Annotated in this window: 31 protein-coding genes; 10 read left to right on the top strand and 21 right to left on the bottom strand. The window is 55.1% G+C overall.

The features are described 5' to 3' along the window. Window positions 1-146 precede the first annotated feature (146 nt). The 3 genes from ACEW72_RS08750 to ACEW72_RS08760 all read right to left on the bottom strand — a co-directional run bounded on the left by ACEW72_RS08750 (window position 147) and on the right by ACEW72_RS08760 (window position 2,074). On the bottom strand, window positions 147-557 hold the full coding sequence (locus ACEW72_RS08750) for a hypothetical protein (protein ID WP_373475999.1): 411 nt from the start codon (window positions 555-557) through the stop codon (window positions 147-149). Between the two features lie 287 nt (window positions 558-844). After that, a complete protein-coding gene (locus ACEW72_RS08755; protein ID WP_373476000.1) occupies window positions 845-1,411 on the bottom strand; it encodes a hypothetical protein in 567 nt (188 codons plus the stop codon). 483 nt (window positions 1,412-1,894) lie between these two features. After that, entirely contained in the window at window positions 1,895-2,074 is a 180-nt protein-coding gene (locus ACEW72_RS08760; RefSeq protein ID WP_373476001.1) for a hypothetical protein, read from the bottom strand. A gap of 24 nt (window positions 2,075-2,098) precedes the next feature. Between ACEW72_RS08760 and rpoB the strand changes: the two genes are divergently transcribed. Both rpoB and rpoC read left to right on the top strand, forming a co-directional pair. Beyond that, a complete protein-coding gene (rpoB, locus tag ACEW72_RS08765) occupies window positions 2,099-6,256 on the top strand; it encodes a DNA-directed RNA polymerase subunit beta (protein WP_373476002.1) in 4,158 nt (1,385 codons plus the stop codon). Between the two features lie 80 nt (window positions 6,257-6,336). Continuing rightward, the gene (rpoC, locus tag ACEW72_RS08770; RefSeq protein WP_373476003.1) at window positions 6,337-10,623 is read left to right on the top strand and encodes a DNA-directed RNA polymerase subunit beta'; all 4,287 of its coding nucleotides are present in this window, start codon (window positions 6,337-6,339) and stop codon (window positions 10,621-10,623) included. A gap of 46 nt (window positions 10,624-10,669) precedes the next feature. On the opposite strand, the gene ACEW72_RS08775 is transcribed toward rpoC, so the two are convergent. From ACEW72_RS08775 to ACEW72_RS08810, 8 genes are all read right to left on the bottom strand, one after another. After that, window positions 10,670-12,682 (bottom strand): outer membrane beta-barrel protein, encoded by a 2,013-nt coding sequence (locus tag ACEW72_RS08775; RefSeq protein WP_373476004.1) that lies wholly within the window; start codon window positions 12,680-12,682, stop codon window positions 10,670-10,672. A gap of 294 nt (window positions 12,683-12,976) precedes the next feature. Further along, complete coding sequence (locus tag ACEW72_RS08780; RefSeq protein ID WP_373476005.1) at window positions 12,977-13,282, bottom strand: hypothetical protein; 306 nt, start codon at window positions 13,280-13,282, stop codon at window positions 12,977-12,979. A 70-nt stretch (window positions 13,283-13,352) separates the two neighbouring features. Continuing rightward, on the bottom strand, window positions 13,353-14,222 hold the full coding sequence (galU, locus tag ACEW72_RS08785) for a UTP--glucose-1-phosphate uridylyltransferase GalU (RefSeq protein WP_373476006.1): 870 nt from the start codon (window positions 14,220-14,222) through the stop codon (window positions 13,353-13,355). Between the two features lie 75 nt (window positions 14,223-14,297). Further along, window positions 14,298-14,831: a peptide-methionine (S)-S-oxide reductase MsrA gene (gene msrA, locus ACEW72_RS08790; RefSeq protein WP_373476007.1), complete on the bottom strand. Its 534-nt coding sequence runs from the start codon at window positions 14,829-14,831 to the stop codon at window positions 14,298-14,300. Beyond that, entirely contained in the window at window positions 14,821-17,907 is a 3,087-nt protein-coding gene (locus ACEW72_RS08795; protein ID WP_373476008.1) for an efflux RND transporter permease subunit, read from the bottom strand. The genes msrA and ACEW72_RS08795 overlap by 11 nt, the downstream gene beginning before the upstream one ends. A 3-nt stretch (window positions 17,908-17,910) precedes the next feature. Then, window positions 17,911-18,963, bottom strand: coding sequence for an efflux RND transporter periplasmic adaptor subunit (locus ACEW72_RS08800; protein WP_373476009.1), 1,053 nt, complete (start codon window positions 18,961-18,963; stop codon window positions 17,911-17,913). A gap of 89 nt (window positions 18,964-19,052) precedes the next feature. After that, window positions 19,053-20,018, bottom strand: a complete 966-nt coding sequence (locus ACEW72_RS08805) for a M48 family metalloprotease (protein WP_373476010.1) — start codon at window positions 20,016-20,018, stop codon at window positions 19,053-19,055. Then, window positions 20,015-20,971, bottom strand: coding sequence for an L-threonylcarbamoyladenylate synthase (locus ACEW72_RS08810; RefSeq protein WP_373476011.1), 957 nt, complete (start codon window positions 20,969-20,971; stop codon window positions 20,015-20,017). The genes ACEW72_RS08805 and ACEW72_RS08810 overlap by 4 nt, the downstream gene beginning before the upstream one ends. A 54-nt stretch (window positions 20,972-21,025) precedes the next feature. On the opposite strand from ACEW72_RS08810, the gene ACEW72_RS08815 reads away from it, so the two are divergent. Further along, window positions 21,026-22,762, top strand: a complete 1,737-nt coding sequence (locus tag ACEW72_RS08815) for an acyl-CoA dehydrogenase (RefSeq protein ID WP_373476012.1) — start codon at window positions 21,026-21,028, stop codon at window positions 22,760-22,762. After that, window positions 22,759-23,574: an ATP-binding protein gene (locus ACEW72_RS08820; RefSeq protein WP_373476013.1), complete on the top strand. Its 816-nt coding sequence runs from the start codon at window positions 22,759-22,761 to the stop codon at window positions 23,572-23,574. The genes ACEW72_RS08815 and ACEW72_RS08820 overlap by 4 nt, the downstream gene beginning before the upstream one ends. Before the next feature lie 222 nt (window positions 23,575-23,796). Here the strand turns inward: ACEW72_RS08820 and ACEW72_RS08825 are convergent, their stop codons facing one another. Together ACEW72_RS08825 and ACEW72_RS08830 are read right to left on the bottom strand one after the other, a co-directional pair. Then, window positions 23,797-25,119, bottom strand: a complete 1,323-nt coding sequence (locus ACEW72_RS08825) for a sorbosone dehydrogenase family protein (protein WP_373476014.1) — start codon at window positions 25,117-25,119, stop codon at window positions 23,797-23,799. 13 nt (window positions 25,120-25,132) lie between these two features. Continuing rightward, window positions 25,133-25,315, bottom strand: a complete 183-nt coding sequence (locus tag ACEW72_RS08830) for a hypothetical protein (RefSeq protein WP_373476015.1) — start codon at window positions 25,313-25,315, stop codon at window positions 25,133-25,135. 178 nt (window positions 25,316-25,493) lie between these two features. Here ACEW72_RS08830 and ACEW72_RS08835 point away from each other — a divergent pair, with 178 nt between their 5' ends. Continuing rightward, window positions 25,494-25,703: a hypothetical protein gene (locus ACEW72_RS08835; protein ID WP_143776010.1), complete on the top strand. Its 210-nt coding sequence runs from the start codon at window positions 25,494-25,496 to the stop codon at window positions 25,701-25,703. Between the two features lie 35 nt (window positions 25,704-25,738). Here the strand turns inward: ACEW72_RS08835 and ACEW72_RS08840 are convergent, their stop codons facing one another. Continuing rightward, window positions 25,739-28,708 (bottom strand): L-glutamate gamma-semialdehyde dehydrogenase, encoded by a 2,970-nt coding sequence (locus ACEW72_RS08840; RefSeq protein WP_373476016.1) that lies wholly within the window; start codon window positions 28,706-28,708, stop codon window positions 25,739-25,741. Between the two features lie 155 nt (window positions 28,709-28,863). Beyond that, window positions 28,864-29,247 (bottom strand): glycine zipper 2TM domain-containing protein, encoded by a 384-nt coding sequence (locus ACEW72_RS08845; protein ID WP_373476017.1) that lies wholly within the window; start codon window positions 29,245-29,247, stop codon window positions 28,864-28,866. A 163-nt stretch (window positions 29,248-29,410) separates the two neighbouring features. Between ACEW72_RS08845 and ACEW72_RS08850 the strand changes: the two genes are divergently transcribed. Beyond that, window positions 29,411-30,442, top strand: a complete 1,032-nt coding sequence (locus ACEW72_RS08850; protein ID WP_373476018.1) for an esterase-like activity of phytase family protein — start codon at window positions 29,411-29,413, stop codon at window positions 30,440-30,442. 21 nt (window positions 30,443-30,463) lie between these two features. Here ACEW72_RS08850 and rpmB read toward each other — a convergent pair whose 3' ends face one another. Then, on the bottom strand, window positions 30,464-30,754 hold the full coding sequence (rpmB, locus tag ACEW72_RS08855; RefSeq protein WP_373476019.1) for a 50S ribosomal protein L28: 291 nt from the start codon (window positions 30,752-30,754) through the stop codon (window positions 30,464-30,466). 132 nt (window positions 30,755-30,886) lie between these two features. Between rpmB and tadA the strand changes: the two genes are divergently transcribed. Continuing rightward, the gene (gene tadA / locus ACEW72_RS08860; protein WP_373476020.1) at window positions 30,887-31,342 is read left to right on the top strand and encodes a tRNA adenosine(34) deaminase TadA; all 456 of its coding nucleotides are present in this window, start codon (window positions 30,887-30,889) and stop codon (window positions 31,340-31,342) included. A gap of 459 nt (window positions 31,343-31,801) precedes the next feature. Here the strand turns inward: tadA and ACEW72_RS08865 are convergent, their stop codons facing one another. From ACEW72_RS08865 to ACEW72_RS08880, 4 genes are all read right to left on the bottom strand, one after another. Then, window positions 31,802-32,494 carry a DUF4336 domain-containing protein gene (locus ACEW72_RS08865; RefSeq protein WP_373476021.1) on the bottom strand — a complete coding sequence of 231 codons (693 nt, stop codon included), beginning with the start codon at window positions 32,492-32,494 and terminating at the stop codon, window positions 31,802-31,804. A gap of 367 nt (window positions 32,495-32,861) precedes the next feature. Next, on the bottom strand, window positions 32,862-33,770 hold the full coding sequence (gene yghX / locus ACEW72_RS08870) for a YghX family hydrolase (protein WP_373476022.1): 909 nt from the start codon (window positions 33,768-33,770) through the stop codon (window positions 32,862-32,864). A 16-nt stretch (window positions 33,771-33,786) separates the two neighbouring features. After that, window positions 33,787-34,587 carry a LytR/AlgR family response regulator transcription factor gene (locus ACEW72_RS08875; RefSeq protein ID WP_373476023.1) on the bottom strand — a complete coding sequence of 267 codons (801 nt, stop codon included), beginning with the start codon at window positions 34,585-34,587 and terminating at the stop codon, window positions 33,787-33,789. Further along, complete coding sequence (locus ACEW72_RS08880; RefSeq protein WP_373476024.1) at window positions 34,584-35,720, bottom strand: sensor histidine kinase; 1,137 nt, start codon at window positions 35,718-35,720, stop codon at window positions 34,584-34,586. Before ACEW72_RS08880 ends, ACEW72_RS08875 begins: the two co-directional genes overlap by 4 nt. An 89-nt stretch (window positions 35,721-35,809) precedes the next feature. On the opposite strand from ACEW72_RS08880, the gene ACEW72_RS08885 reads away from it, so the two are divergent. Both ACEW72_RS08885 and ACEW72_RS08890 read left to right on the top strand, forming a co-directional pair. Next, window positions 35,810-36,409 carry an HD domain-containing protein gene (locus tag ACEW72_RS08885; protein WP_373476025.1) on the top strand — a complete coding sequence of 200 codons (600 nt, stop codon included), beginning with the start codon at window positions 35,810-35,812 and terminating at the stop codon, window positions 36,407-36,409. A 178-nt stretch (window positions 36,410-36,587) separates the two neighbouring features. Beyond that, on the top strand, window positions 36,588-36,716 hold the full coding sequence (locus ACEW72_RS08890; RefSeq protein ID WP_373476026.1) for a hypothetical protein: 129 nt from the start codon (window positions 36,588-36,590) through the stop codon (window positions 36,714-36,716). A gap of 4 nt (window positions 36,717-36,720) precedes the next feature. On the opposite strand, the gene ACEW72_RS08895 is transcribed toward ACEW72_RS08890, so the two are convergent. Continuing rightward, on the bottom strand, window positions 36,721-41,370 hold the full coding sequence (locus ACEW72_RS08895) for an NAD-glutamate dehydrogenase (protein WP_373476027.1): 4,650 nt from the start codon (window positions 41,368-41,370) through the stop codon (window positions 36,721-36,723). Window positions 41,371-41,555: 185 nt separating this feature from the next. Between ACEW72_RS08895 and ACEW72_RS08900 the strand changes: the two genes are divergently transcribed. Further along, window positions 41,556-42,899 carry a dicarboxylate/amino acid:cation symporter gene (locus tag ACEW72_RS08900; protein ID WP_373476028.1) on the top strand — a complete coding sequence of 448 codons (1,344 nt, stop codon included), beginning with the start codon at window positions 41,556-41,558 and terminating at the stop codon, window positions 42,897-42,899. Window positions 42,900-42,988: the final 89 nt, after the last annotated feature.

Raw genomic sequence — 42,988 nt, forward strand, 5'->3', positions numbered from 1 at the left:
GTGATGTGGTTCCGGTCCGCGAACTCCCATACGGGCCCGCAGCTATGCTGCATCAAGAGGCCGGACAGATGGCAGCATCCGACTACATGCACCCCTCTCAAAAACCGCTTGCATCTTTAGGGGCGTCCACAGATGGAAAGCAGAACCTACGGGACACCTCCTCCGAAGTTGAGTTCGAGGTCTTCGTTTACTGTTTTGGCAGCAAATACCGCCTCGACGCAGCGAAGCGAATCTTGATCTTGACCCTCACGGTAAGCGAAGTTGACATAAGTATGTTTGTTCAGAACGATGATCTCGGCATAATTTCGCGGAGCTCCGCAAACTCGTTCAACCGAGCGAGCATATTGTTGTAGGGCCGAGACACCCTCGTACCGAGGAATATCCAGTTTTGGCCGATTTTTTCTCAGCCATTCTTCCGACTTAGCAGCAATGAGTCGCCGGAAAGCTTGCTTCCAAGCCTCATCATAATAGTATTGGGACTGCCCGGCCTGAGATCGCAACCCATAGCCAGCACCGACGAGCAACGTCGCGACACAATCGAGCTCGTCATTCGTCATGGCCGAATGATTTGCCAAGTAGATGTGCCGCTGATTAGCAGGCCGCTCAACGAGTGTGGCTTTGGATATGTCCATTCCGCAAACTCTGAGCTTTGAAAGCAGGGGTGGAAGCGACTCTTCGTTTCGCACGGACCTTTGGTCACACGCAGCCAACGCTAGTGAAAGCAAAGCAAAAAGGGCTAAGCGAAGTGAGAACACTTTAGAGTTGCTAAGATAAACCGACAATGTCCGCAATGTTGTCGTTTGCTGACCGGCAAGTCCGGCGGATTTGTTGAAATTTACTTTAATCAAGCAGCATCGTCGCTGGAATGTATTGCCTCCATTATTTCCTCGTTGGAACGAGTTACGTAAAACCAAAAGTAAGGCAAAAAAGACAATAGGCCCGCACTTAGATAAAATGTATGCTGCTTGATGTCGGCCCCTGCCAGAAAGTTAAGGGTCACGTGCAAGGCAGTCATCGCAAAAAAGCACTTTAAAAGCCTGTTTTTCGATTGTTTAGCTGAATACGCAAAAGCTGTTGCAATGTGAAATGCAAAGGCTGGCAACGCGGAACCAATCCCAATCGCGAGTTGGTCTGTCGGAAGAGCCCAAATGATTGGCACTTTAACAAAAGCTAGTTCGAATAAGGCAAATGAAGCTATTATCTTGAATGACATGTAGCTGAAGCGCTTTGATACAAATAACTTGAAGGTTTCTTCGATCAGTGGGACGTAAATAGCGAATATAAATAATTCAGGCACATTTATAAAACTCAAACCGCCCGTCGATATCCCGACGAATTCAAAGCACAAAATTGGCAAAATAAGCAGGAAATAATGCCAACGGCTCCTCTCGTTAAAATCCATTTCGTTCACACACCGCCACGCTGCCCATCATACGCTTCTATGCGCCGCATCGGCGTTTACGCAAGATGCCAGTTATTTCGCTGCCAAATGTCTGCTTTGTTGTCGTATCCGGAAAGTCCGCTTTGTTGTCGTATCCGGTCAGTCAGCTTTTGTTGTATATTATAGGTAAGCTGCCGTACGTTCACTTTATAAACAAACATCACTCAACGACGGTTTGGACCTGAGCCTATACGACATGAGATTTGCAGTTAGTACGAAGAAGTCAGCACCCACATCACATCGCGCTGATGGAAATCATTTCAGAACAACGTTGAACACGCGCTACCTCCCGGCATCGCGACTTCCCCCACAGGTGGAAGTTTATCCTGAGCGCCCGGCCTGCGGGCGGTCGAAGGGCTCGATGCGAACGGGTTTGGGGATGGGTTGGTCTTACGCCTGTAATGCCAACGGAATCTCGGGATACACCCTACTTGACCCCCACCCCCCACCCCTCTATACCAAATCCAACATCCAAACCGTCGGGAACAGGTGCGTCTTCGCGTAGGCGTGGCTAAGGCATTGGCGGTACAGGATTTTCACATCGCGAAACGGCTGCACGGCAGGACCCGAATCCGGGGCTATCGCCATGCGGCCTTTCTTCGTCTTGTGATGCCCTTCTTGCGCGTCTGACATTTCTAAACTGAGGCAAATCACCTTATGGCATCTCGTACCGCTCCTGCGACACTCTCGCGTCAAAAGCGTATCCGTAAAATTTTTGGTGACATTCACGAAGTCATCGACATGCCCAACCTGATCGAAGTCCAGCGCGAAAGCTATGAGCAATTTTTGCGCTCCGACCCTTCGATCGGTTATGTATCGGGCCTTGAAAAGACGCTTCGCAGTGTTTTTCCGGTCAAGGATTTTGCCGGAACTTCGGAACTTGATTTCGTGCATTACGAACTTGAAGACCCGAAATATGACGTGGAAGAATGCCGTCAACGCGGAATCACTTATGCCGCGCAGATGAAGGTTACGCTGCGCCTGATCGTGTTCGAGGTTGATCCCGACACCGAAGCGCGCTCGGTTCTCGATATCAAGGAACAGGACGTTTACATGGGCGATATGCCGCTCATGACGCACAACGGCACCTTCTTCATCAACGGGACAGAGCGCGTTATTGTGTCGCAGATGCACCGTTCGCCGGGCGTATTGTTCGACCATGACCGTGGCAAGACGCACTCTTCGGGCAAATATCTGTTCGCCGCGCGCGTCATTCCGTATCGCGGTTCGTGGCTCGACTTTGAATTCGACGCCAAGGATATCGTCAACGTGCGTATCGACCGTAAGCGCAAGCTGCCGGTGTCGACGTTGCTCTATGGTCTGGGCATGAATGATGAGGATATCCTCAACCATTTCTATGACACCGTCACTTTCCAGCGTGGCAAGGGTGGATGGATCATCCCCTTCAATGCTGAACAATGGCGTGCGTCGAAGCCGATGTTCGACATCGTGGATGCCAAATCGGGCGAAGTGATCTTCCCCGCCGGTACCAAGGTTACACCGCGCGCTGCCAACAAGGCGGTGAAGGACGGCTTGACCCAGTTGCTGATCCCGACCGAGGAAATCTTTGGCCGGTATTCGGCGTTCGAACTGATCGACGAGAAGACCGGACGCATTTATGTCGAGGCAGGCGATGAAATCACCGCCGAAAACCTTGAAATGCTCGACAAGGCAGGGATTGATGCGATCGAATTGCTCGACATCGACCATGTCATCACCGGCGCGTGGATGCGCAACACGGTCAAGGCTGACAAGGCCGAGAACCGCGACATGGGCCTTGACGCGATCTATCGCGTGATGCGCCCTGGCGAGCCGCCAACGCGCGAAACCGCAGAGGCTTTGTTTGCCGGGCTGTTCTTTGATGCGGACCGCTATGACCTGTCGGCTGTGGGTCGCGTAAAGTTGAACATGCGGTTGCAGCTTGATGCGCCGGATGACCACACCACCTTGCGGAACGAGGATATCCTCGCGGTCGTCAAGGAGCTGGTGAACCTGAAGGATGGCAAGGGCGAAATCGACGATATCGATAACCTTGGCAACCGTCGCGTGCGTTCGGTCGGCGAGCTGCTGGAAAACCAGTATCGCGTTGGACTGCTGCGGATGGAGCGCGCCGTCAAGGAGCGTATGTCAAGCGTAGACGTCTCGACTGTGATGCCGAATGACCTGATCAACGCCAAGCCGGCGGTTGCTGCGGTGCGCGAATTCTTTGGTTCGTCGCAATTGTCGCAGTTCATGGATCAAACCAATCCGCTGTCCGAAGTGACGCACAAGCGCCGCGTTTCGGCCCTCGGACCAGGCGGTCTGACCCGCGAACGCGCAGGCTTCGAAGTCCGCGACGTCCATCCGACCCATTATGGACGCATCTGCCCGATCGAAACGCCGGAAGGCCCGAACATCGGTCTGATCAACAGCCTCGCAAGCTTCAGCCGAGTCAACAAATACGGCTTCATCGAAACGCCGTACCGCAAAGTCATCGACAACAAGGTGACCGACGATGTGGTTTATCTGTCGGCGATGGAAGAGCAAAAGAACACAATCGCGCAAGCCAACGCCGAACTTAACACCGACGGCAGCTTTGCCGAAGACCTGATTTCGTCACGCGAATCCGGCGAATTCCTGATGGCACCTCGCGATCAGGTTACCTTGATGGACGTCAGCCCCAAGCAGCTGGTTTCGGTTGCCGCGTCGCTGATCCCGTTCCTGGAAAACGATGACGCCAACCGCGCGCTCATGGGTTCGAACATGCAACGTCAGGCTGTGCCTCTGCTCCGTGCAGAAGCACCGTTTGTCGGAACCGGCATGGAAGAAACCGTAGCCCGTGACTCCGGCGCTGCCATCGGCGCACGCCGCACCGGCATCGTCGATCAGGTCGACGCGACCCGCATCGTGGTCCGCGTCACCGGCGAAGTCGAAGCTGGCCAGTCCGGTGTGGACATCTACACCCTGCAAAAGTTCCAGCGTTCCAACCAGAACACCTGCATCAACCAGAAGCCTCTGGTGAAGGTGGGCGACGTTATCGAAGCAGGCGACATCATCGCCGATGGTCCTTCGACCGAGCTGGGCGAACTCGCACTGGGCAAGAACAGCCTCGTCGCGTTTATGCCCTGGAACGGCTACAATTACGAAGATTCGATCCTGATCTCCGAACGCATCGTGAAAGACGACGTGTTCACCTCGATCCATATCGAAGAATTCGAAGTGATGGCTCGCGATACCAAGCTTGGACCGGAGGACATCACCCGCGACATTCCAAACGTCGGTGAAGAAGCTCTTCGCAGCCTCGACGAAGCGGGCATTGTCTACATCGGTGCCGAAGTGCATCCCGGCGATATCCTTGTCGGCAAGATCACGCCAAAGGGTGAAAGCCCGATGACGCCGGAAGAAAAACTCCTCCGCGCCATCTTTGGTGAAAAGGCAAGCGACGTGCGCGACACCTCGCTGAAGCTGCCGCCGGGCGTTGCCGGTACAGTCGTTGAAGTGCGCGTTTTCAACCGCCACGGCATCGACAAGGACGAGCGTGCGATGGCCATCGAACGCGAAGAAATCGAGCGCCTTGCCAAGGACCGTGAGGACGAACGTTCGATTTTGAACCGTGCTACTTACAATCGTCTGCGGGATATGCTGATCGGTCAAACCGTTGCAGCCGCTCCAAAGGCTCTTAAAAAAGGCGACACGATCAACGAGGAAAACCTCGCTGAAGTGGAGCGTCATGAATGGTGGAAAATCGCTGTTGTCGACGACAAGATTCAGGGCGACCTTGAAGCCGTCAAAGTCCAATATGACGATGCGGTAAAGCTGATTGTCGAGAAGTTCGAAGACCGGCGCGAGAAACTGGAGCGTGGCGATGAGCTGGCCCCTGGCGTTCTCAAGATGGTCAAGGTCTTCGTCGCGGTGAAGCGCAAGCTGCAACCGGGTGACAAGATGGCCGGTCGTCACGGAAACAAGGGTGTTATCTCGCGGATATTGCCGCAGGAAGACATGCCTTTCCTCGCCGACGGCACGCCAGTCGACATCGTTCTGAACCCGCTCGGCGTGCCATCGCGCATGAACGTCGGGCAGATTTTCGAAACCCATCTAGGCTGGGCCGCTCGCGGTCTCGGCAAACAGATTGGTGAAGCGCTCGAAGATTGGCGCCATGCTAACCCGGATCCAGAAGCGGCCGCTCCACCAGAAGCCGTGCGCGAGCGTCTGGTTCATGCCTATGGCGAAGATTATGCCAAGGAAATCAATGGCCGCAGCGATGCGGACATCATCGAGCTGGCAGGCAATGTCATCACCGGCGTGCCGATGGGCACCCCTGTGTTTGACGGCGCGCGCGAAGCCGATGTGACCACCATGCTGCAACTGGCCGGGCTAGACGGATCGGGCCAATCCGACCTGTTCGACGGACGCACCGGAGACAAGTTCGACCGCAAGGTGACCGTGGGCATCATCTACATGCTGAAGCTGCACCATTTGGTCGAAGACAAGATCCACGCCCGCTCAATCGGACCTTACAGCCTTGTTACCCAGCAGCCGCTGGGCGGTAAGGCGCAGTTCGGTGGTCAGCGCTTCGGGGAAATGGAGGTCTGGGCACTGCAAGCCTATGGCGCCGCCTACACCTTGCAGGAAATGCTTACCGTCAAGTCCGATGACGTTATCGGTCGTACCAAGGTTTATGAAGCTATCGTCAAGGGTGACGACACTTTCGAAGCCGGTATCCCCGAAAGCTTCAACGTTCTGGTCAAGGAAATGCGCTCATTGGGTCTGAATGTAGACCTGAAAGCGCGCGATCTGGTCGAAGGCGACGAGGGCTTTGCCGAGGCAGCGGAATAAGCAGCGACGGGCGGACGAAAGTCCGCCCCCTGCCCCCGTCCCAAGGATTTCATGGGCGATAGCCCAATGAGGAAATGAATATGAACGAACTATCCAAATTCAACAATCCAGTCGCCAAGGTCGAAACGTTCGACCAGATCCAGATCGGTATTGCGTCGCCGGAAAAAATCCGCAGCTGGTCTTTCGGCGAAATCAAGAAGCCCGAAACCATCAACTACCGCACGTTCAAGCCAGAGCGTGACGGCCTGTTCTGTGCGCGCATCTTTGGTCCGGTGAAGGATTATGAATGCTTGTGCGGTAAGTATAAGCGCATGAAATATAAGGGCGTCGTCTGCGAAAAGTGCGGCGTTGAAGTAACGGTCACCAAGGTGCGCCGTGAGCGCATGGGCCATATCGAGCTTGCTGCTCCCGTCGCACATATCTGGTTCCTGAAGTCGCTGCCATCACGCATCGGCCTGTTGCTCGACATGCAGTTGAAGCAACTTGAGCGCGTTCTGTATTTCGAAAACTACATTGTAACCGAGCCTGGCCTGACAGCGCTCGAGAAGTTCCAGTTGCTGAGCGAAGACGAATTGCTCGATGCACAGGACGAATATGGCGAAGACGCATTCACCGCATCTATCGGTGCCGAAGCCGTCAAGACCATGTTGATGGACCTTGACCTTGAACAAGAACGCACCGATCTGCTTGACGAGCTTGCGGTTACCAAGTCGGAACTGAAGCCCAAGAAGATCATCAAGCGTTTGAAGGTCGTCGAAAGCTTCATCGATTCAGGTAACAAGCCAGAATGGATGATCCTCGACGTCATTCCAGTCATTCCGCCAGAATTGCGTCCACTGGTGCCACTGGATGGCGGCCGGTTTGCGACGTCAGATCTTAACGATCTGTATCGCCGCGTTATCAACCGTAACAACCGTTTGAAGCGCCTGATCGAACTACGCGCGCCGGACATCATCGTCCGTAACGAAAAGCGTATGTTGCAGGAAGCCGTTGACGCTTTGTTCGACAATGGCCGTCGTGGCCGCACCATCACCGGTGCCAACAAGCGTCCGTTGAAGTCGCTGTCCGACATGCTGAAGGGCAAGCAGGGCCGTTTCCGTCAGAACCTTTTGGGCAAGCGCGTCGATTACTCAGGTCGTTCGGTCATCGTGACCGGTCCCGAGCTGAAATTGCATCAGTGCGGTCTGCCGAAGAAAATGGCTTTAGAACTGTTCAAGCCATTCATTTACTCGCGTCTTGATGCCAAGGGTCTTTCAATGACCCTCAAGCAGGCGAAAAAGTGGGTAGAGAAAGAGCGCAAGGAAGTTTGGGACATCCTCGACGAGGTTATCCGCGAGCATCCGGTGCTTCTGAACCGCGCACCGACGCTTCACCGTTTGGGTATCCAAGCGTTTGAACCTGTCCTGATCGAAGGTAAAGCCATCCAGCTTCACCCGTTGGTCTGCTCGGCATTCAATGCCGACTTTGACGGCGACCAGATGGCTGTCCACGTTCCGCTGAGCCTTGAGGCGCAGCTGGAAGCACGCGTATTGATGATGTCGACCAACAACATCCTGTCGCCAGCCAATGGTAAGCCAATCATCGTTCCTTCACAGGATATGGTCTTGGGTCTCTATTATCTGTCGATGGACCGCAAGGGCGAGCCGGGCGAAGGCATGATGCTTTCGGATATGGCCGAAGTGCATCAGGCGATTGAAGTTGGCGCGGTAACGCTCCACTCCAAGATCATCGCCCGTGTCCCACAGACCGGCGAAGATGGCGTAGAGCGCATGGTTCGTTTCGACACGACACCTGGCCGTATGCTTCTTGCCGAAACCCTGCCGAAGAGCCATCGCGTTCCGTTCGAAACCGTCAACCGCCTTCTCACCAAGAAGGAAATTGGCGACGTTATCGATCAGGTTTATCGCCACACCGGCCAGAAAGACACCGTGCTTTTTGCCGATGCGATCATGTCGCTTGGTTTCAAATATGCGTTCAAGGCGGGCATTTCGTTCGGCAAGGACGATATGATCATTCCGGAAGAAAAGACCGAAATGGTTGCCGAAACCAAAGCGATTGTTGCCGATTTCGAGCAGCAGTATCAGGATGGTCTGATCACCCAGCAGGAAAAATACAACAAGGTCATCGACGCATGGTCGACCTGTGGTGACAAGGTTGCCAACGCCATGATGGACAAGCTGAAGGCATCGCCTTTGGACGAACATGGCCGCGAACTGCCTGTTAACTCGGTTTACATGATGAGCCACTCCGGTGCGCGTGGTTCGCCAGCGCAGATGAAGCAGCTTGCCGGTATGCGTGGTCTAATGGCCAAGCCATCGGGTGAAATCATCGAAACACCCATCATTTCGAACTTTAAGGAAGGTCTGACCGTTCTCGAGTATTTCAACTCGACCCACGGTGCCCGTAAGGGTCTCGCCGATACCGCGCTCAAGACTGCAAACTCGGGTTATCTGACCCGCCGTCTGGTCGACGTATCGCAGGATTGCACCATCGTCGAAGTCGACTGCGGCACCGAACGCGCGCTGGAAATGCGCTCGATCGTTCAGGGTGGTTCGACCATCGCGTCGCTCGGTGAGCGCGTGTTGGGCCGCACCACAGCAGAAGACATCATGGGTCTTGATGGCAAGGTTCTTATTCCTTCAGGCACCCTGCTCGATGAGCCAATGGTTGCCGCGATGGAAGAAACCGGACTTCAGGCACTGAAGATCCGCAGCCCGCTGGTCTGCGAATCCAAGGTTGGCGTTTGCGGCACCTGCTATGGCCGTGACCTTGCCCGTGGTACGCCCGTTAACATTGGTGAAGCTGTCGGCGTTATCGCTGCCCAGTCGATCGGTGAACCGGGTACCCAGTTGACCATGCGTACCTTCCACATCGGTGGTGCGGCACAGTTGAACGAACAGTCGAACCTTGATGCAACTGCATCTGGTAAGGTCATGTACCGTGATCTGCCGAGCATTGTCGACAAGCGCAAAAAGCGTTTGGCGATGGCACGCAACGGCGAACTGATCATCGTCGACAAGGATGGCCGCGAGATGGAAATCCACCGTCTGCCTTATGGTGCGACGCTGGCATTCCCTGATGGTGCGGAAGTCAGTGTTGGTGACCGTCTGGCCGAATGGGATCCGTTCACCATGCCGATCATCACCGAAAAGTCGGGTATCGTGAAGTATCAGGACCTGATCGACGGCAAGACGTTGGCGGAACAAACCGATGAAGCAACGGGCATCGCCCAGCGCGTTGTCACCGAAGACCGTGCAGGCAGCCGCAGCAAGAAGGAGGACCTCCGTCCCCGTCTGACGCTGCTGGATGACGATAGCGGCGAAGCGGCGCGTTATCTTCTGGGTGTCGGTACGATGCTGTCGGTCGAGGATGGTGCAGAGGTTCAGGCAGGCGACGTGCTCGCCCGTGTGACCCGCGAATCCGCCAAGACCCGCGACATTACCGGCGGTCTGCCGCGTGTAGCCGAACTGTTCGAAGCGCGTATTCCGAAGGACAACGCGATTATCGCGAAGATTTCGGGTCGGGTCGAATTTGTTCGTGACTATAAGGCGAAACGCAAGATTGCGATTGTTCCGGAAGAAGGCGATCGTATCGAGTATCTGATCCAGAAGTCGAAGGTTCTCGACGTGCAGGAAGGCGACTTCGTCCGTAAGGGCGATAACCTGATCGCCGGTTCACCGAACCCACATGATATTCTGGAAGTCATGGGCATTGAAGCACTGGCAGAATATCTGGTTGCCGAAATTCAGGAAGTCTATCGTCTTCAGGGCGTGAAGATCAACGACAAGCACATCGAAACGATTGTTCGCCAAATGTTGCAGAAAGTTGAAATCACCTTTGGCGGCGACACCACCCTGCTTCCCGGCGAACAGGTGGACCGTGAAGAAATGGATGCGATCAATTCGAAGCTGACCAAGGGCCAGGCACATGCAACCGGTAATCCGGTTCTGCTCGGTATCACCAAGGCTTCGTTGCAGACGCGTTCGTTCATCTCGGCGGCTTCCTTCCAGGAAACCACTCGCGTGCTCACGCAGGCGGCGGTTGAAGGCAAGAAGGACATCCTGACCGGCTTGAAGGAAAACGTCATTGTGGGCCGTCTGATCCCGGCGGGTACGGGTTCCGCGATGAACCGTATGCGCGTAACGGCTAACAGCCGCGACGCCGCCCTACGCGCCAGCTACCGCTCGCTTCAGGAAAGCCTGATTGCGCCCGAAACCGCTGCCGAGGAACATGCCGCAGAACTGGCGCAAGGACCCGAAGCTGCGATTGGTGACGATGTTCTGGCCAAGGTGATCTCAGATGATCTGACCACAGAAGATGCAGCAATCGACGATGTCATCGAAATCGGTGGCGACGAAGAAGAATAAGGTAAAAAATAGACCCGCCGGAATTGGTTTCCGGCGGGTTTGTTATTCAGAATTTGCCCGATAGGGTGAGCTGGATCAATGGATCAAGCGATCGTTTGCGATTAATATTCTCGCTAAGAGCCCCGGAAGCCCGGGTGCCACTAAAAATGAATCTATCCCGATTAAATTTTGGTAAATCAATTACTTGTAGTCGCAATGTTCCCAATTTGAACTTGGTATATTCTATAAATATATTGGTCCTAACGCCCTGGCTCTCCCGTCTGAATTCATCAAGGAAAAATGCGCGACTTGCGTCCTCAACATAGAATGAGGCCCCGTAAACAATCCCGATTTGCGAGACATCATACCGCAAATCCCACTGCTGATGCCATAATGACCGATTAGACCTTCGCCGTTTTTGACCAGTCACCGGGTCTGTGACACGACTGTCATGGTAATGGCCGACATATTTAAGTTCTATTCCAGTGACGCCAATTGGTTTGGTCAACCAATCAAATGGAAGGGTAATTTCAAGTTCACCGTTCCAGCGTTTACTGTCACCAATGTTCCCTGCCCCATCAAATTGGGCGGTAATATTTCCAGCGGCGTCACGAAGTGTAATGGGGACCAAATCCTGCGTATCGCTAACAAGCTGATAATCAGCACGAAACTGGACACTACCACGTTCAAGAAACTTGTGCCTAACCAGAGCCGAAAAAGTGGTCGTTTTCTCAGGAACCAGATCAGCATTGCCGGCGTCCACCTGGTTACCCAGTCCCACGTCCAGCGATGTAGCAAATTCATCAAAGTCCAGTTGCTCTACCTGCCTCTCGGCACGAAATTCGAAGGTTGTCTGTCGATCAACGGTCCAAGTGGCGGCCGCGCGTGGCTTTAGAAATTTGAATTGACGCGATGCTACGCTGTCACCCGACAACTTCAGCTTGGAAAATTCAGCAATTGCGCCCACCTCGATTGTCCACGCAGGGCCCAGTGCCCAGGTGTCAGTCAAGAACGGCTCAATCCGCACTTCTTCGACCAGAACATCCGATGCAGGAAATGACGTTACTGCCCCTGCCACCGAACTCGCGGCGGAAAATTGGGCATCCAGCCGATTGTAAGAAATTTCGCCTCCAAATTGAATTGCGTGGCCTTTCAACACACCTAAGTCATTTTGGATACGGGCGACAGCTTCGCTCGGGCGGTTACGACTTCGCGTTTCGAACAGTGTCAACGGCTGACCGCGCCTATCTACGGCAATACTGCTATCATTGCTTTCTTTGGCATTCCGGTAAAGCCCGATAATCTTTGTGTTGAATTTAGGGGCCAATCCAAATTCTATGTCACCGCCAAATTCATAACTAAGATCGCTGATCGGTCCATCTCGGAGCAATAATTCATTGCCAATATTCGGGCCGGTGGACGCAAAGTAGCTTCCTACGCGGCGATCAAAGCCGTCTTCAATGCCAACTTGGCCGTTCACGTTGATTTTCGCAGCCCCCAACCGCGTCTTTATTGATGCGCCGATAGCTGCTTCATCGAACCCGCCATTTCCTTGGTAATGCCGTCGTTCAACTAACGCCCCGGTACCTGTCCTGAAATCCTCCGGTCCAAAGCCGTAGACGCGTTCGGAATAGGAACTGACGTTCAATTCGATGGTTGTCAGATTTCGTCTTAGCGTTGCCGATGCGTTGATAGATGGCTTGAAACCGTACCGAGTTCCGGCAACAATGTTTCCTTCGTATGTTCCACTAACTTTTGACGACACTTTACGGATTAGATTTACAATTTGTCCCTTGCCCTGAGCTTCGGAGTCAGCACCTGCTTGCTCGGTTAATTCGATATATTCGACTTCGCTGGCCGGGATACGCGAAAGGATCGTGAAGATATCATCTGCTTTGCTCGACGGGCGGTCCCCATCAATCAAGACATTTCCGGCATTTTCGCCAAAACCACGCCTGCCGTCACCGTCTTCAATAGAGAATCCGGGAATTCTTCGAACCATATCAAGCGCGGTTACGGGAGAATATATCGAAAAGAAGTCGCTGCGAAATTGGCGCTTGCCATTGATCGGTGTCTCCACAGAGGCTACGTTTTCAACCTCTTCAGCTTGCAAGGCTGGGCCTGCAACTAAGCAACTCACGGCTGTCAATAGCAACGCGAAATGGCGGCCTGCGTATGTCATCAAAACTCCCGACCGTCTGCCGCTGAATGCGTCCAGTACTTGGGGCAGGCATTTATTTCGGATTAGAAAAATTTGACATGAAACTTCGACAGACGATGCGGATGTTCGACAAGATACAAAAATCCACAGTTATCAGTTGTTTGTCGACACAGAACACGCGTTCGCAGATTTTCAAACTTGATTTAAGCTCGCTTAAATAGGTCGGGCCTGCTCAAATTCGATTTGCTCATTTAGCTGCGCTGCAGTCGCACAAGCATCCTGATTGCCATCTTCGCATTTCTCACGAGCTTTATCGCGTTGGCGCGCCATTTTTCCCAACGCCTCTTCCCGCTTTCGAATTTCGCGTCCACGCTTTTCGTCTGCTTCAGATTGGCTTGTCGTCAGAACATCTGCTGTCTTCGAAACAATTTTTACCGGCGCAGTCACTACATCTTTGACAACTGATGCAACGCATCCAGTTAGCAGAAATACCATCGATAATGACAAAACTAGACGCATAACCAACTCCCGCTCTTCGCTTAGCCGAATTACCTTGGCTATGATGAGCGGTGCCTTAACATCTCAATCGCTATTTTAACAGGTTGATAGCAATCGCCCTGACTTCGACGGCCATGTCTGGTCGTTCAAGCGCTACAGCCAGATTGGCTTCGATATATCCCACTTTCGATCCGCAGTCGTACCGGTTCCCATCAAAAGTCACCGCATGAAAAGGTTGCTGCCCGATCATTTGGGCCATCGCATCGGTGAGCTGAATTTCCCCACCTGCGCCTTTGCCCTGCCCTTCAAGGATGCGCATAACTTCAGGCTGCAAAATATATCGGCCCGAGATTATGAGGTTTGAAGGCGCATCTTCGACCTTTGGTTTTTCAACTAGTCCCAAAACTTCGGTTACAGCGCCTTCGCTTTGGCCCGGCTTGATAACGCCATAGCTGGAAACCTTGTCATGCGGGATTTCCAGTACGCTTATCATGTTACCACCAATTTTGTGATACGCTTCTACCATTTGTTTCATACAGCCGGGCGAACCGTGCATGAATTCATCGGGTAGGAAAATCGCAAAAGGTTCGTCACCAACAATATCCCGCGCGCACCATATTGCATGGCCTAAGCCCAGCGGCTCTTGTTGACGGACATAAGCACAATTTCCCGGCCCGAGGCGCGTTGGTTCCAAAACTGAGAGGTCTTTCCCGCGTTCGGACATTGTCTTTTCGAGTTCATAGGCAATGTCAAAATGGTCTTCGATCGCACTTTTACCGCGACCGGTTACAAATATCATTTGTTCGATACCAGCCTCACGCGCCTCGTCCACCGCATATTGAATGAGTGGACGGTCAACAATCGGCAGCATCTCTTTCGGGATTGCCTTAGTGGCAGGGAGAAAACGGGTGCCAAGTCCCGCTACGGGAAAGACAGCTTTGCGTATCGGTTTGATTTCCATAATTGCAGCTTTAATCCAGTCGGCGTGATTGTCGATTACTCGGAAGGATAGTGACGTGGCAATTTGGCAGATGTTTCAATTTATCTGTTTTTGACCCAGCATCTTTTTTAGTTTTGCCAATTTTGGCGGAATAACTGCAAGGCAATAGGGATTGCGTTGCCCTTCTCCGTCCCAATATTCCTGATGGTAATCTTCGGCAGGATACCAGATTGCCGGGCCTTCGATAGTCGTCACAATAGGGGACGGCCAATCGGCAGAGGCGCGCACTATGCCTTCATGTGCCGCCAAGCGCTGATCGTCGTTTAGCGGAAAAATCGCGGAACGATATTGCGTCCCTATGTCGTTGCCTTGTCGGTTTAACTGGGTCGGATCATGGGTCGCGAAAAAAATATCGAGTAAATCGGCGTAGCTGATGACTTCGGGATCAAATGTGATCCGAATACCCTCCGCATGTCCAGTGCCGCCGCCGCATACCTGTTTATAGGTGGGGTCGACGACCGTTCCGCCGATGTAGCCGCTTACAACCTTGCTCACGCCGTTCAGCTGACCAAACACCGCTTCTGTGCACCAGAAGCATCCGCCTGCAAAAATCGCTTCGTCATGTGGCATTCGATAATCCTTCTACATTGCCAGCTACGGATTTGGCCTTAGCTACATCGCCGCGCACCACGAGCAGGTACATCGCTGGTGTTACAATACGTGATAACAATGTTGAGGAAATCAACCCCCCGATCAGCACAATCGCCAATGGCCCATACAAACTGCCACCAAATAGCGCCAGCGGCATTAGTCCGCCAATCGCGGTAACTGACGTTAACAACACCGGTAGAAAACGAACTTCGCCTGCTTGCTCAATCGCTTCACGCAACTCCATTCCGCGCTGTCGCAATTGGCTGGTAAAATCGACCAACAAAATTGAATTCTTGATTTCGATTCCCACCAAAGCGATAAAACCAATCACCGCAAGGAAAGACAGATTGTTGCCGGTTACCAAAAGTGCAATTAAGCCACCGAATGTTCCGAGCGGAATAACTCCGGCAACCACCAAAGCTTCTTTAAAGCGGCCAAATTCAGCGACCAGGATTGCAAAAATGCTGAACATTGCAATCATAACAATCGGTCCAAAACCTGCGAAAGTGTCGTTTATCTTTTCGGCTTCACCGCCAATTTCAATGGAATATCCCGGTTTCAAGGGAATTTTGTCCATCTTATTTTGTGCATCGCGATTGACTTTGGAAACCACGGCGCCATCCGTAATTTGCGCCGTAATGCTGACATTACGTTCAAGATTATAACGATACACCGCCGCGGGAGTAGATACCAGACTTGGCTTGCTAATTTCGGCAAGAAGAACCGACTGCCCACTTCTGTTCGGGACATAGATCGATTCGAGCGCCGATATCGGATGGGTTCCAGTTAAAGGCAGCCTCACCACAACCGGATAGCTATCGCCTTCGATGTCCCTAAATGTGCCTGATCGTTCGCCGGACAGAGCAAGCCGAATAGCGCGGCGCGCGGCGCCCGATTGAACATCAAGCAGCGCAGCCTTTGCATCATCAATACGCACGTCCAGATCAACGCGGTCAAAGGCGACGGGATTGTTAACATCACGTGCCCCCGGCGTATCGCGCAACACCTGTTCCATTTTCGAAGCAAGTTTACGCAGCTCATCCTGATCGGGACCATAGACCCTAAATTCAACCGGTGCGTTAATTGGGGCACCATTCTGAAAGAGAACGATTTTAATCCGTGCGCCGGGAATATTATCCAGTTTCTTGCGAAGTCGGGTAATCATCGCCCGCGCTTCGCCATTCTTCCAGTCGTCCATTATGGCCAACACTTCGCCATGCGTCGGATTTTCACCGCGCTGGAATACATTATAAAAAACCGGAGGGTTGTAAGCGCCTATATTTTCCGCGCGTACTTTAATCATCGGTTCGGTTTTAAGTACTTTTGAAACAGCGCGGACAATCCGTCCAGTTTCTGCAATACTAGATCCCTGCTCGGTTTCGACGGTAACTCTGAAATAAGATGTGTCGGCATTTGGAAATAAGCTGAAACCCAAAACCGGAACGAGAAGAAATGCCGCAGTTGTAACGGCTAGGGCACCCCAGACAGTCCGACGGGGACGGTCAAGCGACCAGTGCAGCATCGGATGGTAAAACCGGTCAATTTTATTCATCAGCCACCGCAACATCGCGTTGCCGCCTTCATGTTCGTCGCGGCGCAAAATCCGGCTTGCCAGAAATGGCACAATAGTGAGCGATACCACCATCGATGCGGTAATCGTGGCTACAATCGTGCCGATAAAACTTTGCGTAAACTTACCAGCCCCTTCCGGAAGAAAAAATAAGGGGAAAAAGGCAAACACCAAAACACCCGTCGACCCCATCACGGCCATCGTTATCTCTTTTGTTGCGTCTATCGCGGCTTGGTCACGATCCTTCCCCATCCGCAAGTGCCGTGCGATATTTTCCACCACAACAATCGAATCATCAACAAGTAGGCCAAGTGAGAGAATAAAGCCCGCAACCACGAGTTGACTGAGATTAAAACCCATGGCGGATATTGCCAACAACCCTGAAGCGATGGAGAGCGGGATCGAAATCATCACGATAATCGATGCCCGCCACCCCAAGGGCAAAAGCGTGAAAAGAACTAGAAACAACGCGATACCAAAATCACGCGCCAGTTCATTCAAACGCTTCCTGATGTCCCGGCTTTGATCGAATTGCACCACAGCCTTAATGTCTGGTGGCAAAAGCTTTTGCTGCAGCGCCAGTTCTTTGACGAGCAAATTCCTGAGCTTTGTGGCATCCGTGCCTTGTTTCTGGTTCGCCGTTATCCAGATGGCACGCCGACCATTATGGCTGACTTGCACCCTTTGTTCAGCCGCCCCATATTTGATTTCTGCAACGTCACCAACGCGAAGCAATGTTCCATCACTACTTCGTAGCGGAAGGTTTCGGATAGTGTCCAAATCTCGAAATGCACCGCCTGCTTCGACATTGAAGCGCCGGGTGCCGCTTGTCACCGCCCCGGCCGGAACGTCGGCACCACCGACCCTTATGGCATCGGCCACTGAACTGGCCGGAACCATTAAAGCTGCAAGACGTCCGGCGTTAATTGCGACGCTGATTTCGGGTTGCGGCAGTCCGTAGATTTCTGATTGCCGAACTTCTTTATATCGCCCAAGCGCTTCGCTAATATCGCGGGCATATTTTTCCATGCGATACCAGCTCGCGGAATCGCTGAGCAACGCAATTTGCAGGATCGACGTATTGGTTGTCCGGATCTTTTCAAAAGTCAGTCTTTGTAAATCGCTTGGTAACTGGTTTCTGATCGCGGTTACTTCGCGCACCGTGTCGTTGAAATACTGGTCAGGATCACCTGACCAGTCGAATTCCGCGCGGATAACCGCATTGCCATCGCTGCTGGTTGACGCAACATTCTGTACATCTTCCAAGCCTTGCAAAAGCTCTTCTATCGGCTTGGTGATAGTCTGTTCGATTTCGGCAGGATCTGCTCCGGGTTGCAGCGCGACTATCGAAACGACGGGCATCGAAAAATGGGGGTCAACCGCGCGGGGAACTTGCTGGAATGCGGAAAAACCCAGAGCGCAAAGTAGCGCAAACAAGACCAATGTCAGTTGCCATCTGCGAATTGCGACTTCTGCGATATGCATAATTTAACGCAGAACCGAAACGGGGCGCACTTTTGACCCTGCCCGTAGCTTTTCAAGGCCGGAAATGACGATGACATCTCCCGATTTTATACCGCCCGACACAATAACGAATTGATCAGTTACACGCTCAATAGCAACATTGCGGGTTTCAACCCGGTTATTTGCATCGACAACATACACCAGTCCCTCACCTGTCCGCACCCCAAAAAGAGAGCTGGCCGGAATCTGTAAAGCCCCGCTTTCGGACGCAGGCAGTTTAATATTGGCAGTGCCAATTTGGCCTGATCGCAACTTGCCATTATTCGGTAACTGGAATTGCACTGTGAATGCGCCAGTCGCTTCATTCGCTCGACCATCGATTTCTGAAATCGTGGCGCGGATCAACGCACCGTTGGAGGACTCAATTGAAATATCCGCCGCCATCCCTACCCGCAATTTCGTTGCGTCCCGATCAATTATTGGCACGCGAAAAACGAATCCGCCGTCATTCTCGCCCAAAACCAAAGCTGGAGTACCTGCTGCGATCACTTGCCCCGGCTGTACATTCCGCGCCAAAATGATACCGCTAGACGGAGCATATAACTGCGCGGTACCTGAGGCAAAGCCAGCCCGCCGCACCCGCGCTTCAGCGGCCTTTACCGTTGCTTCTGCCGTTTCATAACGTGCTTTGGTAATCCAGCCGTCGGCGTAGAGCGAACGCAAACGGTCAAATTCTGCACGTGCCCGTTCGCGTTCTGCATTAGCGACGCTGACATCGGCACCGACAATTGTCGTATCAAGTGCCGCCAAAAGGGCACCATTTTTTACAGCATCGCCCTCTTCAAATCTTACAGTTGCGACTTTGCCGGCGGTCGTAAAACCGAGCGGCGTTTCACGGCGAAAGCGGACGGTTCCCACGGCGTTGATTACGCGCTGTAAATTATCTTGTTGTGCCGTAATGACCTGTACAGGGTGAGTTTCATTATCTGTTGCACGCGTTACGGCTTTTTCTTCACCACAGGATGCAGAGAGGATTATTGGCAAAATTATCGCTATTGTTTTGATCGCACGAAACAATTTCGGCCTCCCCATATATTCTCTTCAAAGGGTGATAGGCCATTCATCGGCAGGAAGAAACACCATCCTGATATGCAACTGATTTTTTTCTATCGCGTGGCCAAACTGCCACCGGGCAGAAGGGGTGGCGGCGATAATCCATTTACTTTGGAAGCGGTGTTCAAGATGTCAATTTCGGTTCGCATCGTTTTTACCCGGTTTTTCCACCGCAGATGTGTACTTTCGGAAAAAATACCCAGCCCTGTCTTTCGACCATAACGTTCGGCAAATCGTAGTGCAGCGGCGGGGTCATAGCCAGCATTTGTCATAAGCCAGACAGACAATTGGTCGGCTTCTATTTCAGTCGCCAAAATATGCGCCCTTTTCCGGCCTATTTTCGAAAGCCGGTTCCGGTGGTTGAGAAGATTGTGCGCTAATTCATGGGCAATGGCCGCTGCTAGCTCCTCATCTTTCGCCGCAAATGCCATCAATCCTTCGGATATCCTGACATTTTCACCATCTGCGCCGGCATCCAGCTTGGATGACGTGTCCACCCAAAATCGGGATGCACAGACCGCTATAGGTTCAACTTGTAACATTTTCGAGCCCGCTGCGGTCATCAAATTCAAGTCAATTGCATTGCTGCTTGCCAGAACCTGATGCAATTCATTTTGGACCTTCTCCAGCCTCTTCGCGCTTTTCGACCGGACAGGTTCGCCTTCCCAACTCCAATAAGTACCATTCAGCCCTAATAAACCGTCGCCGGATTTTATGCCGCCGCGTTCTGCCGGGCCGTTCGGAACCACTGCAGAAACGGAAATTGGCGCACGAAATTCCAACGAAATGCGCGCCGCAACCGGGTTGGGATATTGCCTTTCGTCATGCAAAACCCAACCGAGACTCCGCTCCAGTTTGTTACAAAAGGGCGCATTGGCAAGGGCCAGGCGATAGCCGATTGTCGCCAAACGGGCGTCTTGCCGGACCAATTCTTGGTAAGCGCTGGCCTCTTGGGACGTGGAATCTGCGATTGCCGGCGTTGCCAGGCTAAATACGCCGCAAATAGCCAGCCAATTCATCGGGTCGCCGCCCTTTTCAAACGATCATTTATCGCTACGCCAATGCCGTTATCGGGGATAGTTGCGACTGCTATCGATTGATATGGGCTGGCATCGGCGCGGTGCAAGGCGTCGAATAGATGGGCGGCTGCTTGGGCGAGATCAGCGGAGGGGGATAAATTGTCATGCCCCGCCATCGTTCCAAAACCTATAAGCCATTCGCCATCTTGCGCCGTTGTCGCATTCAATCGAACCGGTTTGGAGGGGGCGTAGTGGCTGGCGAGTTGGCCGGGTGCTTCGATCTTTTGGTCGGTTTGTTGACTCGGCTGAAGCTTGGCGAAGGTTTGGAGAGCTTCGGCTGTAATCGGCCCTGGACGTAATATTTCTATATTTTCCAGATGGATAGAGACTATAGTTGATTCCAAACCTTCTTTACACGGTCCGGCGTCCAGTATCATCGGAACCGCCCCGCCGAGACTCGCCAAAACATGCTCTGCACGGGTCGGACTGATTGCTCCACTTTTGTTCGCGGATGGCGCGGCAAGATTCAGTCCGCTTTTCGCAAGAACGGCCTGCATGACGGGGTGCCCCGGACATCGCAGCGCAACGGTCGGCAGCCTGGCAGTCACCGCAGCAGCAATCGGCGCGCCTTCACGCAACGGCAGAACCAGCGTCAACGCCCCTGGCCAGAAAGCGTCCGCCAACTTTCGCGCCAATGGTCCGAATTCCGCCAGCTTCTCGGCTGCCGCAAGGTCAGGGACGTGCACGATCAGCGGATTAAAGTCCGGTCGCCCCTTGGCCGCATAAATATGCGCGACAGCGTCCGCATTGCTGGCATCGGCGGCAAGGCCATAGACCGTCTCGGTGGGAATCGCCACGATCTGTCCACCCCGCAAAAGGTCCGCCGCTGCTGTAATTGCAGCATCATCGGCGGGCACAACCCAGCCATTCCCCAAGGTATTTGAGCCTAGCATAAGTTCAGTCTATAGGCGCTGTGTAATCCGCTTTCACAGGAAATTTTTCGCCCCATGACCTTTGCTGCCCCAATCGCTGAACAACTCTTCGTTTTGAAGCATATCACCGGGATCGATGCGCTTGCCCAACATGGCCGTTTTTCCGATGCAACCGCAGATGTGGTGCAAGCAATCGTCGAAGGGATCGGCGAATTTGCGGCCAATGAATTCGCCCCGCTCAACCGCATCGGCGACGTCGTCGGGGCGCGGCTGATCGACGGGAAGGTTGTGATGCCGGAAGGATTCGTCGCCGCATACCAGTCTTATGTCGCCAATGGCTGGGGATCGATCAACGCGCCGTCGGATTTCGGCGGACAAGGCCTGCCATTCAGCCTCGCCACCGTCGCACTCGATTCGCTTGGCGCGGCCAATATGGCCTTTGCCTTATGCCCGATCCTTTCGGTCGGCGCGATCGAAGCCATCAACCACCACGGGTCCGATGCCCAGAAAGCCACTTATCTTCCAAAGCTGTCGACCGCTGAGTGGAGCGGCACGATGAACCTGACCGAGCCACAAGCAGGATCAGACGTCGGCGCGCTACGGGCATCTGCGACGCCCCGCGAAGATGGGCGCTTCCAGATCCGCGGTCAGAAGATCTATATCAGCTTCGGTGACCATGACATGGTCGAAAACATCATTCATCTCGTGCTCGCACGCACGCCCGATGCCCCTGCCGGAACCAAGGGCATATCGCTGTTTCTGGTTCCAAAATATCAGGTTGGTTCCGACGGCGCTATCGATAAAGCCAATGATATCAACGTCGTGTCCATCGAACATAAGATGGGTATTAACGCGTCACCTACCTGCGTTCTTGCCTTTGGTGAAGAAGGCGAATGCGTTGGCGAACTGATCGGTCCGGAATTTGGCGGCATGCGCGCCATGTTTACGATGATGAACAATGCCCGCTTGAATGTAGGCCTGCAAGGCGTGCAAATCGCGGAAGCAGCAACGCAAAAGGCCATCTGGTTCGCGCGTGACCGGGTACAATCAGCCAAGGCAGGCGGCGAATCCCGCGATTCAGTAGCCATCATTGAACATCCCGACGTGCGCCGCATGTTGCTCCGGATGAAAGCTGGCACACAGGCCATCCGCGCCCTGCTCTATTTCGCCTCCGGTTTTGTTGATCGTGCCGCTGTCGGTGAGGAAGGCGCACGGGAAATGGCGGATCTTCTGACCCCGCTCGCCAAAACTTACGGCACCGATTTGGGCAGCGAAATCGCCTCGCTCGGCATACAGGTGCATGGCGGCATGGGCTTTATCGAGGAAACAGGGGTCGCCCAATATTACCGCGATATCCGCATCGCCGCGATTTACGAGGGCACCAATGGCATCCAGGCGGCGGACTTGGTGGGACGCAAGCTGGGTATGGAGGGCGGCGACTTCATCCGCCGCCATTTACAGGCGATTGCCGCCGATGCAGGCGAAAGTCCAGCCCTTGCGGCGCTTACCGGAGCCTGCGCCGAAGTCACCGAATGGATGTTGGATGCAGGCATCGATGACCGCCTTGCCGGCAGCTATGCCTATACCCAGATGATGGCGGTGGCGACATCGGGCTGGCTGATGCTGCGTCAATTGCGCGCCGCACAGGCCGAACAGGCCGCCAATGGAACAAGTCCGTTTCTCGACGGCAAGGTCGTCGCCTGCCGCTATTATCTGGAGGTAATGGTGGCCGAGGCCCTTTCGCTGAAGAATAGTGCGATGGCTGGTTCCGAATTGCTATACATGCTGGACGCGGAGGGGATGGCGGCTTGAACACGGATATCTTGAAGCGCATCGCCGAGGCGCTCGAAAGACTGTCCCCGCCGCCTGCCCCGCCGATGGATCTGTCGGCGCACCCTGCCTATCATTGGGATGGAAAAAGGCTCGCGCCGGTCCACCATTTCCGGCCTTTGCCGATCGACCTGATCGTCGGCGTCGACCGCCAAAAAACCGATATGCTGGAAAACAGCCGACGCCATGCCTCGGGTGCAGCGGCGCATGACGTGCTCTTGTGGGGAGCACGCGGCATGGGCAAATCGGCGCTGGTCAAAACTGTTGTCGGTGAATTGCAAAAGGATGGCCTGTTTGTGGCGTTGGTAGAGGCATCATCCTCTCATTTGGCAACGCTTCCCCTCTTGTTCGAAGAACTATCCATATCGGGTCGCCGCTTCATCCTGTTTGTCGACGATATTGCCTTTGACGCGCATGACAACGGACCGCGCCTTCTCCGCTCGCTATTGGAAGGCGGGGCCGAGGCGCGCCCGAACAATGTACGGCTCTATGTAACGTCCAACCGGCGCAACATCGTTGACCGGACGATGGCGGAACAGACCGATGCCATCAACGCCCGTGACAATATCGACGACAGCCTTGCACTTGCAGATCGCTTCGGGCTGAAACTTGGCTTTCAATATGCCGATCAGGAAGCCTTTGTCTCCATGGTCGCGGCCTATGCCAGCCATTTCGACCTAGACTGGGACGAAGCCGACGCCCTCGCCTTCGCCCATCAGCGCGGAGGTAGGTCTGGCCGGGTTGCTTGGCATTATACGGTGGAGCTTGCAGGGCGCGCAGGGCGCAAGATTTAGGCGGCGGTTTATCTGATTTCGTTCGCCGTCACCTTCTCTCCTTTCACCGTCGAACCCCTCTCCAACTTCGCCTAGGCCTGTCGGCCAAGGCTCCGTATCCTCTCCCCTGAAGGGGAGAGGTAAAGCGCTATTCCCCTCTCTCCTTCAGGGGGAGAGGTACGTAGTCTTATGGCTTTGGCCATTAGACGAAGTGGAAAGGGGGAAGCTCAAGCAAAAAGTAGTTTAGCCCTTCGCCCGCACGCGCCAGACGATATTGCCGACATCGTCACTCACCAGCAAGGAACCGTCCTTGGCGACCGTTACCATTGTCGGGCGGCCTTGGGCGTTGCCTTTTTTGTCGAGGAAGCCGGTCAACACGCGCACTGGTTTACCCACGGGCTCACCCTTAGGAAAGGGTACAAAGATCACGTCATAGCCCGAAGCAGGCTTGCGGTTCCACGACCCGTGACGGGCCACAAATGCGCCATCGGTCAAGGATGCACCCAGCTTGGCATTGTAGCCAAAGGCCAGACCCAAGGACGCGGTATGGGCGCCCAGGGCATAGTCGGGGCGGCGTTCATATTCGCGTTTTTCGGGCTTGGGCGGTGACACACGGGCATCGGTAAAGCCGCCCCAATAATGTTGCGGCCAGCCATAATCGGCACCGAATTCGACGAGCGCCAGATAATCGGGCACCAGATCGGACCCAAGCATGTCGCGTTCGTTGACCACGGTCCACAAACGTCCCGACTTGTCCCAGTCGAGCCCCACCGGATTGCGAAGACCAGAGGCATAAGGCATCTTCTTGCCTGTCGCCAGATCGAGCTCGAGAACCATAGCACGGCCGCGCTCCAGTTCCATACCGCCTTCAGCTATATTGCTGTTGGAGCCAACCGAAATGTAGAGTTTTTTGCCATCTGGCGACGCGGCAAGATTGCGCGTCCAATGGTTATTGGGTGCCAGAGCGTTCAACTTGGTCACCTCGCGCCCCTTGGCAGTGATGCCGGTCGCGCCCTCCTTAAATGGGAAAGCCAGAACAGCGTCGGTATTCGCAACATAAAGCGTATCGCCCACAAGAGCCATGCCGAAAGGCGCGTTCAGGCCGGTAATATAGGGCATCTTGAGTTCGGCCTTGCCGTCGCCATCTGCGTCGCGCAGCAGGCTGATCCGGTTGGCCGATGGCACGCCAGCGCCTGCTTTGCCCATCAGCCAGCGCGCGATCATGCCTTCCACACCGCCGCCATCACGCGGGGGCGAATTGGTTTCGGCCACCAACACATCGCCATTGGGCAGGACATATAGGTTGCGCGGATGGTCGAGATCCTCCGCAAAGCGTTCGACGACCAGACCGGGTGCCGCCACCGGCGTTTCACCGGCTTTCCAGCGGTCGACATCGGCTACATTTATGGTCGGGAAAGTCTCGGGTCGCGGCTGGGTCAGTTCCGGCTTGGGACCCTCCAGCGACGCAAGCGGAAGCTTTGCTTCATCCGGGCGGGTCATGAACCAGGCACCAATCAGACCGAGGACGATCAAAATCAGGACAATGTTACGTACATGTTTCCACATGGCTTAAATCCTCTCAGGCCCGCTTGCGGTCGATCAGCCAAACCAGCAACGCGATGGCGACGCCGGTTCCAAAGCCGATGATCATCCCGGCCGATGGTTGGTTCAAGGCGACACCCCCAATTGCCCCGAAGAGCAATCCCAGTGCGATGAATATGCCGCCAGCAAGGCGGGGTTGGCTATCATTGGTTTCAGACATGCCGCCCCTTTGCCACCAATGCCGCATGACAGGCAAGCGGGAACATCGTGCTTAATTTGCGCTAACCAATTGCTTTGACGGAAAGGCGACATCCCAACGCTAATGCCGTCCATGCAGACAGGCCATTTCACCCGGGCCTGTCTGCCACCCGAAACCCAAGCGAAAGCCCGATACGCCTATGTTTTTGCCGCTCTATGTCGAACCGCGCGATGTTGTCGAAGCAGAAGCGCTGATCGACCAATTTGGTAAAACCGCCGGACTGGAGGCGGCTGACCGGGCCGAGGCGAGCCGCAATGTCGGCAACCACCTGCATTATTGCCGCTGGCGCCAGATTGAAAGGCTGATTATCATGCTCAGCATCGAAACGACGCTGGGCACTATTCACTGATACGGCGGGTTGAGCGGGATTTTTAGGGCCTGCGCCTAAACCTCATCCTCCAACGACAGCAGCGAGGCATTGCCGCCTGCGCTTGTCGTATCCGTGCTGGTCGTACGTTCCGCGCAGAAACGGTAGAGATAATGTGGTCCACCGGCTTTGGGTCCGGTTCCCGATAGACCTTCCCCGCCAAACGGTTGGCTGCCCACGACAGCGCCGATCATCGAGCGGTTGACGTAGAGGTTGCCCACCCGCGCCATCTGCTCGACCGCCTCGCTGCTGCGCGCGATGCGGCTGTGGAGGCCCATGGTCAGGCCAAAGCCCTTGGCATTAACACGCTGTACCGTCGCCTCCAGCGTACCGGCTTTCCATGTTGCGACATGGACCAGCGGACCGAACCATTCGTTTTGTAACTGGTCGAGATCGTCCAGCCTGATCACCGTCGGCGGGACAAACAACCCCTTGGACGGCACAGCGACGCTGTGGAAGATGCGGTCCTTCACGCTTTGGCGATAGACCATCAGCCTGTCATAGGATGCCTGATCAATCACAGGGCCAATGTCGGTCGCGGGATCGGTCGGATCGCCGACGTTAAGGCAATCCATCGCGCCACGCAGCATTTCGAGCGTATGGTCCGCGATATCTTCCTGCAGCAAAAGCAAGCGCAGGGCCGAACAGCGCTGCCCCGCCGACTGGAACCCCGAAATGATCACATCGCGCACAACCTGCTCCGAAAGCGCAGTGGAATCGACGATCATGGCGTTCAAACCCCCGGTTTCGGCAATCAGCGGAACCAGCGGCCGGGCATCGTCGAGCAACAGATTGCGGGCGATGGCCTTGGCCGTGGGGACCGATCCGGTAAAGACCACGCCGCAAATGCGGGTGTCGGATGTCAACTGCGCGCCGACATCGCCTGCGCCCGTCACCAGCTGCAACGCATCCACAGGGACACCGGCCTGATGCGCCAGCGCGACAGCATAGGCAGCGATGGCGGGCGTTTGCGGGGCGGGTTTGGCGACGACCGTGTTGCCAGCGACCAATGCGGCGGCCACCTGCCCCAGAAAGATGGCGAGCGGGAAGTTCCACGGGGCGATGGCGACCCAGACTCCGCGGCCTTCATGGCGCAGGATATTGCGCTCGCCCGTCGGCCCGGGCAGTTCGACCGGCGCCAGATCGGTTAGCGCGCGCGCCGCATAATAGCGGCAGAAATCGATGGCCTCGCGCACTTCAGACAGGGCGTCGGGGATGGTCTTTTTCGCCTCCTGTACAGCCAGCGCCATCAGCTTGAGGCGGTTTTCTTCGAGCAGGTCGGCGAGCCGGTCCAGGCATTCGGCGCGGGTGTAGAGCGATGTGGACGACCACGCTGGGTAAGCGGCCAAGGCGCGGCCCACGGCATCGGATGCAGTCGGGCCTGCGGCTATGGCAAGCTTGGCCGGTTTGGCGATTTCCGCTGCCGTCGACGCCAATATCGCGGCATCGTCGAGGTCGAGGCCTTGGCTATTCACCCGCTCGGGCTGGAACATGTCCGCAGGCAAAGCGATGGCAGGATGCCCCGTGCCGCCTACCGCCATGACCTTTTCAACCGGGTCGGCGAGCAGTTCATCCTCGCTGACCGATTGGTCGGCCAGTTGGTGGACAAAGCTACTGTTCGCGCCATTTTCCAGCAGGCGGCGAACGAGGTAAGCGAGCAGGTCGCGGTGGCCGCCCACCGGCGCGTAGGTGCGGCAATGATAGCCTTCGTCCTGCACCAGCCGTTCGAAAAGCCCGTCGCCCATTCCGTGCAGACGCTGGAATTCAAAGTCACGCCGGTTTCCGGCCCATTGCACGATGGTCGCAATGGTCAGGGCATTGTGGCTCGCCAATGCGGGGCGGATATGCGCCGCGTCGAACATATCCCGTGCGCAGGCAAGATAGGACACGTCGGTCGCTGGCTTGCGTGTGAAGAGCGGGAAATCGGACAGGCCACGTTCCTGCGCGTGCTTGATCTCGCTGTCCCAATAGGCGCCCTTTACCAACCTTACCTGCAGGATCCGGCGCGTTTCGACGCCGAGCGCATTGGCCCATGCGATGGTCGGCCGCGCGCGCTTTGAATAGGCCTGCACCGCCATGCCCAGCCCGTCCCAGCCGTTCAGCGCCGGATCGCGCGCAACACTTTCGATGATATCCAGGCTCATCTCCAACCGCGCCGCTTCTTCCGCATCGATGGTCAACTGCACCCCGAGCGAAGCCGCTTTGGCCGCCAATTCGCGCACCATCGCCGCAAGTTCCGGCACACAGGTCGCCGCCTGCGCCGTTTCATAGCGGGGATGCAGGGCCGACAGCTTGACCGACACGCTATGCCCGCGCGCCGCATTCTTGCCGACCGACGCGATAGCATTGGCATAAGCTTCGAAATAACGCTCGGCATCGGCGCGGGTCCGGGCGGCTTCTCCCAGCATGTCGAAGCTTGCGGTAAAGCCCCGGTTTTCCTTGGAATCCATGCGCTTCATGGCTTCGTCGATGGTCCGGCCCATGACAAAGACCTGCCCCATCAACCGCATCGCCGCACCCACCGCCTGCCGTACAAAGGGCTCGCCCGCACGTGCGATCAACCGCTTCAAGCTGCTGTTGCTATCCCCCAGCACCGCCTTGCCCAGCACCAGCCCCCAGGTTGCGCTGTTGACCAGCAGGCTCGACGATTGCCCCTTATGCCCGCGCCAGTCGGCATCGGTCAGCTTGTCGGCGATGAGCAGGTCGGCGGTTTCAGGGTCCGGCACCCGCAAAAATGCCTCCGCCAGCGAAAGCAACGCGGTGCCTTCTTCGGTGCCCAAGCGGTATTCCTGCAGGAACTGGTTCACCCAGCCATCCGATTGCGCTGCGCCCAGATCCTTCAACAGGTCACGCGCAATCGCCAATATCCCCGCACGATCCGATGCATCCGCCTGCGCGGCCACAACTAACGGGGCCAGCACCTCAGGTTCGGGCATACGGTGGAACGGACGGATAGCGGAGCGTGCGGAGTCGAGCGATATGGTCATGCTGCCGCTTTGCCGGATATTATTCCCCCAGACAAGTTTCAGTTGTAACGAAAAAAGGCCAGTACCCTCTCCGGTACTGGCCTCCCCCTCGAAGGGTCTAGTTTCCGCTCTGCGGCAGAGAAGGTTCAGGGACACCGCAGAGCGAAATTGCTGAATTAACGATAGCGACGGCCGCAATTGCTGTCGGATTTGTCGATGGCGCGGCCAGCCAGCGCGCCTACCGCTGCGCCGATGATGCTGCCTTCTGTTCTGTTTCCACGGCGGGCGACTTCATTGCCGAGCAATCCGCCAGCTACAGCACCGATAATCGTGCCGCCCGTTCCTTTGTCGCAACGCGCGTTGCTGCGGTAATAACGGTCACCACGACGTTGGCTCTTGCGTTCATAGCGGTCATAACGATCATAACGGTCGTAACGGCTATCACCGCTGTAATAGTCATCATTATATCCGCGATCGGCCTGTGCGGGAACTGCAATAAAGCCTGTTAGGGCAGTCGCAGCAAGAACAAGGGTTCCAACGCTTTTACGGAATTTCGTCATGTCTATTCTCCAGTTCGTTTCGTGCCGACCCATTTCGGGGACAGGGGGTAATTTGTTTTCCCGACAATGCTGCTATGGAGCAGTCTGGTTTAGCGTAATCTGAATGTGTCTGTTATCATTCGTTCATGTTTGCGCCATTTAAGATGAACAGGGCCGAGGTTGCATGGTTGTGAAATTGCCGCGTCTGATCCCGATAATCTTGCTCGCCTTGCTTACTGTCGGTGGTGTCCGCATCATCCAGCCGAACCACAGCCAGTCTATAGGCATCAAGCCGTTACAGTTGGATCCCGCCCACCATGGCCAACGTCGTTTGGGCGAGCTTATTTTCTTGTCGGCATGGGAATTGGATAGCCCGAATGAAGATTTCGGCGGCATATCGGGGTTGGCCGCATTGCCCGATGATCGTTTCATCGGAATAAGCGACGCAGGTACGCTGATCGGCTTTGGCCTGACCAATGATGATCGAATCGACAGGCCGTTTATCGCGCCGTTGCCCGGATCCGTTCAACCGGGCGGCAATTATCGCGACAGGGATAGCGAAGGTATCACGTTTGATGCAGAGAGCGGCCAATTCTGGATCAGTTACGAAGCCAAACACGCCATTCGGCGCTTTTCCCGATCTTTTGCCCGACTCGACGGCGTGATCCGTCCAAAAGAAATGCAACTTTGGCCCCGAAACAAGGGTGCAGAAACATTGATCCGCATGAAAGATGGCCGTTTCATCATCATTTCGGAAAGCCTTGAAGACGACGACACGCATCAGGCACTCTTATTTTCCGGTGACCCCGTCGAACCCGGTTCGGTAAAAACCAGTTTCCGTTATCGCCCACCGGCAGGCTACCGGGCGACAGACGGGACTCAATTGCCGGACGGCAGGATCATGCTGCTGCACCGCTCGGTTGGCTTACCCACTGGATTTTCCGCAAAGCTGGGCATCGCATTGCCGCCGGATTTGGCCAAAAATATCAATTGGGACAGCAGAATAATTGCATCCTTGTCGGCACCATTGCTGGTCGACAATATGGAAGGCATTGCGGTGAAACAGGCTGGCAACGATACGATCATCTGGCTGATTTCAGACAGTAATTTCAATATTTTGCAGCGCACGATCCTGATGAAATTCCGGCTTGCGGAACGCGGAGGCAATAAAAAACCGGAAGCGGTGGCCGCTCCCGGTTTTGAATCTCTGAATTAGGCGCTGGTTTAGCGCCCGAATTTATGCAGCGATCTTTTGCTTCTTGGCGATTTCTTTTTTAACTTTGCGCGCATTGGTCGAAAGCTTTTCGTCCGATGTCTTCAGCAACCAGTTATCAAGACCGCCGACATGTTCAACCGAACGCAGACCATGCGTCGATACCTTGAACTTGTAGCCTTGTTCCATCGCGTCGGACAGCAAGGTCACATTCTGCAGATTCGGCAGAAACGTGCGCTTTGTCTTGTTGTTGGCGTGGCTCACATTGTTGCCGACCAAACGGCCCTTACCGGTGAGTTCGCAGATGCGCGCCATGATGTATATCCTGTATAAAATGAGTGTATGCGGAATCACTGACCCGCGAAAGTCGCTGCCCCTAACCTTCCGAGCGAAAAAGGTCAAGTCGCAGATATAGCCAAATACGCCAATGTCGAGTAGCGCAAGGCCATGTCCCTGCCCAAAGCCCGCGAAATGATGGAAGAAGCGCTGGCTCTCGCGCGGTCGGCAGCCGCGTCCGGCGAAGTACCCGTGGGCGCCATCGTGGTCAAGGACGGGCAGATCATCGGACGCGGCGCGAACCGCCCGCTGGAAAGCCACGACCCCACGGCCCACGCCGAAATCATCGCGCTGCGCGAAGCTGCGGCGGCGCTCGGCAACGACCGGCTGACCGGATGCGAGTTGTGGGTGACCCTTGAACCCTGCGCGATGTGCGCAGGCGCAATCGCCCACGCCCGCATCGCAAGGCTCTATTATGGAGCGGAAGACCCCAAAGGCGGAGCCGTCACCCACGGCCCCCGCCTGTTCGACCAACCCACGCTGCATCACCGTCCCGAGGTGTATGCCGGAATTGCCGCCGATGAAGCGGCCGGGTTGCTAAAGGCTTTTTTTGCGGCGCGGCGGTAGAGGGTTTGGGGTTCTGCCCCTCTCCCCTTTAGGAGAGAGGATACGAAGCCTTGGCCGACCGGCCTAGGCGAAGTTGGAGAGGGGGAGGTCGCGCTCAAACCTCACCGTCCAACCCCTCTCCGCTGCGACTAGCGAACAAGTTCGCAAGTCTCGCACCTCTCCCCTGAAGGAGAGAGAGAAAATCTCACACAAAGACACGAAGGCACAAAGATAAGGAGAAAAAGAAAAAAGGGATGAAGCCCGAGACACATCACGCACCCTGCCCTTCTTTCTTCTTTCTCTTTTTTTCCAGATAATCCTCTGGCACGAAGGTTAGGTAAATCTGCGCCTTTGCAACTCGAAACGGCGGGGAGGAAGGATTGATCTGAACGAATGGCCGGCTTTGTTGTGCTGCGTAGCATTCGGGAATGGCTGAAATGTTGTGGGGAGCGGAGAGGCAGGTTCTGGATGACGCAAGCACTAAAGCGGAAGCCAAGCGAACCGTTTGCGGAGTTCCTGGGTCGCATCCTCTCGGAACCACTCCCCGTGGGAAATGACGGCTTGCGTTGCGCCCCAGCCCAATATTGCCGCTACCGCCTTGGCACCAGCTGCCCTGTCCCGCATTCCGAGGCGATAAAGTAAGGGCGTGCGCCCATTGGGATGAGCGACCCCTTCAAGGTGGGCAATCAAGCGACCAAGCGTTGACTGATTATCAAGTCGCACATTCACGATCAGATCCGTGAGTATCGCCGTTCGCGATGCACGGTGGAAAAACACATGCTCGTCGAAAGCGCGGCTGCCCGTAAAAACAACCCGGTCGATCTCGCCGGACCATAGATCACATCGCAGATCATCAAACAAGGCGGAAAAAATCAGGTCTGGCCGTTTGGCAGGCAGGTCATGTGGCCCGATGAGCTCAGCGTCAGGGTAATAACCCTGCCACTCCTTTAGAAAGAAGTGATGATAGATATTGGGCGCTACCAGATAACGGATAGGCCCAAGGTTCTCGATCTCCGTCGCGAGATCAGAATTGTACGAAACCGGCGAGTGCATCCACACGCTTCCATCGTTGAGACGGACGATCGTGGAGCGGGTACTCAAGAGCAAACCCATAAATTTGATTTCGGTGCCGATTGCCACCCATATGTTGGGGCCGATCGGTTCAAGCTGCATTGCGACCATATTCGGACCTCATTCGATTAGCCCATGCTATGTCAGTTTTTGGCGCGCGTAAACGTTCGACTGAGCGGCGGGTATGTTGTCGTGTCCTAAAAGTCCACTTTTGATGAAGATTTCCGATTTCGAGACATCATCATTCCTCTCCCCTTTAGGGGAGAGGTACGTAGTCTTATGGCTTTAGCCATTAGACGAAGTGGAGAGGGGGAGTTGGCGCACAAACCTCACCGTCGAACCCCTCTCCAACTGCGCCTAGGCCTTGCGGCCAAGGCTTCGTATCCTCTCCCCTGAAGGGGAGAGGGGTGCCTTAAAAACCTTTTTCCTTATTTCCTTCTTCCTTCTGACGAAAAAAGAAACCGCCCCGTCAGCCGCCCAAATTCGCCTTGAAAAAGGCCAAGGTCCGCGACCAGCTCAATTCAGCAGCCGCTTTGTCATAACGCGGGGTGCTGTCGTTGTGGAAACCGTGCTGGGTGCCGGGGTAGAAATGCACTTCATAGCGCTTCTGGCTGGATATCAGCGCGGCCTGATAGGGTAGCCAGCCTGCGTTGACCCGTTCGTCCGCTTCCGCATAATGGATCAGCAGCGGCGCCTTGATAGCCGCGACTTCCGCTGCCCTCGGCTGACGGCCATAATAGGGCACCGATGCGCCAAGGTCGGGATAGGCAACGGCAAGCGCATTGCACACGCCGCCGCCATAGCAGAAACCGACCGCGCCGACTTTACCGGTGCTGTCGCTATGATCGCGCAGATATTCGAAGCTGGCGAAGAAATCTTCCAAAAGCATCGCAGGATCAAGCTTTGCCTGAAATTCGCGGCCCATTTCGTCATTGCCGGGATAGCCACCGGCCGATGTCAGCCCGTCCGGAGCCAGTGCCAAATATCCAGCCTTGGCCAAACGGCGTGCCACGTCCTCGATATAGGGGTTCAGACCGCGGTTTTCATGGATCACCAGAACCGCAGGCAGCTTGCCCTTGGCTTGGGCCGGACGCGCGAGCAGGCCGTTGATTGTGCCATGGCCTTCGGGGCTGGGGACAACGACCTTTTTCGTGACGATAGACGGGTCATCCGCCTTCACCTGCTGCGCCAGCGCATAATCCGGCGCGAGTTGGTTCAGGATCATCAATCCGGTAACGCCGGCAGCCGCGAATTTGCCCGCTTCTCTGATGAATTCGCGCTTGGTGAGCTTGCCATGCACATAGCCGTCAAAGATTTCGAGGATATAAGGGTGAAAGTCGCTGGCTTTCATGCGGGGCGTGACGTCGGTTTCGGCCATCCCTATTCTCCTTTTATCAGTGGACGAATCGCGCGACAACGTCACGGTAGGACCGGCTTACCTTTACCTGCGCGCCCGATTCGAGCACGAGAAAGCATTCGCCGTTGGTGTGCGGCTTGACCTGACGCACCTGATCCAGATTGACGATGGTGCTGCGATGTACCCGCTGGAATGTGCGGGGGTCGAGGCGTTTTTCCAGATCCTTCATGGTTTCGCGCAGGATCAGCGAGGTTTCGGCAGTGTAGATACACATATAGTCGCCCGCTGCATCGATCCGCTCGATACTTTCAACATCGACGCGGAAAATCTGGCCCCGGTCCTTGACGTTGATCAGCTTTTCAAAGCGCGTCGATGTCAGGTCATCATCCATCGATGGCAGATTATCTGCGGCATTGGGTGCCACTTCGTTAATGACATTGCGCAGCCGTTCCAGTTCATCGGTGGTGCGTTTGGTGGCAAGGCGTGTCCGCACCCGCTCCATCGTATCGGCCAGCCGATCCGGCTCGACCGGTTTCATCAGATAATCAATCGCCTGCGCTTCAAACGCCTTGATCGCGTGCTCGGAATAGGCCGTAACGAATACAAAGAGTGGCGGGTCGATATCCATGATACCCTGCACCACCGAAAAGCCGTCAAAACCGGGCATCTGGATATCCAGAAATACAAGGTCAGGTTTCAAGGTTTTGATCTTGCGGATCGCTTCACGGCCATTGTGGCAGGTGGCGACGATTTCGATATCTTCAAAAGCCTGAAGTCTTAACTCCATTCCTTGAATGGCCAGTTTTTCATCATCGACCAATATTGTACGAATGCTCATGCGGTTATCATTCCTTGTAATTTTGCCCCCGCTTGATTCTCTTCGACAGGTATAATGCGCGTTTGATACGGCAGTTCCAATAGAACTTCAAAACCGCCACTCGCCTTTATATAAAATTCAAACCGCTGGTCTTCGCCATAGGCTTGGGAAAGCCGTTCGCGGGTGTTGGCCATTCCGACCCCTGTTGACAAGCTTTGGTCTTGTTGGCCGGGCTGCAACCCCGGGCCTGTGTCGGACACGGTAATGCGAACCCTTTGACCGACGAGTTGAGCCGTGACGGAAATATCCGCCCCCTCTTCTTTTGGCGTAACGGCATATTTGATGGCGTTTTCGACAAGTGGTTGCAGCAGAAGCGATGGCACCAGCGCGTTTTCAACGGCTGGATCGATCGTAAAGTACGTCCGCAGCCTCTCTTCAAAGCGCATCTTTTCGATATCGAGATACAGCTTCAGCGTCTCGATTTCCTGCGTCAATGGCACTTTGGCCGCCGCCTCGTTTATCAGGGTAAAGCGCAGGAATGACGACAGGCGCGACAGCATGGCGTTCGCCTGTTCGGTCTGTTTCAGCAGGACCAGCGTCGAAATGCTGTTCAACGTATTGAACAGGAAATGGGGATTCAACTGATACCGCAGCATCGTTAGCTGCGCGCTGGTCGCCTGCGCCTCCAGCCGCATCATCTGGTCCGCCTGCTCTTCAGCGCGGACGAAGTAATTGATGGCATAATAGAGCGCCGACCACGCCGCCAAAAGCACCGAGTTGATATAGATCGCGGCCAGCCAAAGCTGTGCGAACGGCGTTTCGTCCACACCGTCGCGGATCGTCTGCAGCACCCACACATCAATATAAGCGTAACCAATGGTCGCCACCGACATGGCAACAAAGGTCAGGCTCCAGGTAATGAACGGACGCTGGTCGATCAGGAAACGATAGATTACCGACAGAACAAGCGTGATGGAATAGCCAGTGACAGCGGAGATGAGGATGGGGACCAGAAAGCTGACAGGCTGCCCCTGTGCGATGCCGGATGCGGCGCGCAAGATAACGGCCCCTGCCCAACCGGCGGAATGCAGGTTCCAGAATGCCCGGTTCTTGTCCGCGAAAAAGGGTTTATCAGTAAGCTCTAGAACCGCCATATTTTATGGTCTAGCCGCATTTTGCGCGCGCATGAAGCCCTTGTTTCACACAAAAGCTATGATAGCATAAGGACGAGAGGAAGAGTCACATGGACAATCAGGACGATCGCGCCAGTTTTCACGACATGTCGCAGAGCACACAGGAAGATTGGCAGATCATCATGCGGCACAATATTCCGTTCGCGCAAAATGGCGGTCAGCGGATTTTGGACCATCTCAAGCTGCTCGACGGCGATTTTGGCGGATTTGCGGTCGACCGGCTGACCCATTCGCTGCAGACTGCGACCCGCGCCTATCGCGACGGCCGCGATGAAGATTATGTCATCATGGCCTTGCTGCACGATATCGGCGATACGCTGGGCGCGGCGAACCATCCGGATATTGCGGCGGCGATCCTGAAGCCCTTTGTGTCGGAAAAGCTGCACTGGATTGTCCAGCATCACGGCATTTTCCAAGGGCATAATTTCTTCCACCATCTCGGCCTTGACCGCGATATGCGCGAACAGTTCCGGGGGCATGAATGGTTTGCCGATACCGAAGAGTTCATCGACAAATATGACTGTCCTGCTTTCGACCCCGAATATGACACCCTGCCGCTCGAATTTTTCGAACCCATATTGATGAAGATGTTCAAATATCCGCTGAACATCATTTACAAGCGGGCGATGGAGACCGAAGCCGCCGAATAATCGCCTGCGGCCCTTATATTTACGGCCGGTCGTCCCTATATACCGGGGACTGCCAGCCGCCGTGCGACGTCCCTGCTGGTAAGGTCGGCGCCATTTGATCGCCAGTTTCGCAATATTGCGAACATCGGCCCGCTTGCCCCCACGCCAGCACTAGCTGCGTAAACCCAGGAGAGAAAAAATGGCAAAAAGCCAAAAGAAAACGAACCGCGAAACCCGCAAGCCAAAGGCCGAAAAGCCCAAAAAACAAAATGCCTCCAACCCATCGACCAAGGGTAACGTCGCCGGATTGATGGCATCCAAGTCCTGAGTTTCTAACGCCCCAGCAACACCCTCGCCTGTCCCGCAATTTGCGCGAGCATGGCGGGGGTTGGCATTCCGGCCATGCGCGCGCGGTCTACCATCGCCTTGAATGACCGAACTCGCCCGTCATTTTCCGATAGCCATGCCTGAGCGTCCGCCAGTGACTTTTTGGCCCCGCGACGTCGCAAAAAGTCGAGCCGCATTGCCTGAAAATCACGCGCAAGCCCGGCAACCAGAAGGCGTTCCCACGGATCATGCGGGTCCATCTGCATCGCCGTACCCTGCGCCCAACCGATCCCCAGAGCATCACCGATTGCGGTAAATGCCTGCGTCAACGCCGTCACATCTGCCTTTTGCGTTGCGGACAAAGCCGCAAGCCCGATGGCCCCATCAAGTTGCGCCATTTTGACCAGCCGGTCGGCAATTTTACGCGGCGCGCCGCTGTCGACAAGACGCAGGCCAAAGCTTTCGGTCTGATGCCGGACATCTGCTGGCAAAAGATTGTTGAGCGATTCCGATAGTTTTTGCACCACTGGCCCATAGACGGCGGTTGTCGCCCCGACATCGCGGCCTTCGGTCGCGTTGCGGATAATGTCTGCCATTTGCGCGCGGACTTCGACCGATGTCTGGTTAAACAGCAATAGACGTGTTGCTTCGGGCATTTCTGCGGTATCGATGGCCTGCCACAAAGAAGGCAAATCATAGATCCGCTCGGCAATTGCAAAGGCGGCGGCAACCTCTCCCAAGCCACAGCCTTCTTCTTCAGCCAGTTCGAACGGATGCAGCAAACCCAATCGGTTTATCATCCGGTTGGCAAGCTTGGTCGCGATGATTTCCTTACGCAGACGGTGCGCCAATATTGCGGACTTATGCTTTTTGACCATGGCCTGCGGAAAAGCCGCAAGCAATTCGCCTTCCATCGATTCATCTTTGGCAAGGGGAGCATGTTCGACGCCATCTTGCACGGCCAGCTTTGCCGTTGACAACAGGACCGCCAATTCAGGGCGTGTCAGCCCTCTGCCTTCGCTGGCACGGCGGAAAAGTTCTTCATTGGGGGCAATGCCTTCGACCACACGGTCAAGCCGTCCATTGCTTTCAAAGGTTTCTATCAACCTCACATAAGCAGGCAAATCGCCCGCCCCGCCCGTTTCGGCAATGGAAAGCGCCAGCGTTTGCAGGCGATTATCCTCCAACACCAAATGCGCGACGGCATCGGTCATTTCGACCAGCAATTTGTTACGCACCGGTTCCTTCAACTTGCCTGCACGCATTTCTGCATTCAGGGCAATTTTGATATTCACCTCATTATCCGAACAATCCACGCCGGCGCTATTGTCGATAAAATCGGTATTGATGCGCCCGCCACGAAGCGCAAAGCCGATGCGACCCGCCTGTGTGACGCCCAGATTTGCGCCTTCGCCGATAACCTGCGCTCTTACATCCGTGCCATTCACGCGGATCGCATCATTGCCCGGGTCACCCACATCCAGATGGCTCTCGCTCTTGTCCTTGATATACGTGCCAATTCCGCCAAACCACAACAGCTGAACCGGCGCTTTCAATATCGCGATCATCAGTTCGGATGGTTCAACTTCTTTGGCATCTATGCCAAGCAAAGCCCTGATTTCGGGGGTGGTTTTGATACTTTTTTCACTACGCGCAAAGACACCACCGCCTTTGGAAATCAATTTGGAGTCATAATCCAGCCAGCTTGATCGCGGCAGGTTAAACAATCGCTGCCGTTCTTTCCAACTGATCGCAGGATCGGGGCTGGGGTCGAAAAAGATATGGCGGTGGTCAAATGCGGCAACCACTTTCAGCGTTTTTGACAGCAACATGCCATTGCCAAAAACGTCGCCCGACATGTCGCCGACACCGGCAACCGTGACTGGTTCTTTTTGAACATTTATGCCCATTTCCGCAAGGTGACGTTGCACCGAAAGCCAGCCGCCCTTGGCGGTTATCCCCATCGCCTTATGGTCGTAACCGACCGAACCACCGCTGGCAAACGCATCGCCCAGCCAGAAATTATGTTCAAGCGCAATGGCATTTGCCGTGTCGGAGAATGTGGCGGTTCCCTTATCTGCTGCAACCACAAAATAGGGGTCTTCCCCATCATGGATCACAACCGATTCAGGATGTACGACCTTGTCGTTGATAATATTGTCAGTGATCGACAACAAAGTGCGGATAAACAGACGATAGCTTTCGGTGCCTTCGGCAAACCATGCGTCACGATCAACCCGCATATCGGGCAGGCGCTTGGGATAAAATCCGCCTTTTGCACCTGTCGGCACGATCACCGCGTTTTTGACGCGCTGCGCTTTCATCAGGCCAAGCACTTCGGTGCGGAAATCGTCACGGCGGTCGGACCAGCGCAAGCCACCACGCGCCACCGGCCCTGCGCGTAAATGGATTCCTTCCACACGCGGCGAATACACAAAAACCTCGCGCCAGGGTAATGGCGCAGGAAGCCCCGGAACTTTCGCGCTATCAAGCTTGAAAGCGAGCGCATCGGCGGCGGCAGGCGCAAAGGCATTGGTCCGCAAGGTTGCCCGCACAACACCCAGATAACGACGCAATATCCGATCTTCATCAATCGCAGAAACGGCGGCAAGACCTGCGTCTATCACTTTTATATATTTAGCAGATTCCTTGTCTCGATCTCCAGTCGCCGCAGGGTCGTGCATGGCGTCGAATAACGAGATAATAGCACGGGTGACACCTGCATGTTTGGCAAGCGCCGCAACCGCAGTGGGCATACCATAGGACACGCCCGTCTGGCGCAAATAGCGGTACCATGCGCGCAACAAGATGACTGATTGAGGTTGCAGCGCGGCGACAGTGACGAGTTGGTTGAACACATCATTTTCTGCATCGCCGTCCAAAACCTGACTCAGCGCGCTTTCCAGTATAGGTGCCCGTTCCATGACGCTGGCCGCATCGCTGCCGCGCAAACCCAGTTTGAAGTCATGGATATAATTGCCATCGTTCAGTGCCGTGGGAGATTCCTCCAACACGTCGAAACCGAAATTTTCCAAAGCCGGAACCATATCGCTTAGCGGCATCGCACCGCCTTCGCTAAATACTTTTAGCCGCAACATCTCGCCATCGCTGGACAATCGCGTGATCTTGCTATGGTCCCTTTCCATTTGCAAAAGACCAAGCATATCGCGCGCGGCTTCTTCCGATGAATAGCGGGTTCGGTAATTGCCGGGGAACAACGCGCCATACCGCACGAGCATCGCGGCCGCCCGCTTTTCATCGGTCAGACGGGCAAGCGCAGCCTCCACCGCTGGTTCCCAGCCACGGACCATCAATTCCAGTTTATCGTCCAATTGCCCTTCGTCGACCTTTTGATTGCGGTCAGGCAAATCGAGCGTGTAGCGCAGCAGGGCAATGCCGCCGTCTTCCAGACTGATCGTCCAGCCCAGCATCGCGCCGCCTGTTGCAGCGACTAGCATATCCTCAATCTGCTTTCGCATGCCCGTGGACACATCATCACGCGGCAACCAGACAAAAATATACAAATGGCGACCCAAAGGTGATCGTATTGCTAACAATTTGGGCCGTGGACGATCGGTCAGCGACATGGCGGTCAATGTGACACGTTCCAGCTCTGCCAACTTCAGCGAAACCAGCAGGTCATGCGGCAAAGATGTCAGAACATGAGTCATTGCCTTGCCGGCATGTCCAGACGAATCAAAGCCGAACCGTTCCATCAATGTTGCCAGATGGGTCCGCAATACCGGGATACGATCAGGTGCCGTCGCCAGCGCCGCGCTGGTCCAAAGACCGGCGGAAACCGATAGGCCAGTAATCGCACTGCCGTCGCGTACCGGCACGACAACAAGGTCAAGCTGGACATGACGGTGAACACTCGAAACGCGATTGGCCTTGAGTATCAGCGGCGCACGACCGCCTTCTTCGAACCATTTGATCGCAAGCCCGACACTTAGTTCCGACAGAAGCGGCGCGTTGCTTACGCGGGACAGGCCGAGCCGTTTGGTGCTTTTGCCGTCACGCGACAAATTTTCATGGCCCAATATGGTCATATTATTTTCAAGGAACCAGCGCACCAGCGCCGCACCTTCGCCATCGGGCAAACTATCTGCGTCCTCCGACATCGCGCCGAGCATTTTGCGCCAATCGGTGACTGCGCCGCGTACGTCGCGCAGCACGGCCAGCAAATCATCTTCCAATGCGCGCCGCTCCTTTGCATCGACGCGATCGGTTTCAAGATAGATGAAGGATTCGCGCGTAATCGATGCGTCGCGTTTGCGGTTGACCGATTTCAACAGCCCGGATTCGTCGCGGGTGGTGCTCAAAACCGGATGGATCAAGCGCCGGACGCCGATGCCTTTGGCGGCCACGGCGGCTGAAATAGAATCAACCAGAAACGGCATGTCGTCGTTGTTCATGGCAATACGCATTGCCATGCGGCCTTGCGGGTCGGTGAAACTGTCGAGCGCCACGCCCGCTGATCCAGCCTTGCGATCATGCGCCAATTGCAGGGTAAAGCGCGCCGCCTCTTCACACGCCTTTGTGTCAAACCCTTCATTTTCGCCCGGCAAGGCGCTGTCGGCGAACGCTGTTGCCATTGCTTTCAACAAGCTGTTTTCGACGTTTGAAGATGGTTTTGACATTTTGGCGGCAGCCATGAAAGTTTCTCCTGAGCCCTTAACAATCGGGATTCGCCCATATTGATACGACGCAAACCGTTGTAATTTTATTTCAATGCTTATGCCTTCGTTCGAACGTCGACACAAGTTACGTCCGTAACTGGTTGCGGGGAGCATTTTGCCTGTGTAGCGTCAGTTGAGCCAAAGGGGCCGGAGGGAAATCTATGGATAAGCGTCTGACATTATGGATATTGATCGGGATGATCGCCGGGATCATCGTCGGATATACAGTCCATATCGGCGTTGCGCCGGACAGCAGCACTTTTGAAAATTTGACCAAAACCTTCAAATTGCTGTCGGACATATTCCTGAATCTCATCAAGCTTCTGGTCGCGCCGCTAATACTTTCGACGATTGTTGTGGGCATCGCACATATGGGCGACAGCACCGCGCTTGGCCGGATCGGGTTCCGCGCGATTACATGGTTCATCCTCGCCAGCTTCATCTCGATTGGCCTCGGCCTGTTGATGGTCAACATTTTCCAGCCAGGAATTGGCGTCCCCTTGGGCGCAGCCGCCGACGCGGCGACAGCCTTGGGCGAGGTGAAGAAACTCGACTTCTTTGAATTCATACTCTCCATCTTCCCGAAAAATGCGTTTGAGGCGATGGCCACGAACAACATTCTCCAGATACTTGTGTTCTCGATCTTTGCAGGGGTCGCCTTGTCGGCACTTGGCGAAAAGGGTGCGCCCCTCGTCCGTGCCGCAGACGCGCTGGCCGAAATGATGTTGCAGATTACCCATTATGTCATGCGTTATGCGCCGGTCGCCGTTTTCGGTGCCTTAGCGAAAGTCGTGGCGACCAGCGGACTTGCGATATTGCTCAGCTACGCGACACTGCTTGCCGAATTCTATATGTCGCTGGTCATATTATGGGTCATGCTGCTGACCATCGGCTGGATATTCCTGCGTAATCGGATCTGGACATTGATCCGCTATATCCGCGAACCGCTGCTGATCGCTTTTTCGACCGCCTCGTCCGAAGCCGCGTTGCCCAAGCTGTTCGAACAGCTCGACCGGTTCGGCGTGCCGCGTCGTATCTCAGGCTTCATGCTGCCCTTGGGCTACAGCTTCAACCTTGATGGCTCGATGATGTATATGAGCTTCGCGACGATCTTCATCGCGCAGGCCTATGGCATCGAATTGCCCATCATGACGCAGATCCTGATTTTGCTGACGCTGATGATCTCGTCCAAGGGCGTGGCGGCGGTACCGCGTGCTTCGCTGGTGGTGATTACCGGCACGCTGGCAATGTTTGGGCTGCCCGTTGAAGGCGTGGCCCTGATCCTTGCCATTGACCAGTTCCTCGATATGGGCCGCACCGCGACCAATGTCGTGGGTAATGCAGTGGCAACGTCGGTCATCACCAAATGGGAAGGCATGCTGGAGGTTGAGGAGCCCGAATTTATCGAACCACCCCATGCCCCTGCCCACACCGCCGCCGCGGGCAAGCGCGGGCTGGATCTGGCCGAAGATATGGTGAGCGACGCGCGATCCGAAAAAAGCTGAATTCAGGCCGGGAGCTTGTGTCCGATCAAGGTGCCTTTAGCGCCCTTGCTGTCGAGCATGAAGCGCATCTTGAGATGTTCGCGCCGCCA

It is taken from the genome of Sphingorhabdus sp. (genome assembly GCF_041737645.1).
Lineage (GTDB): Bacteria > Pseudomonadota > Alphaproteobacteria > Sphingomonadales > Sphingomonadaceae > Sphingorhabdus_B.

What these genes read in the sequence shown, in the direction of transcription:
- ACEW72_RS08805 (WP_373476010.1), bottom strand. Translation starts at nt 20,018, where the DNA reads ATGAATTGGCTGGCTATTTGCGGCGTATTTAGCCTGGCAACGCCGGCA.
- ACEW72_RS08875 (WP_373476023.1), bottom strand. Translation starts at nt 34,587, where the DNA reads ATGAGCATTCGTACAATATTGGTCGATGATGAAAAACTGGCCATTCAA.
- ACEW72_RS08885 (WP_373476025.1), top strand. Translation starts at nt 35,810, where the DNA reads ATGGACAATCAGGACGATCGCGCCAGTTTTCACGACATGTCGCAGAGC.
- ACEW72_RS08880 (WP_373476024.1), bottom strand. Translation starts at nt 35,720, where the DNA reads ATGGCGGTTCTAGAGCTTACTGATAAACCCTTTTTCGCGGACAAGAAC.
- ACEW72_RS08760 (WP_373476001.1), bottom strand. Translation starts at nt 2,074, where the DNA reads ATGTCAGACGCGCAAGAAGGGCATCACAAGACGAAGAAAGGCCGCATG.
- ACEW72_RS08830 (WP_373476015.1), bottom strand. Translation starts at nt 25,315, where the DNA reads ATGTCTGAAACCAATGATAGCCAACCCCGCCTTGCTGGCGGCATATTC.
- ACEW72_RS08815 (WP_373476012.1), top strand. Translation starts at nt 21,026, where the DNA reads ATGACCTTTGCTGCCCCAATCGCTGAACAACTCTTCGTTTTGAAGCAT.
- ACEW72_RS08825 (WP_373476014.1), bottom strand. Translation starts at nt 25,119, where the DNA reads ATGTGGAAACATGTACGTAACATTGTCCTGATTTTGATCGTCCTCGGT.
- ACEW72_RS08895 (WP_373476027.1), bottom strand. Translation starts at nt 41,370, where the DNA reads ATGGCTGCCGCCAAAATGTCAAAACCATCTTCAAACGTCGAAAACAGC.
- galU (WP_373476006.1), bottom strand. Translation starts at nt 14,222, where the DNA reads ATGGAAATCAAACCGATACGCAAAGCTGTCTTTCCCGTAGCGGGACTT.
- ACEW72_RS08890 (WP_373476026.1), top strand. Translation starts at nt 36,588, where the DNA reads ATGGCAAAAAGCCAAAAGAAAACGAACCGCGAAACCCGCAAGCCAAAG.
- ACEW72_RS08835 (WP_143776010.1), top strand. Translation starts at nt 25,494, where the DNA reads ATGTTTTTGCCGCTCTATGTCGAACCGCGCGATGTTGTCGAAGCAGAA.
- ACEW72_RS08850 (WP_373476018.1), top strand. Translation starts at nt 29,411, where the DNA reads ATGGTTGTGAAATTGCCGCGTCTGATCCCGATAATCTTGCTCGCCTTG.
- tadA (WP_373476020.1), top strand. Translation starts at nt 30,887, where the DNA reads ATGTCCCTGCCCAAAGCCCGCGAAATGATGGAAGAAGCGCTGGCTCTC.
- msrA (WP_373476007.1), bottom strand. Translation starts at nt 14,831, where the DNA reads ATGCCACATGACGAAGCGATTTTTGCAGGCGGATGCTTCTGGTGCACA.
- yghX (WP_373476022.1), bottom strand. Translation starts at nt 33,770, where the DNA reads ATGGCCGAAACCGACGTCACGCCCCGCATGAAAGCCAGCGACTTTCAC.
- ACEW72_RS08780 (WP_373476005.1), bottom strand. Translation starts at nt 13,282, where the DNA reads ATGCGTCTAGTTTTGTCATTATCGATGGTATTTCTGCTAACTGGATGC.
- ACEW72_RS08845 (WP_373476017.1), bottom strand. Translation starts at nt 29,247, where the DNA reads ATGACGAAATTCCGTAAAAGCGTTGGAACCCTTGTTCTTGCTGCGACT.
- ACEW72_RS08900 (WP_373476028.1), top strand. Translation starts at nt 41,556, where the DNA reads ATGGATAAGCGTCTGACATTATGGATATTGATCGGGATGATCGCCGGG.
- rpmB (WP_373476019.1), bottom strand. Translation starts at nt 30,754, where the DNA reads ATGGCGCGCATCTGCGAACTCACCGGTAAGGGCCGTTTGGTCGGCAAC.
- ACEW72_RS08750 (WP_373475999.1), bottom strand. Translation starts at nt 557, where the DNA reads ATGACGAATGACGAGCTCGATTGTGTCGCGACGTTGCTCGTCGGTGCT.
- rpoB (WP_373476002.1), top strand. Translation starts at nt 2,099, where the DNA reads ATGGCATCTCGTACCGCTCCTGCGACACTCTCGCGTCAAAAGCGTATC.
- ACEW72_RS08810 (WP_373476011.1), bottom strand. Translation starts at nt 20,971, where the DNA reads ATGCTAGGCTCAAATACCTTGGGGAATGGCTGGGTTGTGCCCGCCGAT.
- ACEW72_RS08795 (WP_373476008.1), bottom strand. Translation starts at nt 17,907, where the DNA reads ATGCATATCGCAGAAGTCGCAATTCGCAGATGGCAACTGACATTGGTC.
- rpoC (WP_373476003.1), top strand. Translation starts at nt 6,337, where the DNA reads ATGAACGAACTATCCAAATTCAACAATCCAGTCGCCAAGGTCGAAACG.
- ACEW72_RS08840 (WP_373476016.1), bottom strand. Translation starts at nt 28,708, where the DNA reads ATGACCATATCGCTCGACTCCGCACGCTCCGCTATCCGTCCGTTCCAC.
- ACEW72_RS08865 (WP_373476021.1), bottom strand. Translation starts at nt 32,494, where the DNA reads ATGCAGCTTGAACCGATCGGCCCCAACATATGGGTGGCAATCGGCACC.